The sequence below is a fragment of the Micromonospora sp. NPDC023814 genome, from assembly GCF_040639595.1.
Taxonomy (GTDB): domain Bacteria; phylum Actinomycetota; class Actinomycetes; order Mycobacteriales; family Micromonosporaceae; genus Micromonospora.
Genome location: NZ_JBFAAF010000006.1, coordinates 1 through 55992, shown reverse-complemented (window position 1 = coordinate 55992; position 55992 = coordinate 1). Strand labels below are relative to the sequence as shown.

55 protein-coding genes (1 of these 55 only partly in view) are annotated in these 55992 nt (G+C 73.4%); 32 read left to right on the top strand and 23 right to left on the bottom strand.

Translation table 11 applies throughout. The features are described 5' to 3' along the window. Positions 1-326 carry the final stretch of a ribonuclease Y gene (gene rny / locus AB0G14_RS04785; RefSeq protein ID WP_357693754.1) on the top strand. It extends 1441 nt beyond the left edge of the window, so 326 of the gene's 1767 nt are visible here — the last part of the coding sequence; its start codon lies off the left edge, out of view; its stop codon occupies positions 324-326. Positions 327-497: 171 nt separating this feature from the next. Here rny and AB0G14_RS04780 read toward each other — a convergent pair whose 3' ends face one another. From AB0G14_RS04780 to AB0G14_RS04765, 4 genes are read right to left on the bottom strand one after another with little or no spacing between them, the layout of a single operon-like run. Beyond that, positions 498-1466 (bottom strand): amino acid ABC transporter permease, encoded by a 969-nt coding sequence (locus tag AB0G14_RS04780; RefSeq protein ID WP_357693752.1) that lies wholly within the window; start codon positions 1464-1466, stop codon positions 498-500. Next, complete coding sequence (locus AB0G14_RS04775) at positions 1463-2170, bottom strand: amino acid ABC transporter permease (protein WP_357454096.1); 708 nt, start codon at positions 2168-2170, stop codon at positions 1463-1465. Before AB0G14_RS04775 ends, AB0G14_RS04780 begins: the two co-directional genes overlap by 4 nt. A gap of 42 nt (positions 2171-2212) precedes the next feature. Next, positions 2213-3091, bottom strand: coding sequence for a glutamate ABC transporter substrate-binding protein (locus AB0G14_RS04770; RefSeq protein WP_350705102.1), 879 nt, complete (start codon positions 3089-3091; stop codon positions 2213-2215). A gap of 57 nt (positions 3092-3148) precedes the next feature. Further along, positions 3149-3904: an amino acid ABC transporter ATP-binding protein gene (locus AB0G14_RS04765; RefSeq protein ID WP_357693749.1), complete on the bottom strand. Its 756-nt coding sequence runs from the start codon at positions 3902-3904 to the stop codon at positions 3149-3151. 193 nt (positions 3905-4097) lie between these two features. Between AB0G14_RS04765 and selD the strand changes: the two genes are divergently transcribed. Continuing rightward, complete coding sequence (gene selD / locus AB0G14_RS04760; RefSeq protein WP_357693747.1) at positions 4098-5087, top strand: selenide, water dikinase SelD; 990 nt, start codon at positions 4098-4100, stop codon at positions 5085-5087. A 227-nt stretch (positions 5088-5314) separates the two neighbouring features. Beyond that, on the top strand, positions 5315-5794 hold the full coding sequence (locus tag AB0G14_RS04755) for a hypothetical protein (protein ID WP_357693745.1): 480 nt from the start codon (positions 5315-5317) through the stop codon (positions 5792-5794). A gap of 57 nt (positions 5795-5851) precedes the next feature. Here AB0G14_RS04755 and AB0G14_RS04750 read toward each other — a convergent pair whose 3' ends face one another. Continuing rightward, positions 5852-6082 (bottom strand): DUF2277 family protein, encoded by a 231-nt coding sequence (locus AB0G14_RS04750; RefSeq protein WP_357693743.1) that lies wholly within the window; start codon positions 6080-6082, stop codon positions 5852-5854. Positions 6083-6133: 51 nt separating this feature from the next. Here AB0G14_RS04750 and miaB point away from each other — a divergent pair, with 51 nt between their 5' ends. Continuing rightward, the gene (gene miaB, locus AB0G14_RS04745) at positions 6134-7633 is read left to right on the top strand and encodes a tRNA (N6-isopentenyl adenosine(37)-C2)-methylthiotransferase MiaB (protein WP_357693741.1); all 1500 of its coding nucleotides are present in this window, start codon (positions 6134-6136) and stop codon (positions 7631-7633) included. 85 nt (positions 7634-7718) lie between these two features. Here miaB and AB0G14_RS04740 read toward each other — a convergent pair whose 3' ends face one another. Continuing rightward, positions 7719-8927 (bottom strand): DUF349 domain-containing protein, encoded by a 1209-nt coding sequence (locus AB0G14_RS04740; protein WP_357693739.1) that lies wholly within the window; start codon positions 8925-8927, stop codon positions 7719-7721. Positions 8928-9077: 150 nt separating this feature from the next. On the opposite strand from AB0G14_RS04740, the gene AB0G14_RS04735 reads away from it, so the two are divergent. Genes AB0G14_RS04735 through dapF form a run of 3 tightly spaced genes read left to right on the top strand, consistent with a single transcriptional unit; the run spans position 9078 to position 11651 of the window. Further along, positions 9078-9848, top strand: a complete 771-nt coding sequence (locus AB0G14_RS04735; RefSeq protein ID WP_357693737.1) for a class III extradiol dioxygenase subunit B-like domain-containing protein — start codon at positions 9078-9080, stop codon at positions 9846-9848. Beyond that, on the top strand, positions 9845-10792 hold the full coding sequence (miaA, locus tag AB0G14_RS04730) for a tRNA (adenosine(37)-N6)-dimethylallyltransferase MiaA (protein ID WP_357693735.1): 948 nt from the start codon (positions 9845-9847) through the stop codon (positions 10790-10792). The genes AB0G14_RS04735 and miaA overlap by 4 nt, the downstream gene beginning before the upstream one ends. A gap of 7 nt (positions 10793-10799) precedes the next feature. Continuing rightward, positions 10800-11651: a diaminopimelate epimerase gene (gene dapF / locus AB0G14_RS04725; RefSeq protein ID WP_357693733.1), complete on the top strand. Its 852-nt coding sequence runs from the start codon at positions 10800-10802 to the stop codon at positions 11649-11651. A 64-nt stretch (positions 11652-11715) separates the two neighbouring features. Here the strand turns inward: dapF and AB0G14_RS04720 are convergent, their stop codons facing one another. Continuing rightward, positions 11716-13182 carry an NAD-dependent malic enzyme gene (locus AB0G14_RS04720; protein ID WP_357693731.1) on the bottom strand — a complete coding sequence of 489 codons (1467 nt, stop codon included), beginning with the start codon at positions 13180-13182 and terminating at the stop codon, positions 11716-11718. A gap of 174 nt (positions 13183-13356) precedes the next feature. Here AB0G14_RS04720 and hflX point away from each other — a divergent pair, with 174 nt between their 5' ends. Both hflX and AB0G14_RS04710 read left to right on the top strand, forming a co-directional pair. Next, complete coding sequence (gene hflX, locus AB0G14_RS04715) at positions 13357-14811, top strand: GTPase HflX (protein WP_357693729.1); 1455 nt, start codon at positions 13357-13359, stop codon at positions 14809-14811. A gap of 51 nt (positions 14812-14862) precedes the next feature. Continuing rightward, positions 14863-16581, top strand: a complete 1719-nt coding sequence (locus AB0G14_RS04710) for a hypothetical protein (RefSeq protein WP_357693727.1) — start codon at positions 14863-14865, stop codon at positions 16579-16581. 55 nt (positions 16582-16636) lie between these two features. Here AB0G14_RS04710 and lexA read toward each other — a convergent pair whose 3' ends face one another. Then, a complete protein-coding gene (gene lexA / locus AB0G14_RS04705; protein WP_357693725.1) occupies positions 16637-17419 on the bottom strand; it encodes a transcriptional repressor LexA in 783 nt (260 codons plus the stop codon). A 569-nt stretch (positions 17420-17988) separates the two neighbouring features. Here lexA and nrdR point away from each other — a divergent pair. From nrdR to AB0G14_RS04690, 3 genes are all read left to right on the top strand, one after another. Beyond that, positions 17989-18489 carry a transcriptional regulator NrdR gene (gene nrdR / locus AB0G14_RS04700; RefSeq protein ID WP_350685385.1) on the top strand — a complete coding sequence of 167 codons (501 nt, stop codon included), beginning with the start codon at positions 17989-17991 and terminating at the stop codon, positions 18487-18489. Between the two features lie 68 nt (positions 18490-18557). Beyond that, positions 18558-21431, top strand: a complete 2874-nt coding sequence (locus tag AB0G14_RS04695) for a vitamin B12-dependent ribonucleotide reductase (RefSeq protein WP_357693722.1) — start codon at positions 18558-18560, stop codon at positions 21429-21431. A gap of 249 nt (positions 21432-21680) precedes the next feature. Continuing rightward, positions 21681-23339, top strand: a complete 1659-nt coding sequence (locus AB0G14_RS04690) for a hypothetical protein (protein WP_357693720.1) — start codon at positions 21681-21683, stop codon at positions 23337-23339. Positions 23340-23847: 508 nt separating this feature from the next. On the opposite strand, the gene AB0G14_RS04685 is transcribed toward AB0G14_RS04690, so the two are convergent. Together AB0G14_RS04685 and AB0G14_RS04680 are read right to left on the bottom strand one after the other, a co-directional pair. After that, positions 23848-24039, bottom strand: coding sequence for a DUF397 domain-containing protein (locus AB0G14_RS04685; protein WP_357693718.1), 192 nt, complete (start codon positions 24037-24039; stop codon positions 23848-23850). Between the two features lie 25 nt (positions 24040-24064). Continuing rightward, positions 24065-24241 carry a DUF397 domain-containing protein gene (locus tag AB0G14_RS04680; protein ID WP_357693716.1) on the bottom strand — a complete coding sequence of 59 codons (177 nt, stop codon included), beginning with the start codon at positions 24239-24241 and terminating at the stop codon, positions 24065-24067. Between the two features lie 109 nt (positions 24242-24350). Between AB0G14_RS04680 and AB0G14_RS04675 the strand changes: the two genes are divergently transcribed. The 5 genes from AB0G14_RS04675 (at position 24351) to AB0G14_RS04655 (ending at position 27612) form a co-directional block, all read left to right on the top strand. Then, on the top strand, positions 24351-24530 hold the full coding sequence (locus AB0G14_RS04675; protein ID WP_357693714.1) for a hypothetical protein: 180 nt from the start codon (positions 24351-24353) through the stop codon (positions 24528-24530). Further along, complete coding sequence (locus AB0G14_RS04670) at positions 24527-24745, top strand: hypothetical protein (RefSeq protein WP_357693712.1); 219 nt, start codon at positions 24527-24529, stop codon at positions 24743-24745. Before AB0G14_RS04675 ends, AB0G14_RS04670 begins: the two co-directional genes overlap by 4 nt. Next, the gene (locus tag AB0G14_RS04665) at positions 24742-24924 is read left to right on the top strand and encodes a hypothetical protein (RefSeq protein ID WP_357693710.1); all 183 of its coding nucleotides are present in this window, start codon (positions 24742-24744) and stop codon (positions 24922-24924) included. Before AB0G14_RS04670 ends, AB0G14_RS04665 begins: the two co-directional genes overlap by 4 nt. A 189-nt stretch (positions 24925-25113) precedes the next feature. Next, the gene (locus AB0G14_RS04660) at positions 25114-26697 is read left to right on the top strand and encodes a serine/threonine-protein kinase (protein ID WP_357693708.1); all 1584 of its coding nucleotides are present in this window, start codon (positions 25114-25116) and stop codon (positions 26695-26697) included. Positions 26698-26715: 18 nt separating this feature from the next. Then, positions 26716-27612 (top strand): DUF2332 domain-containing protein, encoded by an 897-nt coding sequence (locus tag AB0G14_RS04655; protein WP_357693706.1) that lies wholly within the window; start codon positions 26716-26718, stop codon positions 27610-27612. A 104-nt stretch (positions 27613-27716) separates the two neighbouring features. Here the strand turns inward: AB0G14_RS04655 and AB0G14_RS04650 are convergent, their stop codons facing one another. After that, a complete protein-coding gene (locus tag AB0G14_RS04650; RefSeq protein WP_350710945.1) occupies positions 27717-28031 on the bottom strand; it encodes a TraR/DksA C4-type zinc finger protein in 315 nt (104 codons plus the stop codon). 512 nt (positions 28032-28543) lie between these two features. On the opposite strand from AB0G14_RS04650, the gene AB0G14_RS04645 reads away from it, so the two are divergent. The 3 genes from AB0G14_RS04645 (at position 28544) to AB0G14_RS04635 (ending at position 30439) form a co-directional block, all read left to right on the top strand. Then, positions 28544-29533, top strand: a complete 990-nt coding sequence (locus AB0G14_RS04645) for an asparaginase (protein WP_357693704.1) — start codon at positions 28544-28546, stop codon at positions 29531-29533. Between the two features lie 20 nt (positions 29534-29553). Beyond that, positions 29554-29796: a DUF5522 domain-containing protein gene (locus AB0G14_RS04640; RefSeq protein WP_357693702.1), complete on the top strand. Its 243-nt coding sequence runs from the start codon at positions 29554-29556 to the stop codon at positions 29794-29796. 91 nt (positions 29797-29887) lie between these two features. Then, positions 29888-30439, top strand: a complete 552-nt coding sequence (locus tag AB0G14_RS04635) for a hypothetical protein (RefSeq protein WP_357693700.1) — start codon at positions 29888-29890, stop codon at positions 30437-30439. Between the two features lie 144 nt (positions 30440-30583). Here the strand turns inward: AB0G14_RS04635 and AB0G14_RS04630 are convergent, their stop codons facing one another. Continuing rightward, on the bottom strand, positions 30584-31279 hold the full coding sequence (locus tag AB0G14_RS04630; protein WP_357693698.1) for a metal-dependent transcriptional regulator: 696 nt from the start codon (positions 31277-31279) through the stop codon (positions 30584-30586). Positions 31280-31434: 155 nt separating this feature from the next. Here AB0G14_RS04630 and AB0G14_RS04625 point away from each other — a divergent pair, with 155 nt between their 5' ends. The 3 genes from AB0G14_RS04625 to AB0G14_RS04615 all read left to right on the top strand — a co-directional run bounded on the left by AB0G14_RS04625 (position 31435) and on the right by AB0G14_RS04615 (position 36186). Continuing rightward, entirely contained in the window at positions 31435-32283 is an 849-nt protein-coding gene (locus tag AB0G14_RS04625) for a sulfurtransferase (protein WP_357693696.1), read from the top strand. A 142-nt stretch (positions 32284-32425) separates the two neighbouring features. Further along, on the top strand, positions 32426-33607 hold the full coding sequence (locus tag AB0G14_RS04620; RefSeq protein WP_357693694.1) for an acetoin utilization protein AcuC: 1182 nt from the start codon (positions 32426-32428) through the stop codon (positions 33605-33607). Between the two features lie 23 nt (positions 33608-33630). Next, the gene (locus tag AB0G14_RS04615) at positions 33631-36186 is read left to right on the top strand and encodes a GNAT family N-acetyltransferase (protein WP_357693692.1); all 2556 of its coding nucleotides are present in this window, start codon (positions 33631-33633) and stop codon (positions 36184-36186) included. Between the two features lie 68 nt (positions 36187-36254). Here the strand turns inward: AB0G14_RS04615 and AB0G14_RS04610 are convergent, their stop codons facing one another. After that, positions 36255-36662 carry a VOC family protein gene (locus AB0G14_RS04610; RefSeq protein WP_357693690.1) on the bottom strand — a complete coding sequence of 136 codons (408 nt, stop codon included), beginning with the start codon at positions 36660-36662 and terminating at the stop codon, positions 36255-36257. 100 nt (positions 36663-36762) lie between these two features. Continuing rightward, the gene (gene sigB / locus AB0G14_RS04605; RefSeq protein WP_357693932.1) at positions 36763-37752 is read right to left on the bottom strand and encodes an RNA polymerase sigma factor SigB; all 990 of its coding nucleotides are present in this window, start codon (positions 37750-37752) and stop codon (positions 36763-36765) included. Between the two features lie 287 nt (positions 37753-38039). Here sigB and AB0G14_RS04600 point away from each other — a divergent pair, with 287 nt between their 5' ends. Continuing rightward, entirely contained in the window at positions 38040-38828 is a 789-nt protein-coding gene (locus tag AB0G14_RS04600) for a sporulation protein (RefSeq protein WP_357693688.1), read from the top strand. 108 nt (positions 38829-38936) lie between these two features. Here AB0G14_RS04600 and dtd read toward each other — a convergent pair whose 3' ends face one another. The 3 genes from dtd to AB0G14_RS04585 form a co-directional block, all read right to left on the bottom strand. Next, positions 38937-39359, bottom strand: coding sequence for a D-aminoacyl-tRNA deacylase (gene dtd / locus AB0G14_RS04595; protein ID WP_357693686.1), 423 nt, complete (start codon positions 39357-39359; stop codon positions 38937-38939). Then, on the bottom strand, positions 39359-40843 hold the full coding sequence (locus AB0G14_RS04590; RefSeq protein ID WP_357693684.1) for a methyltransferase: 1485 nt from the start codon (positions 40841-40843) through the stop codon (positions 39359-39361). Before AB0G14_RS04590 ends, dtd begins: the two co-directional genes overlap by 1 nt. Before the next feature lie 153 nt (positions 40844-40996). Further along, positions 40997-42076, bottom strand: a complete 1080-nt coding sequence (locus tag AB0G14_RS04585) for a type II CAAX endopeptidase family protein (RefSeq protein WP_357693682.1) — start codon at positions 42074-42076, stop codon at positions 40997-40999. A gap of 136 nt (positions 42077-42212) precedes the next feature. Here AB0G14_RS04585 and AB0G14_RS04580 point away from each other — a divergent pair, with 136 nt between their 5' ends. From AB0G14_RS04580 to AB0G14_RS04570, 3 genes are all read left to right on the top strand, one after another. Continuing rightward, the gene (locus tag AB0G14_RS04580; RefSeq protein WP_357693680.1) at positions 42213-44588 is read left to right on the top strand and encodes a histidine kinase; all 2376 of its coding nucleotides are present in this window, start codon (positions 42213-42215) and stop codon (positions 44586-44588) included. Next, entirely contained in the window at positions 44585-45256 is a 672-nt protein-coding gene (locus AB0G14_RS04575; RefSeq protein ID WP_357693678.1) for a response regulator transcription factor, read from the top strand. Before AB0G14_RS04580 ends, AB0G14_RS04575 begins: the two co-directional genes overlap by 4 nt. Positions 45257-45390: 134 nt before the next feature. Further along, on the top strand, positions 45391-45972 hold the full coding sequence (locus AB0G14_RS04570; RefSeq protein ID WP_357693676.1) for an HhH-GPD-type base excision DNA repair protein: 582 nt from the start codon (positions 45391-45393) through the stop codon (positions 45970-45972). 134 nt (positions 45973-46106) lie between these two features. Here AB0G14_RS04570 and AB0G14_RS04565 read toward each other — a convergent pair whose 3' ends face one another. Next, the gene (locus tag AB0G14_RS04565) at positions 46107-46418 is read right to left on the bottom strand and encodes a hypothetical protein (RefSeq protein ID WP_350681320.1); all 312 of its coding nucleotides are present in this window, start codon (positions 46416-46418) and stop codon (positions 46107-46109) included. Between the two features lie 13 nt (positions 46419-46431). Continuing rightward, on the bottom strand, positions 46432-46719 hold the full coding sequence (locus tag AB0G14_RS04560) for a hypothetical protein (RefSeq protein ID WP_357693674.1): 288 nt from the start codon (positions 46717-46719) through the stop codon (positions 46432-46434). A gap of 106 nt (positions 46720-46825) precedes the next feature. Here AB0G14_RS04560 and AB0G14_RS04555 point away from each other — a divergent pair, with 106 nt between their 5' ends. Further along, the gene (locus AB0G14_RS04555; protein ID WP_350711071.1) at positions 46826-47182 is read left to right on the top strand and encodes a DUF3099 domain-containing protein; all 357 of its coding nucleotides are present in this window, start codon (positions 46826-46828) and stop codon (positions 47180-47182) included. A 158-nt stretch (positions 47183-47340) separates the two neighbouring features. Here AB0G14_RS04555 and AB0G14_RS04550 read toward each other — a convergent pair whose 3' ends face one another. Then, positions 47341-48237 (bottom strand): carbohydrate kinase family protein, encoded by an 897-nt coding sequence (locus tag AB0G14_RS04550; protein WP_357693672.1) that lies wholly within the window; start codon positions 48235-48237, stop codon positions 47341-47343. Continuing rightward, positions 48234-49163: a pseudouridine-5'-phosphate glycosidase gene (locus tag AB0G14_RS04545; protein ID WP_350710977.1), complete on the bottom strand. Its 930-nt coding sequence runs from the start codon at positions 49161-49163 to the stop codon at positions 48234-48236. Before AB0G14_RS04545 ends, AB0G14_RS04550 begins: the two co-directional genes overlap by 4 nt. A gap of 87 nt (positions 49164-49250) precedes the next feature. On the opposite strand from AB0G14_RS04545, the gene AB0G14_RS04540 reads away from it, so the two are divergent. From AB0G14_RS04540 to AB0G14_RS04530, 3 genes are all read left to right on the top strand, one after another. Continuing rightward, entirely contained in the window at positions 49251-49469 is a 219-nt protein-coding gene (locus AB0G14_RS04540; protein WP_357107566.1) for a DUF3039 domain-containing protein, read from the top strand. A 40-nt stretch (positions 49470-49509) separates the two neighbouring features. After that, on the top strand, positions 49510-50160 hold the full coding sequence (locus AB0G14_RS04535) for a trimeric intracellular cation channel family protein (RefSeq protein WP_357693670.1): 651 nt from the start codon (positions 49510-49512) through the stop codon (positions 50158-50160). Between the two features lie 298 nt (positions 50161-50458). After that, entirely contained in the window at positions 50459-52189 is a 1731-nt protein-coding gene (locus tag AB0G14_RS04530; RefSeq protein ID WP_357693667.1) for a DEAD/DEAH box helicase, read from the top strand. A 438-nt stretch (positions 52190-52627) separates the two neighbouring features. Here AB0G14_RS04530 and AB0G14_RS04525 read toward each other — a convergent pair whose 3' ends face one another. Together AB0G14_RS04525 and AB0G14_RS04520 are read right to left on the bottom strand one after the other, a co-directional pair. Further along, positions 52628-52861 carry a hypothetical protein gene (locus AB0G14_RS04525; protein ID WP_036374862.1) on the bottom strand — a complete coding sequence of 78 codons (234 nt, stop codon included), beginning with the start codon at positions 52859-52861 and terminating at the stop codon, positions 52628-52630. Positions 52862-53105: 244 nt separating this feature from the next. Next, positions 53106-54722 carry an RNA polymerase sigma factor gene (locus tag AB0G14_RS04520; RefSeq protein ID WP_357693665.1) on the bottom strand — a complete coding sequence of 539 codons (1617 nt, stop codon included), beginning with the start codon at positions 54720-54722 and terminating at the stop codon, positions 53106-53108. A 286-nt stretch (positions 54723-55008) separates the two neighbouring features. Here AB0G14_RS04520 and AB0G14_RS04515 point away from each other — a divergent pair, with 286 nt between their 5' ends. Continuing rightward, positions 55009-55824 (top strand): inositol monophosphatase family protein, encoded by an 816-nt coding sequence (locus tag AB0G14_RS04515; RefSeq protein WP_357693663.1) that lies wholly within the window; start codon positions 55009-55011, stop codon positions 55822-55824. Positions 55825-55992 lie beyond the last annotated feature (168 nt).

The following is a 55992-nucleotide window of genomic DNA, read 5'->3' as shown; positions in this document are numbered from 1 at the left end:
AGACCATCGAGGCCGTCCTCACCCAGGCGTCCGACGCCTGCTCCGGCGGGCGGCCCGGGGCACGGCGGGAGAGCCTGGAGGCGTACGTCAAGCGGCTTGAGCGGATCGAGGAGATCGCGGCCGGCAAGCTCGGCGTGGAGAAGGTCTTCGCCATGCAGGCCGGCCGCGAGGTCCGGGTGATGGTCAAGCCGGACGACGTGGACGACATCGGCGCCGCCGTGCTGGCCCGGGACGTGGCGAAGCAGATCGAGGAGGAGCTGACCTACCCGGGTCAGATCCGGGTGACCGTGGTCCGCGAGTCCCGGGTCACCGAGATCGCCCGCTGACGTTGCGTCGGGCCGGCACCGAGGCTGCCCGCTCCGGCGCGACGTGAGGGGTGCCGGCGGCGAGGCACGGACACCCAGGGCGGACGGGCGTCGACGGGTCTGCTGGTCGTCCACGGCGCAACGCGAAGGGCCGGCCCGATCACCGGGCCGGCCCTTCGTCGTCGGGCGGGATCAGACGCCCTGGCCGCTGCTCTCCGCCTGCGCGGTGAGCGCCGCCGGGGGCGGGTTCTGGGCCGGGGTGCCGGCGGTCTTGCGGCCCCGGGAGAGCCGCCGCTGGACGTACTGGGCCAGCTTCGACAGCGAGTAGTTCACCAGGATGAACATCACCGCGATCACGACGTAGACCTGGATCGGGTTGTCCAGCACACCGATGAGCTGCTTGCCGATGTTCAGGGTCTCCTCGTAGCTGATGATGAAGCCCAGCGAGGTGTCCTTGAGCACCACGACGAGCTGGCTGATCAGCGCCGGCAGCATGATCCGGAAGGCCTGCGGCAGCAGGATCATCCGGGTGGTCTGCAGCGGGGAGAGGCCGATCGCGGCCGCCGCCTCGGCCTGCCCGCCGGGCAGGCCCTCCATGCCGGAGCGGAGGATCTCGGCGATGACCACCGAGTTGTAGATGGTCAGGCCGATGACCAGGTACCACAGCGTCTCGAACGAGACGCCGAACTCGGGGAAGCCGCGCGCCACGAAGAAGATCGTGATGACCACGGGCAGGCCCCGGAACACCTCGACGCAGACCCGGGTGACCGCCGACAGCAGCACGCTCAGCCCGCGCAGCAGGTAGGCCAGCGGCGTGGCGACCCCGGTGAACCGGCGGTGGGTCAGGCTCTTGAGCTGGATCCGCAGCACCGCGAGCAGGGTGCCGACCACCAGCGAGGCGACGATCGCCAGGGCGGCGGCGGTCAGCGTGTTCTTGAAGCCGAGGCCGATCCGCTCCCACACCTGCGAGAAGTTCTCGTTGGAGGGGTCGAGCAGGGGCCCCCAGAGCTCCATCGAGAACTGGCCCTTGGCGTCCAGCGGCTTGTAGATCAGGAAGTACGCGCCCGCGAGCAGCAGCACGGTCGCCACCAGGCTGCTGACGAGGGTGATCCGGCGCTGCCGGGGGCCGGGGACGTCGTAGAGGACGGTCTGCTGGCTCATCGGGCCACCGCCTGCCGCTTCTCGATCCGGTCGAGGAGCGCGCCGAGGGGGACGGTCATGATCAGGTATCCGATCGAGATGCCGATGGCGACGGGGACGAAGGCGTAGCCCTCGGCCGAGGTGAGCTGGTCGGCGGTCTGCGAGAGGTCACCGACCACGCCAAAGAAGCCGATCAGGGCCGAGTTCTTGATCATCGCGATGATCACCGAACCGAGGGGCACCACCGAGGCCTTCCAGGACTGCGGCAGCACCACGTACCGCAGGTTCTGGCCGAAGGTGAGGCCGAGCGACCGGGCGGCCTCCGCCTGGCCGGCGGGAACGGCGTTCACGCCGGACCGCAGCGCCTCGCAGACGAACGCGGCGGTGTAGAGCACCAGCGCGATCAGCGCGAAGCGGAAGTACGGCAGATCCGTGTCGAGCCGGCTGAACACCGCGTCCAGGCCGGGGATGCGCAGGAAGTCCGCGTTGGAGCCGAGCGCCGGCAGGCCGAACGCGGCGAAGAACATCACCACGGTCAGCGGCATGTTCCGGAAGATGTTGACGTACGCGGTGCCGACCGCCCGCAGCGGCGGCACCGGGGAGATCCGCAGTACCGCCACGACGGCGCCCAGGATCAGGGCACCGATCGCGGCGAGTACGCAGATCTGGAGGGTGAGCCAGAAACCACCCGCGAAGACGTCGAACTTGTCGATGAGCACACTCACGGGTCGGTCTTCCTCCCCACCCTCCAGATCGAAGGAATTAGATCAGTAGCGGTCGACGGTCGGGGCGGAGCCCAGCTGGGCGCCGAACTTGCCGGCGGTGCCGTCCCAGGCCTTCTGCCAGCTACCGTCGGCGAACGCCTTCTCCAGCGTGTCGTTGATGAAGTTGCGGAAGTCGGTGTCCTCCTTCTTCACCCCGATGCCGTACGGCTCCTTGGTGAAGTTGTCGCCGGCCAGCTTGAAGGACGCCTCGTCCTTGGCGATGTAGCCGAGCAGGATCACGTTGTCCGTGGTGACGGCGTCGACCTGGCCGCCCTTGAGGGCGTCGCGGCACTTGTCGTAGGTGTCGAACAGCACCAGCTGGGTGGCGACGTCCTTGACGTGCTTCTTGATCTCCTCGGCCGGGGTGGAGCCGGTGACCGAGCAGACCTTCTTGGCGCCGTCCTTGAAGGAGTCCGGCCCGGTGATCGTGGCGTCGTCCTTCTTCACCATGATGTTCTGGCCGGCCTCGTAGTACGGCCCGGCGAACGCGATGCGCTCCTTGCGCTTGGGATTGATCGTGTAGGTCGCGGCGACCAGGTCGACCGTGCCGTTCACGATGACGTCCTCGCGGACCTTCGAGGGGGCCTCGACCCACTCGATCTTGTCCTCGGGGATGCCGAGCTCCTTGACGATGATCTTCGCGACCTCGACGTCGAAGCCCTCCGGCTTGCCCGACAGGCCCTTCTGGCCGAAGCCGGGCTGGTCGAACTTCGTGCCGATCTTGATGGACTGGGCCTTGTTCAGGCGCTCCATGGTGCTGCCGGCGGCGAAGGACTTGCTGCCGGCGCCGGTGCCCTCCTCGGCGTCGTCGCCACCGCAGGCGGTCATGCCGAGCGCCAGGGTGGCGGCCGCGGCGAGCGCCGCTACGCGCGTGATACGCATACTCATCTCCTTCTTCGACGGAACCGCCGGGGGACGGCGCGCTCCAGGTACGGACGCCTAGTGCGTGAGGATCTTGGAGAGGAAGTCCTTGGCCCGCTCGCTGCGCGGGTTGGCGAAGAACTCGGCGGGCGGGGCGTCCTCGACCAGCTGCCCGTCGGCCATGAAGATGACGCGGTTCGCCGCGTGCCGGGCGAAGCCCATCTCGTGGGTGACCACGACCATCGTCATGCCCTCGCGGGCCAGCGACGTCATCACGTCCAGCACCTCGCCGACCATCTCCGGGTCGAGCGCGCTGGTCGGCTCGTCGAAGAGCATCGCCTTGGGCTGCATGGCCAGCGCCCGCGCGATCGCGACGCGCTGCTGCTGGCCGCCGGAGAGCTGGGCGGGGAACTTGTCAGCCTGGTTGGCGATGCCGACCCGGTCCAGCAGGGCCAGGCCGCGCTCGCGGGCCGCCGCCGGCTTCTCCTTGCGGACCTTGACCGGCCCGAGGGTGACGTTCTCGAGGATCGTCTTGTGCGCGAAGAGGTTGAACGACTGGAACACCATGCCGACCTCGCTGCGCAGCTTCGCCAGCGCCTTGCCCTCGGCCGGCAGCGGCTGCCCGTCGAAGGTGATCGTGCCGGAGGTGATCGGCTCGAGTCGGTTGATGGTGCGGCAGAGCGTCGACTTGCCGGAGCCGGACGGCCCGATGACCACGACCACCTCGCCGCGCCCGACCGACAGCGAGACGTCGTCCAGCACGTGCAGCGGCCCGAACCACTTGTTGACCGATTCCAGCACGATGAGCGGTTCGCCCGTCGCCACGTCGTCCACCGTCCCTGTCGTCGCGCACGCGGGGTCCGTTGACCCCCGGTTGGGCAACTGTAGGCGGGGGGATGTGGCGGAACGCAAGTCAGTTGGTCACGGAGCGGTAACACCATTTCCGCTCGGGCCCGGGAGTCGGATTTTGACTCCGAAACCGGTCCGCCCGGTGGCGGCGTCGGGAGATGCGGAAGATCATGTGGGGATGACGGAACGGGTGCGGTTGACCGAGTACGCCCGCGGCGGCGGCTGCGCCTGCAAGATCCCGCCGGGCGAGCTGGAGGCCATGGTCGCCGGCCTCGGCCCGGCCACCGGTGCCGCGGACCTGCTCGTCGGCCTGGACCACGGCGACGACGCCGCGGTGGTCCGGCTCGACGAACGGACCGGCCTGGTCACCACCGCCGACTTCTTCACCCCCGTCGTCGACGACGCGTACGACTGGGGGCGGATCGCCGCGACCAACGCGCTCTCCGACGTGTACGCGATGGGTGGCACCCCGCTCGTCGCGCTCAACCTGCTCTGCTGGCCGCGCGACGTGCTGCCGCTGGAGCTGGCCCGGGAGGTGCTGCGCGGCGGGCAGGACGTGGCCCGGGACGCGGGATGCCACCTCGCCGGCGGGCACAGCGTCGACGACGAGGGCCCCAAGTACGGGCTGGCCGTCACCGGGGTGGTCCGGCCCGAGGAGCTGATCACCCTGGACGCGGGCCGGTCGGGGCTGCCGCTGTCGCTGACCAAGCCGCTGGGCGTCGGGGTGCTCAACACCCGGCACAAGGCCACCGGCGAGAGCTTCCCCGAGGCGGTTGCCGCCATGACCACCCTCAACCGGGACGCCGCGCGGGCCGCCGTGGCGGCCGGTGTGCGCTGCGGCACCGACGTGACCGGCTTCGGTCTGCTCGGGCACGCGTCCAAGCTGGCCCGGGCGAGCCGGCTGACGGTGGCGATCGACGCGGCCCGGGTGCCCTACCTGGCCGGCGCCCGCGAGGCGGTGCGCGACGGGTTCGTCAGCGGCGGCAGCCGCCGCAACCTGGAGTGGGTCGCCGGGTGGACGGACTTCGGCGGGATCGCCGTGGACGAACGGCTGCTGCTGGCCGACGCGCAGACGTCGGGCGGCCTGCTGGTCGCCGGCGAGCTGCCGGGCGCCACCGTGGTCGGCGAGCTGCTGCCCCCCGGCGAGCACCGGGTCTTCGTGCGCTGACCGACCCGGTCGAAACGGGCCCAATACGGAGCGGGGAAGTTCCGGACGGGGCACCGTACCCGATAAACTGTCATCTTTCGGCCACTCGGAGCGATCGTGCCCGAGGAAATTTTGCCCGGAATGGTCACAGACCGGTAACTTGCCCCCGGCTGAGGTCATATGCCCCCCACCATCGTCAGTAAGGCCCGATCCGGAGGCCGGTGGGACGAGCACAGCGAGGAGGCGGCATGACCGAGCTGTGGAACTGGAGAATCGACCAGGTGCGGCCGGTGGAGGTCTACCCGGCACTGGCCGAGGCACTCGGCCGGGTGGTGATGCCCCTGGCGGCGGCCGACCCGGCCCGGCTGCCGACGTACGCGGTGATCTGCGACGTCTGGCAGGCGCCGGGGGAGTTCGCCACGATCGTGGACTGCTACGGCGTGCCCGACGGGCTTCCCGAGCACGCCAGCATCGCCGCGCTGGCGCGGCTGCTGGACCGTAACTGCCTGCTGCGCGACGACACCCTCGACGCCGGCCGGCACCTGCTCGTGGCCCCCGACGGCACGATCCGGCCGGTGCACTTCGACGTCCGCGAGACCGACGACGGCGAGGTGCTCGGCAACCAGCGGCTCTGCACCGAGGCCGATCCCCGCTGCCGCGGCTGGTCGCAGTGCCACCGCTCGCGCTGGGCCCCCGACTCGGTGTTGCCCGCGCTCGCCGCCGCCTGAGGCCAGCCGCGCCGGCACGCGGAGCAGCTCCCCGCGCCGGCCCGGCGGGCGGCGAGGTCAGCTCGCCGGGCCGGCGGAGCGGCCGCCGCGTACCTCCAACTCGCTCAGCAGGGTGGCGGTGGCCGCGGCGACCGCGGCGACCGCCGCGTCGAAGGCCGCGGCGTTGTGCGCGGCGGGCTTGCGGAAGCCCGAGATCTTCCGGACGTACTGCAGGGCGGCGGCCTCGACGTCGGCCGGGCTCACCTCGGCGACGTACGGCTCACGAAGGGTCTTGATGCTCCGGCACACGGCTCCTCCTCGTTCGGTTCGGGATTCTCGCCCGGATACGCTGTCCGGGTCATGACTACCGCAGCGGCGAGCAGCCCGCGCACCTACCAGGTGCGCACGTACGGCTGCCAGATGAACGTGCACGACTCCGAGCGCATCTCCGGGCTGCTGGAGCAGGCGGGCTACGTGCGCGCCGCGGAGGCCGACGACAACCCGGACGTGGTGGTGTTCAACACCTGCGCGGTCCGGGAGAACGCCGACAACCGGCTCTACGGCAACCTCGGTCACCTGCGCCCCGTCAAGGACAGGCACCCGGGGATGCAGATCGCCGTCGGCGGCTGCCTCGCCCAGAAGGACCGCGGCGAGATCGTCCGCAAGGCGCCCTGGGTGGACGTGGTCTTCGGCACGCACAACATCGGGTCGCTGCCGGTGCTGCTGGAGCGGGCCCGGCACAACGCCGCCGCCGAGGTGGAGATCCTCGAGTCCCTCGACGTCTTCCCCTCGACGCTGCCCACCCGGCGCGAGTCCACGTACGCCGGCTGGGTGTCGATCTCCGTCGGCTGCAACAACACCTGCACGTTCTGCATCGTGCCCTCCCTGCGCGGCAAGGAGAAGGACCGCCGCCCCGGAGACATCCTCTCCGAGGTGCGCGCCCTGGTCGACGAGGGCGTGCTGGAGGTGACCCTGCTCGGGCAGAACGTCAACTCCTACGGCGTGGAGTTCGGCGACCGGCTCGCCTTCGGCAAGTTGTTGCGCGCCTGCGGCGACGTCGACGGCCTGGAGCGGGTCCGGTTCACCAGCCCGCACCCGAAGGACTTCACCGACGACGTGATCGCCGCGATGGCCGAGACGCCGAACGTCTGCCACTCGCTGCACATGCCGCTCCAGTCCGGCTCGGACGACGTGCTGCGCGCCATGCGCCGCTCGTACCGGGCCGAGCGCTACCTCGGCATCATCGACAAGGTCCGGGCGGCGATGCCGGACGCGGCGATCACCACGGACATCATCGTCGGCTTCCCCGGCGAGACCGACGCCGACTTCGAGCGCACCCTCGACGTGGTCCGCGAGGCCCGGTTCTCCTCCGCGTTCACCTTCCAGTACTCGAAGCGCCCCGGCACGCCCGCCGCCACGATGGAGGGCCAGCTCCCCAAGCAGGTCGTCCAGGAGCGCTACGAGCGGCTGATCGCCTGCGTGGAGGAGATCACCTGGGCGGAGAACAAGCGGCTCGTGGGGGAGACCGTCGAGGTGCTGGTCGCCGTCGGCGAGGGGCGCAAGGACGAGCGCACCGGCCGGATGTCCGGCCGCGCCCGCGACGGCCGCCTCGTCCACTTCGACGCGGGTTCCCTCGCCGGGCAGATCCGCCCCGGCGACATCGTGCACACCACCGTCACGTACGCGGCCCCGCACCACCTCAACGCCGACGGCGAGCCGCTGTCGCACCGGCGCACCCGGGCCGGCGACGCGGCCGAGGCGGGGCGCTCCCCGCGTACGCCCGGGGTGCTGCTCGGGCTGCCCACGATCGGCGCGCCGGCCGCGACGCCCGCGCCGACGACGGGCTGCGCCGCCCACTGACCCACGACGGGCCGGCCGATCCCACCGGCCCGGACACGCGAAAGCCCCCGGTCCGCGCGGACCGGGGGCTTTCGCGTGGCTCAGCTCAGCCGGCCTGCTCGGCGAGCTGGAGGAACTGCCGCTTCGAGGCGAGCGCCTGCTCGGCCTCCTTGATCCGCCGGGCGTCCCCGGCCGCCTGGGCCCGGGCCAGCCGCTCCTCGGCCTCGGCGACCTGCGTCCGCATCTGGGCCAGCAGCGGGTTGTCCTCCTTGGTGGTGCGCCGCCACGCGGAGTCCATCACCTCGCGGACCTTGTCGTCGACCGCCCGCAGCCGGCGCTCCAGCCCGGCCGCCGCCTCGCGGGGCACCCGGCCGGCCTCGTGCCACTGCGCCTGGATCTCCCGCAGCTTGGCCTGCGCGCCCTTCGGGTCGCCGTCGACGTCCAGCGCCTCGGCCTCGGCGAGCAGCGCCTGCTTGCGCTCCAGGTTGGCCCGCTGCTCGCTGTCGCGGGCCGAGAAGACCTCGCTGCGCCGGGTGAAGAACTCGTCCTGCGCGGCCCGGAACCTCTCCCAGAGCTTCTGCTCCGCCTCCTTGGAGGCGCGCGGGGCGGCCTTCCACTGGTTCATCAGGTCCTTGAGCTGGTTGGCGGTCGCCGCCCAGTCCGTGGAGTCCTTCAGCTTCTCGGCCTCGGCGACCAGCTCCTCCTTGACCGACTGCGCCTGCTTGCGCTGCGAGTCCAGCGAGGCGAAGTGGGCGCCCCGGCGGCGGGTGAAGCCGTCCCGGGCCGCGGCGAACCGCTTCCACAGCTCACCGTCGGTCTTCTTGTCGACCCCGCGGATGGTCTTCCACTCCTCGAGGATCTCCTTGAGCCGGTCGCCGGCGGTCTTCCAGCCGGTCGACTCGGCGGCCAGCTTCTCCGCCTCCTCCACCAGCGCCTGCTTGCGGGCGAGTGCCTCGCCCCGGGCGGCTTCCCGGGCCGCCTTGGCCTCGCCGGCCTTCTCCTCGGCGACGATGGCGAGCCGGTCCAGTCGCGCGGCCAACGCGTCGATGTCGCCGACGACGTGCGCCTCGGCGAGCGAGGCGCGGATCCGGCGGATCGTGGTCAGCGAGTGGCCGGCGTCCGCCGCACCCGAGTTGAGCCGCGCCTCCGTCAGGTTGACCTCGGTCACCAGGTCGTCGAAGCGGCGGGCGAAGTGGGCAAGCCCCTCCTCGGGCGCTCCCGCCTGCCAGGATCCGACCACCCGCTCGCCGTCGGCGGTCTTGACGTACACGGTGCCGTCCGCGTCCACCCGTCCGAAGGCCGTCCAGTCGCTCATGTGCCCATCCTCGTTCTCCCGGCGTCGGGGACCGGTCCCACGATCGCCGCCACGGCGCAGCAAAGTTACTCCCGGCATTGTCACAGGTCCGCCCCCGTCCGCGTCGAGCGCCTATCGCCGACCGTGACCATACGGTGTCCTAGCCCCCGAATGACCGGATCGGCGCGGGGACGCACCGGGGGGTCCCGCTACGGTGAACGGGTGCCCCTGGTCGCCGCCGCCGTCTGCCCGCATCCGCCCCTGCTCGTGCCCGAGGTGGCCGGTGCCGCCGCCGCTGAGCTGGACGAACTCCGTACGGCCTGCGACGCGGCCGTCGGCCGGCTGCTCACCGCCTCGCCCGACCAGATCGTGCTGGTCGGCACCGGGCCGGAGACCGTCCGCTTCGGGGCCGCCGACTACGGCTCCCTGCGCGCCTACGGCGTCGACCGCCACGTCCGGCTGTGGAAGACCAACTGCGGCGGCGGGGAGCGGCTGCCGCTGAGCCTGACCGTCGGCGCGTGGCTGCTCGCCAGGGCGGGGACCGACCTGCCCCGGTTCGCCTCGTCGGTCGCCGCCGACGCCACCCCGGGCGAGTGCGCCGCGCTCGGGGCGGAGCTGGTGCGCCGCGCCGAGGGCCGGGTCGCGCTGCTGGTGACGGGGGACGGGTCCGCCTGCCGGGGCGAGAAGGCGCCCGGCTACGACGACCCGCGCGCGCAGGCGTACGACGAGGGGGTCGCCCGGGCCCTGGCCGACGCGGACGCCGACGCCCTGCACGGCCTGGACCCGGTGCTGTCGGCCGAGCTGAAGGTCGCCGGTCGGGCGGCCTGGCAGGTGCTCGCCGGTGCGGCGGGCGCGGCGGGCGGACGCTGGCACGGTGAGCTGACCTACGACGCGGCGCCCTACGGCGTGGCCTACTTCGTGGCCACCTGGGAGCAGGCGTGACCGGGCCGGCCGACGCGGGCGGCGGCCACCCGCCGGTCGGGACGGTGGTCGCGGTGGTCGGGCCGACGGCGGCCGGGAAGTCCGCACTGAGCATCGCGCTCGCGCACGCCCTCGACGGCGAGGTGGTCAACGCCGACTCGATGCAGCTCTACCGGGGCATGGACATCGGCACCGCGAAGCTCACCCCGGCCGAGCGCGAGGGGGTGCCGCACCACCTGCTGGACATCTGGGACGTCACCGAGCCGGCGAGCGTGGCGGAATACCAGCGGCTCGCCCGCGCGGCGGTCGACGACATCCTGGCCCGGGGCCGGGTGCCGCTGCTGGTCGGCGGCTCCGGCCTCTACGTGCGGGCGGTGCTGGAGCGGTTCGAGTTCCCCGGCACCGACCCGGCGGCCCGCGAGCGGCTCGAACGGGAGCTGGCCGAGACCGGCCCGGCCCCGCTGTACGCCCGGCTGCGGGAGGTCGACCCGGCCGCCGCGGCGGGGATCCTGCCCACCAACGGCCGGCGGATCGTCCGGGCGTTGGAGGTCATCGAGCTGACCGGGGCGCCGTTCACCGCGTCGCTGCCCGGCCCGACGCCGTACTACCCGTCCGTGCAGCTCGGGGTGGACCTGGACACGGCGCTGCTGGACGAGCGGATCGCGCTGCGGGTGGACCGGATGTGGGCCGACGGCCTGGTCGCCGAGACCCGCGGGCTGGTCGGCCGCGGCCTGCCGCAGGGGCGGACGGCCAGCCGGGCGCTCGGGTACCAGCAGGTGCTGCGCTTCCTGGCCGGGGAGATCACCGAGGGCGAGGCGCACGACGAGACGGTCCGGGCCACCCGGCGGTTCGTCCGCCGGCAGCGCTCCTGGTTCCGCCGTGACCAGCGGATCCACTGGCTGGACTCGGCCGCGCCGGACCTGATCCCGGCCGCCCTGCGCCTGCTGCCGGCCGCTGCGCGATGATGGGGGCGTGGAGTTCACAAAGGGCCACGGCACCGGCAACGACTTCGTCATCCTGCCCGACCCGGACGGGGCGCTCGACCTGACGCCCGGGCTGGTCGCCGCGATCTGCGACCGGCGGCGCGGCCTCGGCGGCGACGGCGTGCTGCGGGTGGTGCGGGCGGCGAAACACCCCGAGGGCGCCGCCCTGGCCGGCGAGGCCGAGTGGTTCATGGACTACTGGAACTCCGACGGCTCGTTCGCCGAGATGTGCGGCAACGGCGCTCGCGTCTTCGTCCGCTACCTGCTGGCGTCCGGGCTGGCCACGCCGGTCGGCGCGGCGCTGCCGGTGGCCACCCGGGCCGGCCTCGTGCGCGCGCGTGTCGAGGGGGACGTCGTCGCCGTCGAGATGCGCCGCCCCCGGGTGTACGACGCCTCGACCGCCACCCTGGGCGGCTTGACCCTGCCGGGTGCGGCGGTGGACGTCGGCAACCCGCATCTGGTCTGCGCGCTCCCGACCGGGCTGGACCTGACCGGCCTCGACCTCACCCGCGCGCCGGAGTTCGACCCGGCTGCCTTCCCGGCCGGAGTGAACGTCGAGTTCACCGCGCCGGGCGAGCCGGTCGACGGCGCCGACGGGCACGTGCTGATGCGGGTGTACGAGCGCGGCTCCGCCGAGACGCTCTCCTGCGGCACGGGCGCGTGCGCGGTGGCCGCCGTGGCCCTGCGCGACGCCGGCCGGGACACCGGGGTGATCGCCGTGGACGTCCCCGGCGGTCGCCTCACGGTCACGGTCACCGAGGACTCCTGCTGGCTGGCCGGCCCCGCCGTCCTGGTCGCGGTCGGCGAGGTCGACCCCGCCGCCCTGACCACCCCCGTCTGACCCCAGCCCTCCCGCCCCACGCCGGCGCAAGATCGCCGGGGTGGGGCGGGTGGGGTGTGGGGCGTCAGGGGGTGGCGCTGGCTTCGGCGGCGATCTCGGGGAGGTCGGCCGGGCCGGGGTCCGCGGCCGGGGCCGGGGCCGGGTTCTGGGCGGCGGCGCGTACCGCCGCGGCGACCGCCGGGGCCACCCGGGAGTCGAAGACGCTGGGCACGATCACCGTCGGGTTGATCTTGTCCTCGCCGACCACGTCCGCGATGGCCCGGGCGGCGGCGATCGCCATCTCCTCGGTGAACTCCTCGGCGTGCGCGTCCAGCATGCCGCGGAAGACACCCGGGAAGGCGAGCACGTTGTTGATCTGGTTCGGCTGGTCGGAACGGCCGGTGGCGACCACGGCGGCGTGCTTGCGCGCCTCGCGCGGGTCGACCTCCGGGTCCGGGTTCGCCAGCGCGAAGACGATGGCGTCCTTGGCCATCATGGCGATGTCGTCGCCGGTGAGCAGGTTCGGCGCGCTGACGCCGATGAAGACGTCCGCGTCGCGTACCGCCCCGGGCAGGTCACCGGCGTAGTTGTCCTTGTTGGTGTGGTCGGCCAGCCACTGCCAGGCCGGGTTGAGCCCGGTCAGGCCGCGGTGCAGGGCGCCCTGCCGGTCGTACGCGATGATGTCGCCCACACCCTGGCGCAGCAGCAGCTTCATGATCGCGGTGCCGGCCGCGCCGGCGCCGGAGACCACGACCCGGACGTCCGCGAGCTGCTTGCCCACGACGCGCAGCGCGTTGGTCAGCGCGGCCAGCACGCAGATCGCGGTGCCGTGCTGGTCGTCGTGGAAGACCGGGATGTCCAGCGCCTCGCGCAGCCGGGCCTCGATCTCGAAGCAGCGCGGCGCGGCGATGTCCTCCAGGTTGATCCCGCCGTACGCGGGCGCGATGGCCTTGACGATCTGCACGATCTCGTCGGTGTCCTGGGTGTCCAGGACCACCGGCCAGGCGTCCACCCCGCCGAAGCGCTTGAACAGCGCCGCCTTGCCCTCCATCACCGGCAGCGACGCCGCCGGCCCGAGGTTGCCCAGGCCCAGCACGGCCGAGCCGTCGCTGACCACGGCCACGGTGTTGCGCTTGATGGTGAGCCGCCGGGCGTCGGCCGGGTTCTCCGCGATCGCCTGGCAGACCCGCGCCACCCCCGGGGTGTACGCGCGGGACAGCTCGTCGCGGGTGCGCAGCGCCACCTTCGAGCTGACCTCGATCTTGCCGCCGAGGTGCAGCAGGAACGTCCGGTCGGAGACCTTGCGCACGTCCACGCCGTCGAGCGCGGTCAGCGCGTCGACCACCTGGTCGGCGTGGGCGGCGTCGGCGGTGTCGCAGGTCAGGTCGACGATCACGTGGGTCGGGTCGGAGTCGACCACGTCGAGCGCCGTGACGATCGCGCCGGCCTCGCCGACGGAGGTGGTCAGCCGGCCGATGGAGGACGCGTCCGCGGGCACGGCGATCCGGATGGTGATCGAGAATCCGGCACTCGGAAGTCGGGTGATTGACACAGGATCCCTCCGTCGACGCTGAGCGGCTCGCACCGCATTTCTACTCGCCCACCCGGGCCGGCCCACCGGCCGCCCCCGCTTTTGTGGCATTTCACGCGGGCATATAGCGGGTGCGTCCGGCGTTGACACATGTCAGGATTGCTCGGTACGTGACAGAACGGACAGGAGACCAGCTTGACCAACCAGGAGACCTACCTCCCCTACACCGACGACGAGCTCGACGCCACCACCGGCGAGTTCGAGCTGTCAGAGCGGCAGGCACTGCGGCGGGTCCCTGGCCTCTCCACCGAGCTCGCCGACATCACCGAGGTCGAATACCGCCAGCTGCGCCTGGAGCGCGTGGTCCTGGTGGGCGTCTGGACCGAGGGCACCCAGAGCGACGCCGAGAACAGCCTCACCGAGCTGGCCGCGCTGGCGGAGACCGCCGGCTCGCAGGTGCTCGAAGGGCTGATCCAGCGGCGCAACCGCCCCGACCCGGCCACCTACATCGGCCGGGGAAAGGTCGACGACCTCGGCTCGGTCGTGCTCTCCAGCGGCGCCGACACGGTGATCTGCGACGGCGAGCTGTCGCCGTCCCAGCTGCGCAACCTGGAGCAGCGCACCAAGGTCAAGGTGGTGGACCGCACCGCGCTGATCCTCGACATCTTCGCCCAGCACGCCAAGAGCAAGGAGGGCAAGGCGCAGGTCGAGCTGGCCCAGCTCGAATACCTGCTCCCCCGCCTGCGCGGTTGGGGTGAGACCCTCTCCCGGCAGACCGGTGGTAGCGGTCGCGGCGGGGGCGCCGGCGGCGGCGTGGGCCTGCGTGGCCCCGGTGAGACCAAGCTGGAGACCGACCGACGCCGGATCCGCCACCGCATCGCCCGGCTGCGCCGGGAGATCAAGGGCATGCGGTTGGTACGCCAGACCAAGCGTGCCCGGCGGTCCCGCAACGCCGTTCCCGCCGTCGCCATCGCCGGCTACACCAACGCCGGCAAGTCCAGCCTGCTCAACCGGTTGACCGGCGCGGGTGTGCTGGTCGAGAACGCGCTCTTCGCCACCCTCGACCCGACCACCCGCAAGGCCACCACCTCCGACGGGCGGCTCTACACCCTCTCCGACACCGTCGGCTTCGTCCGGCACCTGCCGCACCAGATCGTCGAGGCGTTCCGCTCGACGCTGGAGGAGGTGGCCGAGGCCGACCTGGTGGTGCACGTCGTCGACGGCACCCACCCGGATCCGGAGGAGCAGGTCCGCGCCGTCCGTGAGGTGCTCGCCGAGGTGGGCGCCGACCGGCTGCCCGAGCTGCTCGTGGTCAACAAGACCGACGCGGCCGACGAGGAGACGCTGCTGCGGCTCAAGCGGCTCTGGCCGGAGGCGGTCTTCGTCTCCGCGCACACCGGGCGCGGGCTCGACGGGCTGCGCGAGGCCGTCGAGGAGCGGCTGCCCCGCCCGGCGGTGGAGGTCCGCGCGGTGCTCCCGTACGACCGGGGCGACCTGGTGGCGCGGGTGCACCGGCAGGGTGAGGTGCTGAGCACCTCCCACCTGCCGGAGGGGACGCTGGTGCACGTCCGGGTGGGCGAGGCGCTCGCCGCCGAGCTGGCCCCGTTCCGAGCGGCGGCGGAGAGCCAGGCGGTCGCGTCCGCCCGGTGACGGCGTCCCGGCGTCACCCGGCGGAAACCTGCGGCATGCGACACTGATTCAATGCGCCGCGCTGTTGCTTCGGTCACGGTCGCCCTCGGCTTGCTGGGGGCGACCGTGGCGTGTGCGGGGGCCGCCCTGGCGGCGCCCGCCTCGGCCTCGTCCCCGCTCACGGCCGCCGCCGGCAAGAAGCGGTGTGCGGTGACCGACGAGCGGCTGCGCGAGCTGTCCGGCCTGGTGGCCACCAAGAGCGGCTACATCGTGATCAACGACGGCACCGAGGTGGAGAGCCGCAAGCGGGTCTTCTTCCTCGACGCCAAGTGTGAGATCTCGAAGGAGCCGGTCCGCTATTCGGGGCAGGGGCCGTTCGACACGGAGGACCTGGCGCTCTCGCCGAACGGCCAGACCCTGTGGATCGCCGACACCGGTGACAACGTCACCAGCCGCGAGCGCCGCGAGCGGGTGGCGCTGTGGAGCATGCCGGTCAACGGGTCCAAGCGGCCGGTGCTGCACCGGCTCTCCTACCCCGAGGGCAAGCCACACGACGCCGAGGCGTTGCTCATCGGCGACGACGGCAACCCGCTGATCATCACCAAGGTGATGTCGGGCAAGGCGCAGATCTTCACCCCCGCCGCGAAGATGAAGAGCGGGGACACCGAGGCGGTGCCGATGAAGAAGGTCGGCGAGATCGCCCTGCCGAGGACGGACACGGACAACCGGCTCGGCGCTCCGGGCCGCGTGGCGATCACCGGAGCCGCCCGTTCCCCCGACGGCTCGCGGGTGGTGGTGCGCACCTACGCCGACGCCTTCGAGTACGACGTGACCGGCGGCGACATCGTGGCGGCCCTGACCACCGTCAAGCCCCGGGTGACGGCGCTGACCGATCCGTTCGGTGAGGCGATCGCCTACACCCCGGACGGCAAGACGTTCCTCACCGTCTCCGACGGCGGCCAGCTCGACGAGGCCGAGCCGGTCGAGATTCTCAGCTACACCCCCTCCACCGAGGGCGCGAAGCCGGTCGCCGGCGAGGGCGACGGGCCGAAGAAGGCGGCCGGGCAGTCGTGGCTCGACGGCCTGAGCCTGAGCGACATCACGTACATCATCGCCGCGGTCGGCGTGATCGGCGCGCTGATGGTGGCCGCCGGCGTCTTCGGCATCCTGCGGGCCCGGCGCAGACCGGCCGCCCCGCGCCGGGACGCCGACGGGCCGGAGCGCGACGACCTCGCCGACGATCCGCGGGGCCCGGCGGACGACGACTTCCTGCCGCCGGGCGACCGGGCGCGGGGCGGCGTCTACGGTGGCGCGCCCTCCGGTGGCGTCTACGGCGGTGCGCCCGGTGGCGGGCGGGGCGGGGCGGTCCCGGCGGGCGGTGGTCGCGGCGGGGCCGCGCCGGCCGGCGGCGGGGTCTACGGCGGTGGCCGCCCGGCCGGCGGCGGCGTCTACGGTGGCGGTCGCCCGGCCGGCGGTGGTGGCGGTGGCGGTCGCCCAGCGGGTGGCGGTGGCGGTGCCTACGGTGGCGGCCGGCCGCCGGGCCCCGGTGGCCCCGCAGGCGGTGGCGGCGGTGGCCGTCCCGGTGGTGGCGTCTACGGCGGCGGGGGTCAACCGGGCCCCGGCGTCTACGGCGGCGGTGGCCGGGCGGAGCCGCCCCGTCGCGGCGGCGAGCAGGATCCTCGCGGTCAGCGGCCGGCCCGCCGGCGTGACGAGGGCTACGACGACGGCCGCGGCGGCCCCAACGGCCACGGGCGGGGTGGCAGCCGCGGCTACCGGGGCGACCGCTACTGACGTCCCCGGGCCTCCGGGGGTCGCCGTCGGCGACCGCTCCGGAGGCGCCACGGGATCAGATGCGGCGCAGCACCGCGACGACCCGGCCCATGATGGTCGCGTCGTCGCCGGGGATCGGGTCGAAGGCCGGGTTCTGCGGCATCAGCCAGACGTGCCCGTCGCGGCGGCGGTAGGTCTTGACCGTCGCCTCGCCGTCGAGCATCGCGGCGACGATGTCGCCCGCCTCGGCGTTCGGCTGCTGCCGGACCACGACCCAGTCGCCGTCGCAGATCGCCGCGTCGAGCATCGAGTCGCCCTTGACCTGGAGCATGAAGACCTCGCCCTCACCCACCAGCTCGCGGGGGAGGGGGAAGATGTCCTCCACGGCCTGCTCGGCCAGGATCGGGCCACCGGCCGCGATCCGGCCCAGCATCGGCACGTACGCCGGGGCGGGGCGCTGCGAGCGGGTCAGCTCGTCGTCGACATCGCTGGGGGCCCGGACGTCCACGGCGCGCGGCCGGTTGGGGTCGCGGCGCAGGAAGCCCTTCTTCTCCAGCTCCTTGAGCTGGTAGGCGACGCTGGACGGCGACACCAGGCCGACCGCCTCGCCGATCTCGCGCACGCTCGGCGGATAGCCGTGCCGGTCCACCCAGGTGCGGATGAACTCCAGGATCCGCCGCTGCCGGGCGGTGAGATCCACCGTCGCCGGGTCGGGGAAGGCGCTCACCACCGGGGTGACCGGGCGCACGGCGGGCTGCCCGGCCCGGCTGCGCGCGGCGCTCCGGCGTCGGGTGGCCGGCGGGCCCGCCTCGGTGATCTGCTGCGGGCTCTTCGGCCGGCTGGCCCGGTCCTCGGTCACGTCCGTCCTCCCTGGTCGGCGCTGGGTGCCTTGGCGGCTCGTGGTGCGTGCGGCGGTGCGTGGTGACCGGTGACGGAACGATCCGCGCCCGGTTGTTCATGACCGTATAGGTGAGATCGGTCATTTTCAAACGTCTGTACGACATCACCTCGGCGTGTCGGGGTGAAAAGTGGCCCTGCTCGTACTCACGTTCTGATAAATGGTACGTCGGGTCGAACGGGTGTTCGACGCCTGCCCGATCGGCGGCGGTTTCGCCGCGACCGGACGAATAACCCCGGGGGGCGCCGGACGGTTGGTTCTGCGGCGGGCGGCGCCGGCCGGGGTCGACTCCGGATGGCGGTGACGCGCCGGACACGCCGCTCAACTTGACCGCGGATCGTCGGCGGCATACGGTCGACCCCTAGATGTAGTAGTCACACGGGCGTAAGTCGCCTACAGGTTGGGTTCGACTACCGACCGCACTCCCGTACCGTCGACACGGCGAAGACCATCGACAGATGGCTCCGCCGCGCTGACGCGTGCCCGGGAAGCGGTCGGCGTGCCCGCAGTCGATGAAGGAGGTCGGGCCGATGCGGTGTCCGTACTGCCGGCACGCGGACTCCCGGGTGGTCGACTCGCGGGAGGCCGACGACGGCCAGTTGATCCGCCGGCGGCGGTCCTGCCCGGAGTGCGGGAAGCGGTTCACCACGGTGGAGGAGGCGGTCCTCGCGGTCGTCAAGCGCAGCGGGGTCACCGAGCCGTTCAGCCGCACGAAGATCATCGGCGGGGTGCGCAAGGCGTGCCAGGGCCGGCCGGTGGACGACGACTCGATCGCGCTGCTCGCGCAGAAGGTCGAGGAGACCGTCCGGGCCAAGGGGGCCGCCGAGATCCCCAGCCACGAGGTGGGGCTGGCCATCCTGGGTCCGCTGCAGGACCTGGACGAGGTCGCCTACATGCGGTTCGCCAGCGTCTACCGGTCGTTCGACTCGCTCGCCGACTTCGAGCGGGAGATCGAGACGCTGCGGGCCGCCGCACGCGCCCGGGAGGGCGCCGGGGCCGACGCGGTCGAGGCCGCCGGCCGTACCAGTTGAAGTTCTTCGCAGTTGATGACAGTCGGATCGCGCGGCGAGGTGGCCGCGCGGACGAGGGGGCGGATGAGATGTCGGGGGATGGTGTGACGACGAGCAGGGCACGGAGCAAGGCCGGCGCGGGGCTCAAGGTCGAGCGGGTCTGGACCACCGAGGGGGTGCACCCCTACGACGAGGTCGCCTGGGAGCGCCGCGACGTCGTGATGACGAACTGGCGCGACGGCTCGATCAACTTCGAGCAGCGCGGGGTCGAGTTCCCGGAGTCGTGGAGCGTCAACGCGGCGAACATCGTGACCACCAAGTACTTCCGGGGCGCGGTGGGCACCCCGGAGCGGGAGTGGTCGCTCAAGCAACTGATCGACCGGGTGGTCACCACCTACCGCACCGCCGGTGAGGAGTACGGCTACTTCGCCAGCCCGGCTGACGCCGAGGTCTTCGCCCACGAGCTGACCTGGATGCTGCTGCACCAGGTGTTCAGCTTCAACTCGCCGGTCTGGTTCAACGTCGGCACGCCCTCGCCGCAGCAGGTCAGCGCCTGCTTCATCCTGGCCGTCGACGACTCGATGGACTCCATCCTCGACTGGTACAAGGAGGAGGGGCTGATCTTCAAGGGCGGCTCCGGCTCCGGGGTCAACCTGTCCCGGATCCGCTCCTCCCGCGAGCTGCTCTCCTCCGGCGGCAACGCCTCCGGCCCGGTCAGCTTCATGCGCGGCGCGGACGCCTCCGCCGGCACCATCAAGTCGGGCGGCGCCACGCGGCGCGCGGCCAAGATGGTCATCCTCGACGTGGACCACCCGGACATCCAGGAGTTCGTGGTCACCAAGGCGCGCGAGGAGGACAAGATCCGCGCGCTGCGCGACGCCGGGTTCGACATGGACCTGGGCGGCGCCGACATCGTCAGCGTGCAGTACCAGAACGCCAACAACTCGGTCCGCGTCTCCGACGAGTTCATGACCGCCGTCGAGAACGGCGGCGGCTTCGACCTGCGCGGCCGGCTCGACGGCGCGGTGATCGAGACCATCGACGCCAAGAACCTGTTCCGCTCCATCTCCCAGGCCGCCTGGGAGTGCGCCGACCCCGGCCTCCAGTACGACGACACGATCAACGACTGGCACACCTGCCCGGAGACCGGGCGGATCACCGCGTCGAACCCGTGTTCGGAGTACCTGCACCTGGACAACTCCTCGTGCAACCTGGCCTCGCTGAACCTGATGAAGTTCCTCCGCGCCGACGGCGGCTTCGAGGTGGAGAAGTTCGTCAGGTCGGTCGAGTTCGTCATCACCGCGATGGACATCTCGATCTGCTTCGCCGACTTCCCTACCGAGAAGATCGGTGAGACGTCTCGCGCCTACCGGCAGCTGGGCATCGGCTACGCCAACCTCGGCGCCCTGCTGATGGCCTCCGGCCTGCCGTACGACTCGGAGCAGGGCCGCTCGGTCGCCGCGGCGATCACCTCGCTGATGACGGGCACCGCCTACCGCCGCTCGGCCGAGCTGGCCGGTGTCGTCGGCCCGTACGACGGCTACGCCCGCAACGCCGAGCCGCACAAGCGGGTCATGCGCAAGCACGCCGCCGCCAACGACGCGATCAAGCCGGCCGGCACCGTTGCCACCGCGATCCAGCGGGAGGCCACGAAGCAGTGGACCCAGGGCAACAAGATCGGTGACAAGAACGGCTGGCGCAACTCGCAGGCCAGCGTGCTCGCCCCGACGGGCACCATCGGCTTCATGATGGACTGCGACACGACCGGCGTGGAGCCGGACCTGGCGCTGGTCAAGTTCAAGAAGCTGGTCGGCGGCGGCTCGATGCAGATCGTCAACCAGACCGTGCCGCGCGCCCTGCGCAGCCTCGGCTACCCCGAGGAGCAGGTCGAGGCGATCGTCGAGCACATCGCCGACCACGGCCACGTGGTGGACGCCCCCGGCCTCAAGCCGGAGCACTACCCGGTCTTCGACTGCGCGATGGGCGAGCGCTCCATCGCCCCGATGGGTCACGTGCGGATGATGGCGGCCATCCAGCCGTTCGTCTCCGGCGCCATCTCCAAGACGGTCAACATGCCGGAGGCAGCCACCGTCGAGGACGTCGAGAAGATCTACTTCGAGGGCTGGAAGCTCGGCCTCAAGGCGCTGGCGATCTACCGGGACAACTGCAAGGTGGGTCAGCCGCTCTCGGTGGCGAAGTCCAACAAGGCCACCGAGGCCGCCCCCGCCGAGGTGGAGAAGGTCGTCGAGAAGGTCGTCGAGTACCGCCCGGTGCGCAAGCGGCTGCCGAAGAAGCGCCCGTCCCAGACGGTCAGCTTCTCCGTCGGCGGCGCCGAGGGCTACCTCACCGCGTCGTCCTACCCGGACGACGGCCTCGGCGAGGTCTTCCTCAAGATGTCGAAGCAGGGCTCGACCCTGGCCGGCGTGATGGACGCCTTCTCGGTGGCCATCTCCATCGGTCTCCAGTACGGCGTCCCGCTGGAGACGTACGTCAGCAAGTTCACCAACATGCGCTTCGAGCCGGCCGGCATGACCGACGACCCGGACGTGCGGATGGCCGCCTCGGTGATGGACTACATCTTCCGTCGCCTGGCGCTGGACTTCCTGCCGTACGAGCGCCGCGCGGAGCTGGGCATCTTCACCGCCAGTGAGCGGGCCGCCCAGCTCCGGGCCGAGGCGGAGGCGGAGGCGAACGGTGCGGACCTCACCGCGATGGCCGCCTCCGCCCCGGTCGAGGCGCCGACCGAGCCCAAGACCGGGCCGGTCGCCCAGCCGGCACAGGAGGTCGCGGACGTCGCCGCCGCCAAGCCGGCGCCGTCGGTGGGTTCCAGCACGGAGCTGCTGGAGGCCGTGATCGGCAAGGCCGCCGACGCGCCGCTCTGCTTCACCTGCGGTACGAAGATGCGCCCGGCCGGTAGCTGCTACGTCTGCGAGGGCTGCGGCTCCACCAGCGGCTGCAGCTGACATTGCGCCGAATTGCATCTGCTGCAACGCCGAATTGCTCGATGACGACGACGGCTGAAGGCCGGCGGTCCGCAACCGTGAGGATCGCTGCGCCGACCGACGGCTGAAGACAGCGACCGCCCGATCCTGTAGGGGTCGGGCGGTCGCTGTCACGTCACCTGGCCGTCGACACCTTCGTAGCCTTGCCGATCGTAGGCCGGCAGGGCATCATCGCTTCATGATCGAGAGAATCGAACCCGACGCCGCCTGGTGAGCGCCCTCGAGGTCCGACTGGACCAGGTATTGGGCACCGGCCCGTTCTGCGAGATCGGCCAGCCCCGTGCCATCGCCGCCCCGCCTGACGGTGATCTCGTCGTGATTGGTGGGGTACTGGAATGGCCGCAGTGGCACGGCCGCGATGTCTCCAGCCGGTCACGGCCGCACCCGGGCTGGTATCCGTTGGCGGTATACGAGTCCGACGACCTGACCTGCCTGCACTACGTCACTACCCGCTGGCCGACCAACGTGATCGCCTGCCATCCGACTCTGCCGCTGGCAGCCATCGGCACCGGCGCGTACGACGGCGGATGGGCCTACGAGGGCGAACTACTTCTGCTGGACCTGACCACCGGTACCACCGTGTCGTTGCTCGCTCATCCCCGCGAGGTGCGGCAGATCGCGTGGCGCGATCCGCAGACGCTCGACCTGGTGCTGGCCATTCCTTGCGACGAGGATGAGAAGCGGTTCGCTACCACATCCCTCGCGTGCTCGATTCGCCGTGATGACTGGGATCGCGCTACCGAGGGAATGCTACGGATGCCGTACGGGGAGGCGCCGGTTCCGGATGGACCGCGGACCGACCCGGCGGTCGCCGTCACCACCATCGAGACGCTCTGCCGGGAACGCGGACTGCGTTGGGCGGCCCGGCGCGGGGTGTGGGCGGTGGATTCGCTAACCGATGGTCGGATCGTCGCTGCTCTCGAAGGTGTCCGCCTCGAATGTTGGTCTTCGACGGTTGAGGAGTCGTTGTGGCGACTCCCGGTCGATGGTGCGGGACGCCAGGTGAAGGTGCTGCCGGAGGGGCGCACGGCCTTGGTGCTGACGCAGACACCGCGCAGGTTCGAGGGCGGGTGGTGGACAGTCGATCCGAGTGTCGTGGCGGAGGTCGACCTATTCGACGGTGCGGTCCGGGCGATCCACGAACCTGCCTTCTCCGCTGTCATGGTGTCCAGGACCGACGGCTGGTGGGCACTACGTGGCATCGAGCACCCCACTCGGGTAGCGACTGGGGAGGTCGTTCTTCATCCCCCGGACGGCGTGAACACAGCAACCGTCGAACTCGGCCGGTATGACCTGTTCAACCACTTCTTCGACATCCGCTACGCGCCGGACCTGCTGTTTCTCCAAGGCCAAGAAGGCGAGCCCTGGCAAGACGAGTGGGTGGTCTCCGTCGATGTGCCCGAGGGCTCGGTGCGACGCCTGTTCCCACTCGAGTGGGACGAGTCGCGAGGCGGCCATCTGTTCGGCGGCTGTGGAGCGTACCTCGACGACCGGTCCGGACCGGCGCTCGTGCACACCGGAGCGGTCCACGACGGTGCCGGCCTGCTGCCGGGGAACGCCTTCGTGGTCCGCCGTGTCTACCTGACCGGCGAGCTGCAATGGATTTTCACGGCCGATCATCAGGCCACAGCGCTCGACGCCGACGACGACTTCGTCTACGTCACGTTCAATTCGGGGGAACTGGTGCTCCTGCGCGCCGAGGACGGTGCGGTGCACGCACGGCAGGAGCTACGGGTCAACGGCCACCGCGTCGTTCCGCTCTCACTCGTCCGGCTGAGTCCAGACCGCCTCGCGATCGGCACCCTGGACGGTCGTGTACTCGTCTGCTCCCTCGCTGCCACACCGGACCTGGCCAGCGGCCAGGAATAGCCGACATTCCAGATACTGCACTGCATCAGTTCGTAGGACGGCGATGAGCCCCGGGCGTTCCGACGCCCGCGGCTCGGTCCATTCCGTCCCACGATGGGGGAATGCGGTGCGGCCCTTGCTGTCCCAGACCGATCCAGTGCCGCTGATGCGACGGAGACGCGGGCAGCACGTTCTCGTCAGCGGTCCTCGTCGCCGTCGATGGGGCGGGGTGGGCGATTGTGGCGAGCCCACTCGTCCACCTCGTCCGCGTCCCAGATGGTTGTCCCGATCAGGCGGGCGACAGGCTCAGGAAAGCCGGGCCTGCGGGTGATCTGTAGAACCCGCTGCCGTGACACGCCGAACAGGGCGTCCAACTCGCCAGGCCCGTACAAGCGTGGTCGCTTCACCGCGTGCAGGTATGCCGGTTCGTCTTGCGTCTGTCATCCACGGCCTTATCAGCAGTGCGACCGCTGCGGCACTGACCAAGCTCGCGTGGACGGATCAGCGATCCGAACAGCAGGAGAAAGTCCTATCGGTGAGTCCGGAACTCGCCGACGAACAGGGTCCACGCGTCACGTGAGAAGTCGAGTGCAGGACCGTTCGGATCCTTGCTGTCCCGGACGAAAATCCCAGCGCCGCTGGCGGCGACCTCGACGCATGCGCCGCCGTTGTTGTCGCTGTAGCTCGACTTGCGCCAGACCGGGCGATTCGAGGTCCCCATGATCACTCCTTCGAGGACGTTGTAATCAGCCTCGGCGCTTCAACGAGTTGACGAACACCGTCCACCGATCGCGGGAGAACGAGAGCACCGGACCTTGATGGCTCTTGCTGTCTCGGACCTGGGCCACACCATCGACGTACCGGGCCTCGACACAGGCGCCGTCGCCGCCGCTCCGGGTGCTCTTGCGCCACTGCGAGTCCACGTGCGCCTCCTACTCTTTGCGCCTCGCGCTGCGGATCTCCTCGATCATCGCGGTCGAGTCGCTGGGTGACAAGGCTGCGGCGCGCAGGCTGGCCGGGGGAGGAGCAGCAGTGACCGAGGATCAGGTCGGGCGGATCCTGTCGGTGCATCTGCCCGGCGTCGACGGCCTGTGCGTCGGCTGCCGTTGGTGGTGGGCGCGGCTGGCGCCGTACCCCTGCTATCAGGCGGAATGGGCGTCCCGCTGGCATGCTCGCGTCGCCACCCGGCGCTTCCTGGACGGCCTGCGGTGACCAGCCACGGCCCGGTCCTTCCGTTGTGGACCTGCGGCGGCTGCGACGCGCCCTGGCCGTGCCAGACCCGGTGCAGGGAACTGCACGCCGAGTTCGAGGGTGCGCCGGTGTCGTTGGCCCTCTACATGGGGTCCTACCTGGTCTGGGCGGCCGAGGACCTGACCTGGGCGCCCGCCGGGCTGCTGCACCGGCGCTTCCTGGGATGGGTGCGGTGAGCGTGATCCGGCGCGGCGACGAGCGTTTCCACTACAGCGACGGCTCCCACAAGTGGATCCCGCCCGACCCGGACTACGACCAGGAGGTCTGGGACGAGATGGTGCGGCAGCACCAGCGCCAGCACTTGGAGGAGATCTCGCGGCGCAGGGAGCCGCGTCACCAGAAGCGGACAACGTGAGGCGTCGATCGCGATCATCGGGACATGACGATCGCCGAGAGCTAACGACGTCCTGTAGTCGGCGGGCATGCGTACTGCCGCCGGGCATCTCCGACCGCACCGGGCAGCAGGTAGGTGTCGAGTTGGGGCTGCGGGAGCAGCAACCTTCGATGGCTTCCTCGCCGGCCGACGCTGGCTATCCTCTCGAACATGGCGGAGGAGCGGCGCACCCTGGCCGAGGGCCGGTATGTCTTGCAGGCCAAGCCGATCGGCAGCGGGGGCATGGGGGTGGTTTGGCGAGCTGTGGACACCCTGCTGGACCGCGACGTGGCAGTGAAGGAGCTACGACTACCCGAGGGCCTGAGCGAATCCGAACATGAGGCGCTCCGAGAGCGCGCGATAACCGAGGCGCGGGCGGCCGGGCGGTTGAATCACCCCGGCATCGTGACCATTCACGATGTTCTGATCGAGGATGGCCACCCGTGGATCGTGATGGGCGTGGTCGAGGGGTCATCTCTCTACTCGGTGGTGCGCGAGGACGGGCCGCTGAGTCTGCGGCGGACCGCGGAGATCGGCGAGGGACTGCTTGCGGCACTGCGGGTCGCTCACGCTGCCGGCATCCTGCATCGCGACGTCAAGCCGCAGAACGTCCTGTTGGGGCGGGACGGGCGTGCCGTACTCACGGACTTCGGGATCGCCGCGGTCATCGGCGCCACCCGGGGTCTCACCGGGACTGGCTCGGTCATGGGCACGCTGGGCTACGTGGCGCCCGAGCGGCTGACCGGGCAGGGTGCCGATCCGGCATCCGATCTGTGGTCGCTCGGTGCGACGCTGTACTTCGCCGTCGAAGGTCGGCCCGCGTACGATTCGGACGATCCGGCAGAACTGGTCGCTGCCGTGTTGAGCCGCGACCCCGGGCCGGCTGAACGTGCTGGTTTGCTGAGTCCGACGCTGCTCGGCCTGATGGCGCGTCGCCCGGACGAACGGCTGTCTGCCGATGTGGCCGCGGAGCGTCTGCGGGAGGTCGCCGTCGGCGTCACGGCCGGCGACCACCCGACGGTTCGCGTCACCATGCCAGCCAAGGAGCAGGCCGCAGGGGCGACCAAAAGGCTGACCGAGCCGCTGCTGTCCGAGGGGAGCGGCCCGCGTGCCCGACGTGTCGCGCCCACGCGCATTGCCGCGATCATCTTCGCTATGGCCCTGACGGCTGGCGCACTGGCGACCGGCTACGCGCTCGCGCCGGACGGGGCGCCGAATCGGGAGACGACCGGCCGGGGTGGGGACCAACCGTCCGCCAGCCCGTCGGCCACCACGCCCGCAGCCTCGTCCGCATCGCCGTCGGTCAGGCGGTTCACAACTCCACCGAGCGTGTGCCTGTACCTGGCCGACCACCCCGAGGTCATTGCGCCGTTGATTCCCAGGGCCAAGCTCTGGTCCGCACACCAGGCTACGAACAGCTGCAAATGGGAGCCTGGCCAAGATCCCGACGACGGGGAACTCACCCAGCTCGACGTGGAGGCCCCCCTACTCCCCGCCAACCTGGGTGGCTGTCCTACCGAGGGCGAGCGGCTTCCCGGCATTGGCGAGGAGGCGTACATCTCTGAAAAGGGGGACCTCGACGAGCACGGCTGGCACGACCGCGACGTGCGTGTCTACTTTCGCGTCAACAACCTCGCGGTGTGCCTGAAGTACCGCCAAGCGTCCCGGACGTCGATGCCGCCCTCCGCCAAGGCTGCGGTGATCGAATTCACGCGGGCCCTGGATCAGTGGGTCAAGCGGGAGCCGGTGACCTAGTTGGCGGATCATCGGGACATGACGACCGCCGAGAGCTACGCCGAGTTCGGCACTCGGGAGGCGCGGGGCGTGTCGCCGACCTACGAGCGCCTCGCCCTCGCGGCCTCCCGTGACGAGGAACTTCTCGCGCTGGTCGGAACGCTCCCGCCGGCCAAGCGGCAGCCGAACCTGCTGTTCGGTGTCGTACGGCTGCTCGGCGGGCCCGTCGACGACCCGGCCGCGTTCCACGACTTCGCGCTGGCGAACTGGCCGGCGATCGAGGCCGAACTGCGCGCCCGGGCCGTCCAGACGAACGAGCCCGGGCGGTGTGCCGTCCTGCTGCCGGTGCTCGCCGCGCTGCCGCAGCCGCTGGCGCTGCTGGAGGTCGGCGCGTCCGCCGGCCTCTGCCTCTACCCCGACCGGTACGCCTACCGCTACGGCGACCACCTGCTCGGCGCGGGCGAGCCGGTCCTCGACTGCGCGCTCACCGGCACCGCGCCGCCGGACCGGCTACCCGAGGTGGTGTGGCGGGCCGGCCTGGACCTGAACCCGCTGCGGGTGACCGACCCGGCGGACGTCGCCTGGCTCGACGCGCTCATCTGGCCGGAGCAGGCGCACCGCCGCGCCCGGCTGCGGGCCGCCGCGGCTATCGCCGCGACCGACCCGCCGCTGCTCGCGCGCGGCGACCTGGTGGACGACCTGCCCGCACTGGCCGCGCAGGCGCCGCCCGGCGCGACGCTGGTGGTGTTCCACACCTCCGTGCTCTACCAGGTGCCGGCTCCGGGCCGGGCGGCGTTCAACGAGACGCCGGACGTGCTGCCCCACGGCGCGCTGCCGGAGCCGCCGGGCGAGGCGCTGCACAACGTGCTGTCCCTCGACGGCGCGCCCCTCGCCTGGACCCGCACGCACGGCCAGGCAATGAGCTGGTGGGGCTGACCCCGTGTCCGACACCGGGCGCGGTCGCGGCGTGACGGCTAAATCGCGTCCGCTCGGGTCGCGGGCTGCCTCCGCCGTACGAGGCAGCCCTCGACCCGGTTCACTCAATACTGCTTCTGCTGGCAGGGCACGCAGAAGCGGGCGTGCGGCAGCACCTCCAGGCGTTCCCGGGGGATCGGCGCCTCGCACTTCTCGCAGATGCCGTAGCGACCGTCGGCGATGCGCCGCAGCGCCCCGGTGATCTGGTCCAGGCTCTGCCGGGTCGCGGCGATCATCGCGCTCTGGGTGTGCGCCTCGCCCGGGTCGCCGGTGTCGGCCGTCAGCTGCGTGAGCCGGACGGTCTGCGCCTCGAAGTCGGTCGTCAGTGTCGCCCGCAGCTCATCGAGCCACTGCTGGTCCGGCTGGGTGTGCGTGGTCATGGCGTAGCTCCCTCTAGAAAAAGAAAAGGGCCGAAGCTTGAGAAGCTTCGCCCTGGTGGCCGTTCGCACAGTTGCAAGCGGTTCACGGAGGGCTACGTCCGGCGGGGACGGGGCTCGGCAGTCCGGAGGCCACCGAGCCGGCAGGCGACGGCGCGACCGCGGATCGCACCACCCGGGTCTCGACGGTCACCGACAGGGCACGCCGACGGGCAGCAGCGGACGCCGCCGTCACCACGACGGCGGTGCTCCTCTGCTGACCGAACGAACACATGGAGCCACCATAGGCCGGGCGGAACGGAAAACCAACGTGCTTCCGTCCGCCCGGAAACCGGCCTCACCCGACCGGGCGGCTCGTCAGTGATGGACGCGCTGGTGGCGGAGCAGGACGACCCCGTCGCCGTCGGAACCCCAGCGCCGGCGGGGCCGCCCGCAGGCCGGCGCCACCGGTTATCCGACCCGGAGGGTACGGTCTTGCGGGCCGCCTTCCAGGGCGGCGGACGGGAGGCCCCGGCGTGTCCATCGCCCTGTTCACCCTCGGCGGCACGATCGCGATGGGCGGGGTGGACCCCGGCCGGGCCGGGGTGGTCACCCGGCTGACCGGCGCCGACCTCACCGCCGCCGTGCCGGGCCTCGACGAGCTGGGCCTGCCGCTGGACGTCCGCGACACCCATGCGGTGCCGAGCGCGCACCTGACGTACCGCCAACTGCTCGACGTGGTCGGCGCCGCCTCGCGGGCGGTGACCGACGGGGCGGCCGGTGTGGTGGTCACCCAGGGCACGGACACGCTGGAGGAGTCGGCGTTCCTGGCCGACCTGGTCTGGCCGCACGCCGCGCCGTTGGTCCTGACCGGCGCGATGCGCAACCCGACCCTGGCCGGCCCGGACGGCCCGGCGAACCTGCTGGCGGCGGCCCGCGTGGCGGCGGCCCCCGCCGCCCGCGACCTGGGCGCGCTGGTCGCGTTCGCCGACGAGATCCACGCCGCCCGCTGGGTACGCAAGACGCACAGCACCAGCACCGGCACCTTCGCCTCGCCGAACGCCGGCCCGGTCGGGCACGTGGTCGAGGGACGCGTACGCGTGCTGGCCCGCCCGTCCCGGCGGGAGCCGCTGCCGCCGGTCGACCCGGCGCGGCTCGACGCCACCCGGGTGGCGCTGCACACCGTGACGCTCGACGACGACGGCGGGCTGCTCGACCGGGTCGCCGACACCCACCACGGGCTCGTCGTCGCCGCCTTCGGGGTCGGGCACGTCCCGGCCGTCCTGGCCCCGGTGCTCGGCGCGCTGGCCGAACGGATCCCGGTGGTGCTCACCTCCCGCACCGGTGCCGGCTCGGTGCTGCGGCACACCTACGGGGCGGTCGGCTCCGAGACGGACCTGCGCCGCCGGGGCCTGCTGGACGGTGGGCTGCTCGACCCGTACAAGGCGAAGGTGCTGCTGCGGCTGCTGCTCGCGGCCGGCGCGGGCCGCGAGGAGATCGCCGCCGCCCTGGCCCGGCACGGCTGACCGCTCTCTAGACTGCGCCGGTGACCGGAGAGCGACGACCGCTGGCGGACCGGCCGCTGACCGAGCCACACCCGTCCCGGCTGTCGCCGGAACATCCGGACCGGGAGCGGATCCTGGCCGCACACGGCGCCGCCCTGGCTGCCGGTGAGGCCGGCTACCTCGACCCGGCCACCGGCCTGTTCGTGCTGAGCGCGGGGTTCCTGGCCCGGCGCGGCACCTGCTGTGGTCGCGGCTGCCGGCACTGCCCGTACGTCGACGACTGACGGCGAACGGCTGATCGAGGGCTACCGCGAGGGCGGGGCAGGCCGTACGGTGTCCGGCGGACACGTCGGGGTGGACAGTGGAGGAGTGATCGTGCGCGGGCGGATCGTGGGCGCCGGGGTGGCCGTACTGCTGGCGACGGGCTGCGGTGCGGAGGCTGCCGAACCGGTGGCGGTGCCGCCTCCCGCGCCGATCGCGGTCGACGTGGCGGCCGCCTCGTCGGGCGGGGCGTGCCGGCTGCTCGACTTCGGCGTGATCGAGCAGCACGCGGGGGTCCGCTTCGACATCGCCGCCGCCAGCGAGACGGGCGACAGCCACACCTGCGTGGTCCGCGCCGAGCAGGCCACCCTGCCGGAGTTGACGCTGATCGTCACCGAGACGTCGATCGACGCGGCCACCTTCACCACGGACATGGTGCCGGAGAAGGCGGCCAAGGTCACCGGGCTGGGCCAGAAGGCCTACCGGCGGACCCTGTCGGCCAAGGGCGCCTTCGGCCCGGTCGCGGAGGTGGGCTGGCTGGCCACCGAGGGCCGCCTCGCCACCCTCCGCTACACCACCCCGCCCGACACGGCCAAGGCCGACGCCGACAAGCTCACCGACGCCCTGATCGCCCTGGCCAAACAGCTCGACACCCGAGCCATCTGACTCGCGCCGCCACTCCCCTCACTCCGCGATCTTGCACTTTCGGCCCCCGATCTGCCCCTTGTGCCGGATATGCCCGGGCACAAAGTGCAAGATCGCCGAGCCGAGCCGGGGCAGGGAGCGCGGGGCGGGAGGGGGAGGGGTGGGTCAGTGGGCGGCTACGAAGACGCGGGAGGCGATCTCGCGGGGGAGGCGGACGCGGTCGCCCGAACGGTCGATCGACACCCCGTCGCGTTCCTGCGCCACCATCACCGTCGCGCCCGGGTCGACGCCGGCCGCGTGCAACTGCCGCAGCACGTCCGCGTCGGTCTGCACGCTCTCGCAGATCCGCCGGACCACGACCGGCCCGGAGAGGCCGGGGAACGCCAGGTTGCGCTCACCGTCGGCGGCGTCGGTGGTCTCCGGCCCCGGGGTGCCCAGCGCCTCCAGCCCCGGGATCGGGTTGCCGTAGGGCGAGCGGGTCGGCCGGTTGAGCAGGTCGTAGACCCGCTTCTCGACGGCGTCGCTCATCACGTGCTCCCACCGGCAGGCCTCCTCGTGGGCCTCCTCGTAGGGCATCCCGATCACATTCACCAGCAGCAGTTCGGCGAGCCGGTGCTTGCGCATCACCGACACGGCGGTGCTGCGGCCGTGCGTGGTGAGCGCCAGGTGCCGGTCGCCCTCCACGGTGAGCAGGCCGTCGCGCTCCATCCGGGCGACGGTCTGACTGACGGTGGGCCCACTCTGCCCCAGCCGCTCGGCGATCCGGGCGCGCAGGGGCGGCACGCCCTCCTCCTCCAGTTCGAGGATGGTCTTGAGGTACATCTCGGTCGTGTCGACCAGATCCGTTTTAGACACCTTCATCCCTCCCTGCCGCGGAGGTAACTTCAGGCTCGGTCGTGCCGACCAGATCATGCCTCACGTCAGCGGCCCTCCGGCCCACGATGCTACCCCGACGCAGGCCGAACGACCCTTGACGAACCGCGAGGCACGGGCCCGGATGGTGTTGGATTGACCTCATGTCCGGAACCGAGGAGCTGCTGGTCGAGGCCGACCGGCTCGCGACCGAGCTCGACCACGCCGACCCGCCCACCCTGCTCGACGTCCGCTGGCGCCTGACGGGTCCGCCCGGCCGGGACGACTACGCCGTCGGTCACCTGCCCGGCGCGGTCTTCGTCGACCTCGACACCGCGCTCTGCGGCCCGCCCGGCCCGGCCGGCCGCCACCCGCTGCCCGACCCGGCCGCGCTCCAGGCCGCGCTGCGGGCCGCCGGCGTCCGCGCCGGTCACCCCGTGGTGGTGTACGACGGCGGCGACGGCATGGCCGCCGCCCGCGCCTGGTGGACGCTGCGCTGGGCGGGCCACCGGCCGGTACGCCTGCTGCACGGCGGCTTCCCGGCGTGGCGGGCCGCCGGACTGCCCACCAGCACGGCGGAGCCCACCCCGGCGCCGGGCGACGTCGAGGTGCGTCCCGGCGCGCTGCCGGTGCTCGACGCGGGGGAGGCCGCCCGGCTGGCCGCCGCCGACGAAGGCGTCCTGCTGGACGTGCGCGCCGCGCCCCGCTACCGGGGCGAGACCGAGCCGATCGACCCGGTCGCCGGGCACGTCCCGGGCGCGGTGAACCTGCCCGCCGGCGAGTACGTCGCCGAGGGCCGGTTCCCGGCCGCCGACGCGCTGCGCGCGCGGTTCGCCGCCGCCGGGATGGCCGGGGGCGCCCCCGTCGGGGCGTACTGCGGGTCGGGGGTGACCGCCGCGCAGGCCGTGCTCGCCCTGCACCTGGCGGGTCGGCCCGACGCGGCGCTCTACGTCGGGTCGTGGAGCAACTGGGTCGCCGACCCGTCCCGACCGGTCGCCACCGGGAAGGGCTGAGGGGCCCGCCCGCCCCGGCGACGCCGGCCGGCCGAGCGGCACGTGCGCCGGGCGGCACGAGGGTGCGTGAGCAGGCCGACACCGGGGCAAGCCCCCAGCGCCTGCGCTCGGGGCGTGCGGTCGCGCGTGCGACGATGAGGCCATGTCCGAGGACACGGTGGTGGTGTGGGACGAGTCCCTGCTCGCCTACGACATGGGGGATCACCCCCTCGACCCGGTCCGGGTGGAGCTGACCATCGCGCTGGCCCGCGAGCTCGGCGTGCTGGAGCGTCCCGGGGTGCGGCTGGTCAAGCCCGAGCCGGCCGACGACGCGCTGCTGACCCGGGTGCACGACCCGCGCTACCTCGACGCGGTGCGGGTCGCCCCGCGCGACCCGCTCTTCGCCGGCTTCGGGTTGGGCACCTCGGACAATCCGGTCTTCGCGGGGATGCACGAGTCGAGCGCGCTGGTCGCCGGGGCGAGTGTGGCCGCGGCCGAGGCGGTCTGGCGGGGCGAGGCCCGGCGGGCGGTCAACGTGGCGGGCGGGCTGCACCACGCGATGCCCGCCCGGGCCGCCGGGTTCTGCGTCTACAACGACCCGGCGGTGGCCATCGCCCGCCTGCTCGACCTGGGCGCCGAGCGGGTCGCGTACGTGGACGTGGACGTGCACCACGGCGACGGGGTGCAGCAGATCTTCTGGAACGATCCCCGGGTGCTGACGGTGAGCGTGCACGAGACGCCGCTGGCGCTCTTCCCGGGCACCGGCTTCCCCGACGAGACCGGCGGGCCGGGCGCGGTGGGCAGCGCCGTCAACGTCCCGCTGCCGCCCGGCGTGGACGACGCCGGCTGGCAGCGCGCCTTCCACGCGGTCGTGCCGTCGGTGCTGCGCGCGTTCCGGCCGCAGGTGCTGGTGACCCAGTGCGGGGCCGACGGGCACCGGCTCGACCCGCTCGCCGACCTGCACCTCTCCGTCGACGGTCAGCGCGCCACCTACCTGGCCCTGCGGGCGCTCGCCGACGAGCTCTGCGAGGGCCGCTGGGTGGCCACCGGCGGCGGCGGGTACGCGCTGGTCGAGGTGGTGCCGCGGGCCTGGACGCACCTGCTCGCCGTGGCCACGGGCGAGCCGATCGCGCCGGCCACGCTGACCCCGCCGGCCTGGCGGGAGCTGGCCGCCGCGCGCCGGCCGGGCCGGGAGATCCCGCTGCGGATGACCGACGACGTCGACCCGTCGTACGAGCCGTGGCAGCCGACCGGCGAGCCGAACGCGGTGGACCGGGCGATCGCGGCGGCCCGCAAGACGGCCTTCCCGCTGTTCGGGCTCGACCCGCACGACCCGCGAGACTGAGCCGGCCGGGGAGGGCCGAACAGGTGACCACGGTGGACCAACCGGTGGACGTGCTGCTCAGCGACGGCACCACCGTCCAGTTGCGACCGATCCGCCCGTCGGACGGGCCGGGGATCGTGGCGATGCACTCGCGCTTCTCCGAGCGCACCCGCTACCTGCGGTACTTCTCGCCGTACCCGCGCATCCCCGAGCGGGACCTGCACCGCTTCGTCAACGTCGACCACCGCGACCGGGAGGCGTTCGTGGTGCTGGCCGGCGACCGGATCGTCGCCGTCGGCCGCTACGAGCGGCTCGGCCCCGACGCGCCCGAGGCCGAGGTGGCGTTCGTGGTCGAGGACGCCTACCAGGGTCGGGGCATCGGCTCGGTGCTGCTGGAGCACCTGGCCGACGCGGCCCGCCGGACCGGCATCGCGAACTTCGTGGCCGAGGTGCTTCCGGCCAACGGCGCGATGCTGCGGGTCTTCTCCGACTTCGGCTACCAGCTCCAGCGCCAGTTCGCCGACGGCGTGGTGCACCTGACCTTCCCGATCGCGCCCACCGACGCCACGCTCGAGGTGCAGCGCGGCCGCGAGCACCGCACCGAGGCCCGCTCCGTCGCCCGGCTGCTCGCCCCACGCGGCGTCGCCGTCTACGGTGCCAGCGCCACCGGGCAGGGCGTCGGCGCGGCGGTGCTCGGGCACCTGCGCGACGGCGGCTACACCGGCTCGGTGGTGCCGGTGCACCCGAGCGCGGCGGCGGTCGCCGGGCTGCCCGCGTACCCGTCGGCGGCCGACGCGGGCGTGCCGGTCGACCTGGCCGTGGTGGCGGTGCCGCCGGAGACGGCGCGGGAGGCGGTCGACGACGCCGCCGCCGCGGGCGCGCACGCCCTGGTGGTGATCTCCGCGGGCTTCGCCGAGGCCGGCCCGGACGGCGCGGCCGCGCAGCGCGCGCTGGTCCGCGCGGCGCACGCGGCCGGCATGCGCGTCGTCGGCCCGAACTGCCTGGGGGTGGCCAACACCGACCCGACCGTACGCCTCAACGCCACCCTCGCCCCGCGGCTGCCGGTGCCCGGCCGGGTGGGCATCTTCAGCCAGTCCGGCGCGTTCGGGGTGGCGCTGCTGGCCGAGGCGGACCGGCGCGGGCTGGGCCTGTCCAGCTTCGTCTCGGCCGGCAACCGGGCCGACGTCTCCGGCAACGACCTGCTCCAGTACTGGCAGGACGACCCCGGCACCGACGTGATCATGTTGTACCTGGAGACGTTCGGCAACCCGCGCAAGTTCGCCCGGCTGGCCCGCCGGATCGGCCGGGACAAGCCGGTCGTGGCGCTCGCCTCGCCGGCCCGCCCGCCGGGCGTGGGGGACTCCGCCGGGCCGGACGAGGTGGCCGTGGGGGCGCTGTTCGCGCACTCCGGGGTGATCCGGGTGGACACCGTCGCCGAGCTGCTCGACGTCGGGGTGCTGTTGGCCAACCAGCCGCTGCCCGCCGGGCCGCGGGTCGGGGTGGTCGGCAACTCCTCGGCGCTGACCGGGCTCGTGGCCACCGCCTGCGCCGCGCAGGGGCTCACCGTCGCCCGCGGCTACCCCCGCGACGTCGGGCCCGGTGCCGGCGCGGCCGAGTTCGCCGCCGCGCTCGCCGACACCGCCGCCGACGAGGGCGTGGACGCGCTGGTGGTGGTCTTCGCCCCGCCGCTGCCCGGCCAGCTCACCGACACCGAGGCGGACTTCACCGCCGCCCTGCCGGCCGCGCTCGCCGCCGGCAAGCCGACCGTGGCGACGTTCCTGGTCGGCCGGGCGCCGGCCGGGGTGCCCGCGTACCCGAGCGTGGAGGAGGCCGTCCGCGCCCTCGCCCGGGTCGCCACGTACGCCGACTGGCTGCGCCGCCCGGCCGGCCTGCTGCCGGAGCTGCCCCGGGTCGACCGGGCGGCGGCGCACGCGGCCCTGCGGCCCGAGGCCCTCGACCCGGTGGGGCTGCTCGCCGCGTACGGGATCGACGTGGTCGAGTCGGCGCCGGTGCGTTCCGCCGGGGAGGCCGTCGACGCGGCGACCCGGCTCGGGTTCCCGGTGGCCCTCAAGGCCGCCGCCCCGGGCCTGCGGCACCGGCTCGACCTCGGCGCGGTCCGGCTCGACCTGCCCGACGCCGCCACGGTCCACCGCGCGTACGCGGAGATGTCGGCGGTCTTCGGCGCGGACGTCCTGGTGCAGCCGATGGTGCCGCCCGGCGTGGCCTGCGTGGTCGAGCTGGTCGAGGACCCGGCGTTCGGCCCGGTGGTCGGCTTCGGGCTGGGCGGCGTCGCCACCGAGCTGCTCGGCGACCGGGCCTGGCGCGCGGTGCCGCTGACCGACCTGGACGCGGCCGAGCTGGTCGACGAGCCACGGGCGGCGCCGCTGCTGCGCGGGCACCGGGGCGCGGCGCCGGTGGACCGGGCGGCCCTGGCCGACCTGCTGCTGCGCGTCGGCCGGCTCGCCGACGAGCAGCCCCGGGTGCGCGCGCTCACCCTGAACCCGGTGCTCGCCCGCCCCGACGGCATCTCGGTGCTGCACGCCACCGTACGCATCGGCTCCGCCGTCGCCCGCCCCGACACCGGCCCCCGCCGCCTGTAAGGAAGGGCACCTTCCTAACGTCTGCGGTAGAGGAAGGGGCCCTTCCTAACCGGCGGGAGGCCGAGCACTCACGCCCGGGAGGAGATCTGCTGCACCGCCCAGGCGTTGCCGTCCGGGTCGGTGAAGAAGACGAAGCCGACGTTGTCCAGCGGGTCCGGCACGGGGCGTGGGTTCTCGCCCACCACCTGGATCTCGCTCACCGCCACGCCGCGCTCGACCAGCTGGGCCCGGGCCCTGGGCAGATCGGGCACGACCAGTTGGAGGCCCTTCAGCGAGCCCGGCGGCATGTCCGGCAGCACCCCGGTGCCGATGACGATCGAGCAGCCCGAGCCGGGCGGGGTGAGCTGCACGATCCGGGCGTCGGCGCTGACCACCGTGTCGTGGTCCACGACGAAGCCGAGCTGGTCGGCGTAGAACGCCTTGGCCCGGTCCACGTCGGAGACCGGTACGACCACCACTTCCAGGGTCCAGTTCACACATGTTGTTAGCCCGCCCGGCGGCCCGCGTCAAGGACCACGGCCCGGACGCACGCGAGGCCCCGGCGAACCGCCGGGGCCTCGCGTGGCTCAGGGAACGTCAGCAGGCGTACGCCTCCAGGCGCTGCGCCCGCTCCGGGTCGCGCAGCTTCAGCAGGGTCACCTTCTCGATCTGCCGGATCCGCTCCCGGGACAGGCCGAACTCCCGGCCGACCTCGTCGAGCGTGCGCTGCCGGCCGTCGTCGAGACCGAACCGCAGCCGGATCACCGCCTGCTCCCGCTGGGAGAGGGTGGCCAGCACGATGCTCACCTCGTTGCGCAGCTCGCCCTGCGCGGCGACGTCGCCCGGCTCGGCGCTCGGGTCCACCGCGGCCACGAAGTCACCGAGCGCGCTCTCGCCGTCCTCGCCGACCGCCTGGTCCAGGCTCACCGGCTCCCGGTCGTACGAGATCAGCTCGATCACCTGGAACTCCGGGATGTCCATGGCCCGGGCGACCTCGGCGACGGTGGGCTCGCGGCCCAGCGAGACGGACAGCTCGCGGCGGGCCCGGACCATGCGGTTGACCTGCTCGACCATGTGCACCGGGATGCGGATGGTGCGGGCCTGGTCGGCCATCGCGCGGGTGATCGCCTGCCGGATCCACCAGGTGGCATAGGTGGAGAACTTGTAGCCCTTGGCGTAGTCGAACTTCTCGACCGCGCGGATCAGGCCGAGGTTGCCCTCCTGGATCAGGTCGAGGAACGCCATGCCGCGACCGGTGTAGCGCTTGGCGATGCTGACCACCAGGCGGAGATTCGCCTCCAGCAGGTGGTCCTTCGCCGCCCGGCCCTGCGCGACGATCAGCTCCAGGTCGGCCCGCAGCTCGGCGGAGACCGGGGTGCAGGTCGCCAGCTTCTCCTCGGCGAACAGCCCGGCCTCGATCCGCTTGGCCAGGTCGACCTCCTGCGCGGCGGTCAGCAGCTTCGTCCGCCCGATCCCGTTCAGGTATGCCCGGACCAGGTCCGTGGAGACGCCGCGCTCGTCCGTGGCGTCGAGGTCGGTCAGGGTGTCGGTGGCGTGGTCGGCCTCGGTGGTGCCGGCCGGGCGCATCCGGTGCTCCATCATCTGCAGGGCCATCTCGTCTTCTCCCCGTGTCCACGTCTGTGCCGCTCGTTCCGGCCCAGTGGTGCCGGTGTGACACACAGCTTGGCGGGCGGGGCGTGAAACGGGAGTGAGGCGATCGGGGACCCGACACGAATCCGGTCCGGGTCCTGCACACGGTGCGCGTGTTGTCGCCCAGCGTTCCTTGTCAGGTGCGGTTACCGTGCCAGCGGTCGGCCAGTGGGGCCGGCGCCGCCGGCGACGTCGGCGCACCGGAACAGGTTTTGGAGGGTGTCGTGGTCTTCAAGCGGCTCATGCAGGCGATGGGCGTGGGTGGCCCGTCGGTGGAAACGGTCCTGGCGAACCCGAACTGCCGCCCCGGCGGCCAGTTGGAGGGCGTCGTCCACGTGGCCGGCGGCGAGCACCCCGTCGACATCTCCTACGTGTCCCTGGGCCTGGTCACCCGGGTCGAGGTGGAGAGCGGCGACAACGACTACGAGACCACGCAGGAGTTCCACCGGCAGGCGGCGACCGGCGCGTTCCGGCTGGAGCCCGGCCAGCGCCACGACATCCCGTTCCGCTTCGCCGTGCCGTGGGAGACGCCGCTCACCGAGCTGTACGGGCAGCACCTGCACGGGATGACGATGGGGCTGCGTACGGAGCTGGAGGTGGCTCGCGCGGTCGACAAGGGCGACCTGGACGCGGTGGCGGTGCACCCGCTGCCGTCCCAGCAGCGGATCCTGGAGGCGTTCCTGCGGCTGGGCTTCCGGTTCGCCCGGGCCGACGTGGAGCGCGGCCACATCTACGGCGTGCGGCAGAGCCTGCCCTTCTACCAGGAGATCGAGTTCCACCCCGCCCCGCAGTACGCCGGCGCGATCAACCAGCTCGAGGTCACCTTCGTCACCGACCCGCAGCAGATCCAGGTGGTGCTGGAGCTCGACAAGCGCGGCGGCCTGTTCACCGAGGGCCGGGACGCCTTCGGCCGCTTCACCATCGACCACGCCACCGCCGAGCGCACCGACTGGACGGCCCAGCTCGACGCCTGGATCCGCCAGTCGCTCCAGCGCCGCGGGCTCTTCTTCTGATCCGCCCACCCGTCCGGGCCGGCGCGACGACGGGTGGATCACGAGGTCGGCGGCGTCGGAGGAGACCGACGCCGCCGCCCACCTCATGGTCGGCGGACAGGGCAGGGGCTACAGGTCGAGCAGGACCGTACGCGGTCCGACGTTGACGCTCTCGACCAGCATGTGGGCGCGGAATCGGCCGGTCTCGACCTTCGCGCCCCGGGCACGCAGCGCCTCCACGACCGCCGTCACCAGCGGCTCCGCCACCTCTGCCGGGGCCGCCGCCGTCCAGCTCGGACGGCGCCCCTTGCGGGCGTCGCCGTAGAGGGTGAACTGGCTGACCACCAGGATCGGCGCGCCGGTGTCGGCGGCGGACCGCTCGTCGTCGAGGATGCGCAGCTCGTGCACCTTGCGGGCCATCGTGCGGGCGGTCTCGACGGTGTCGGAGTGGGTCACCCCGAGCAGCACCAGCAGCCCGTCGTCGATCGCGCCGACCACCTCGCCGTCGACCGTCACGCCCGCCCGGCCGACGGTCTGCACCACGGCCCGCATCAGCCGGACACCGGCTCGATGAAGCCACGCTCGACGAGGTGCGCCACGATCGGGCCGGCGGCCTCGGCCAGCTCCTCGGGGGCGACGTCGTGCGCGGCCGCGAGCAGGGCGAGCTGGTCGCGCAGCGGCAGCCGCCCGTCGGCCCCGCCTACCAGGGCGAGCACCAGGGGGTCGATCTCCTCCGTCCAGCGCAGCCCGTGCGGCATGGCCAGCACCTGCCGGTCCACCGCCCAGCCCTCGTCGCCCATCGTGGCCTCCTGCCGGAGCTGGAGGCCGTCAGCCGCCCGGTAGCGCGCGGCGAGCAGCCCGTCGGCGTCGTGGGCGCGCAGCCAGTCCTGGCGGTCGAACCAGGCGCCGATCCGGTCGCCCAGCGGCGCCTCCACCCGCTGCCGCAGGTCCTCCACCCGGATCACCGGGGCGTCGTGGCCGGAGCGGCGCAGCGAGACGATGCCGAAGCCGACCGCCTCCACCTTGTGCGCGTCGAACCAGTCCAGCCAGTCCGCCATCCGCTGCGGGTCGGCGGCCTCGCCGACATCGGTGAGCCACAGGTTGACGTACGCCATCGGGTCCGCCACCTCGCGCTGGACGACCCAGGCGTCCAGCCCGGTGCCGGCGAACCAGCCGGTCACCCGCTCGGCCCAGTCCTCGCCCGCGACGTGCACCCAGTTGGCCAGGTACTGCATGGTGCCGCCCTCGGTGAGCAGACCGGGCGCGGCGGCGGCCAGCTCCGCGCCGATCGCGTCGCCGACCCGGCCGGAGTCGCGGTAGACGTGCGTGGTGGTGCCCGGCCCGACCACGAACGGCGGGTTGCTCACCACCAGGTCGAAGCGGCGCCCGGTGACGGGGGCGACCAGGTCGCCGCGGAGCAGCTCCCAGTCCTGGCCGTTGAGCGCGGCGGTGGTGGCGGCGAAGCGCAGCGCCCGCTCCGAGACGTCGGTGGCGGTCACCCGCCGGGCGTGGGTGGCCAGGTGCAGCGCCTGCACGCCGGAGCCGGTGCCCAGGTCCAGCGCGGTCTCCACCGGCCGGCGGACGGTCGCGCCGATCAGCGTCTGGGTCGCCCCGCCGATGCCGAGGACGTGGTGGGCGTGCAACGGGCGGCCCGGGCGGGCGCTCGCGGGCACGTCGGCCAGCACCCACCAGTCGTCCCCGTACGGCTCCAGATCCAGGCCCATCCGCAGCCCGTCGCCGTGCCGCTCGACCAGGCCCCCGGCGAGCGCCTCGTCCAGCGACAACGGCGCGAGCGCGGCGGCCACCGCGGCCTCCGGCTCGGTCTGCTCGCAGACGAACACCCGGATCAGCGTGCCGAGCGGGTCGCGGTCCTCGGTGGCGCGCAGCGCGGCCCGGAAGTCGTTGCGGGCCACCCCGCCGGTGGCCTGCGGGCCGAGTCGGGTGGCGATGCCGTTCGAGGTGAAGCCGGCCCTGGTCAGCGCGGTCCGCAGCGCCTCGACGCCGGCGGGGGAGAGCAACATGTCGTGTCCGTCCACGCCGTCATCCTGCCTGGCGCCGTGCGCCGGCGTTCGACCACCCGGGAGATCGGCCGGTCGCCGTCCCCGGCGTCCGGTCACCTCGGCAGCCACGTCCCCACCCGTGGCATGACCGACCCCGGCGCCGGCTCGCCCGGCCGCCGGCCGTCGCCGTCAACCGACCCCCACCGGCCACGCGGACCGCCCGCCCGGACAGGCCGGTCCGCCGTCGGTCCCCAAGTCGCCGCCCGGTCGGCCGCTGGATCCACCGCCCCGTCGGCCGGGAGATCCGCCGTCCGGATAGTCAGGAGATCCGGTGCCCGGACGGTCGGGGGATCCGGCGCCCGGCGCCACCGTCGCCAGCGCGCGCCGGTCGGCGGCCCGTGCCACCAGCCAGGTGTACGCCAGCAGCACGAGCACGTCGACCAGCACCAGCTGCCACGGCGCGTCGGCCATCGTCTCGTCCACGGCCAGCCCGCCGAACGCCGCGGCCAGACCGAACGCGCTCACGTTGTTGACCACGTGCAACGCGACGGCCGCCTCCAGGCCGCCGGTGCGCACCGTGAGCCAACCGCAGAGCAGACCCATCACGACCAGGTCGGCGAAGCCCCAGACGGTGCCCCAGCCGTGCGCCGCGGCGAAGAGCACCGCCTGCACCACCATCCCCGGCCAGGGCGAGCGCAGCCACGTCCCGAAGGCCTGGAGCAGCCAGCCGCGGAACAGGTACTCCTCGGCGGCGGCCTGGAACGGGACCAGCGCGACGACCATCAGCAGGCCGGCGACGAAAGCGGGCCAGCCGACCCAGGCGTCGAGCGGGCCGAGGAGGACCATCTCGTCCCCGGTGGCCCGCAGGAGCAGGTGGGTGCCGACCAGCATGACCGTGATCGCCGGGGCGGCCGTCAGCAGGCAGCTGCCCAGCCAGCGCCACCGGACCCGGCCGAGCACGGAGGAGAGGCCGCCGGCCGGCCGGCGTTCCACCCAGCGGGCGACGGCCATCGTCAACGGCAGGGCCACCGCCACCGACAGCACCAGCAGGGCGGTGTCCACGACGGGGCCGAAGACGGGCAGCCCGTCGGCGTCCGTCGGCGTACCGGTGACCTCGGCCACGACGGCGGCGACGCCGAAGAGCGCGCAGCCGACGAGCAGCGCGCCGCCGAGCAGGGCGAGGACGCCGACGAGCGACCGCCACCATCGCTGCCGGCCGGTCCGGGCCAGCCGGTGGTACGGGGCACCCGGGGGAGTACTACTGATCATGGGTGCAAGCCTGCCGCCGCCGACGGGCCGGCGGGTCGACGTGCGGACCGAATTCGGCACCACCCTGGGGTATAGGCCACCTCGTGCCCGCGGGCGACGTGACCGGTCGGCGGGCCTCCGTAGGGTTGCCCTCATCATGACTCTCCTGCGGACCTGGTTGCTGCCGTCGGCGCTGGTCGGCGCCCAGCTCCTGCTCTGGCCCGGCCTGCCGCTGCTGCGGGGCGACGCACCGGACATCACGGTGACCTCGGCGGGTCTGGTCGCCGCCGTGGTCACCCTCCTGGCGCTGGGCTGGCGGCAGCGTCGGCCGCTCCCGGCGCTGGCCGTGGTCCTGGCCGCGCAGACCCTCGGCCGGCTGGGCGCCTCTCCCGACGACCTGCTGGTGCTCAGCCTCGCCGAGCTGGTCGCCATCTGGTCCGTGGCCGTCCGGGCGCCCGGCCGGGTGGTGCGCGTGGCGCTGGCCGTCAGCGCCCTGTGGGTGGCGTCGGTCAACCTCCCTCGCTTCGACACCGCCGCGTCCTACCTGGGGGAGGTCGTCGTCGCCGTGCTCGGCTACCTGCTGGCTGCGGGTCTCGGGCGCAGCCGCCGGCACTGGATGACCGGGCGGGCGGCGGTGGCCGGCCGGCTCGTCGCCGTCGAGGCGGAGGCCCGTCAGGCGGCGGAGACCGAACGCCATCGGCTCGCCCGGGAGCTGCACGACGTCAGCGCCCACCACCTCACCTCCATCGTGGTGACGGTGGGAGCGGCCGAGCGCCTCGCGGCCCGGCGTCCGGAGCTGGCCGCGGAGGCGGTGGAGTTCGCGGCGCGTACGGGGCGGGAGACCCTGGTCGCGCTGCGCCGCCTGGTCGCGGTGATCAGCGACGACACCGAGGCGCAGCGGCCGCTGCGGCGGCGGCTCGACGACCTGGTCGCGGGCTTCCACCGGCTCGGCCAGCCGGTGCGCCTGGACCGGGCCGGTCCGGAACCGCCGGCCGCCCTGGCCGGGGTCGTCCACGCCGTCGTCCGGGAGTCCCTGACCAACGTCGTGCGGCACGCCGCCGGAGCCGACGTCTCGGTCCGGGTCGCGGTCGACGCCGGGACCGTCACGGTCACGGTCGCCGACACCGGCGTACCGGGGCCGACGGCCGCCTTCACGCTGGGCGCCGGGCGGGGGATCAGCGGCCTGCGGGAGCGCGTCGCCGCCCTGGGCGGCACCCTGCGAGCCGGCCCGGACGGCGACGGCTGGCGGGTCGAGGCACGGCTGCCCGTCGGGGCGGATCCCGGCAACCTGCCGGCCGGGGCGGATCCCGGCGGCCTGCCGTCGCCGGTCCGGTCGGAGAACGGCCGGTCCCTGGTGACCGCCGCGCTGGTCGGCAACGCGCTGGTGCTTCCGGTGGCCGCGGCCCTCGTCTCGGTGGAGACCGACGCCGACCTGGCGGGGCTGCGCGACCCGACCGTCCTGCTCCAGCTCCTGCTGCTCTCCGTGGCGCACGCCGCGCCGCTGGCGTGGCGGTGCCGCCGACCGTGGGCCACGTTCGCGGGCGTCGCCGGGACCGCGCTGCTCTGGCCGGTCACCGCGCTGCTGGTCGGGCTGCCCCGGGGTGCGGAGTTCGTGCTGCTGACCGCCGGCTTCGCCGACCTGGCCGCCGTCTGGGCGGTGGCCGCGTACGCCCGACGGGCCGGCCCGACGTGGCTGGCCGCGCCGGTGGCGGCCACGGTGCTCGCCGTGGGCCTGGTCGGTACGGCGGCGGCGGACGGCTCGGTCGCCGGGGAGCCCGTGCACGTTCCCGTCACCGTCTTCATGACCGTGTTCGTCGCCGGGCTGCTGCTGGCGCCGATGCTGCTGACCTGGGGCGGCGGCGCGCTGGTCCGGGGCCGGTGGCGGCGGGTGCTCAGCCGGGAGGACGACGCCCTGGCCGCGGCGACCGCCCGGTCCTTGGCGGCGGCCCGGGCCGAGCGGGAACGGGTCGGTGCCGGACTCCGTTCGGCGGTGCTGGACCGGGCCGGTCGCCTGGTGGTCGTCGCCGACCAGGGCCGGCTCGCCGAGATCCTGGTCGAGGCACGGGCCACGTTGGCCGCGATGCGCGGCCTGCTGGACGACCTGCGCGCCGACGAGCGGCCGACGCCGCACGGTCCGCAACCGACCCTCGCCGACGTGGGCGGGCTCTGCGCGTCGCGGCAGGCGCACGGCCGCGACGTCCTGCTGGACGCGCCGGCGACCGTGCCGGCCCTGCCGACCGACGTGGACGTGTCGGCGTACCGGCTGGTGGAGGCCGCGTTGGACGCGGGCGTCGGGCCGGCCCGGGTGGTGCTGCGGCTGGCCGGCGGTGAGCTGCGGGTGTCGGTCACGGGCCTGCCCACCGCGTCGGACCCGCTGGTCGTCGCCGGGCTGCGGGCCCGGGTCGACGCGCTCGGCGGCCGGCTCGCGCTGCGCCGTGGCGAGCTGCGGGCGCGGCTGCCGCTGCCGCTGGTCCCCGTGGCCGCCGCCCGGCCCGGGCAGCGGGGGGATCGAGTGCCGGAGGAGGCGCGATGATCAAGGTGCTGGTGGTGGACGACCAGCCGGTGGTCCGGGCCGGGTTCGCGGCGATCGTCGACGCCGAACCGGACCTGACGGTGGTCGGGGAGGCCGCCGACGGCGCCGACGCGCTCGACCAGGCCGCCCGGAGCCGACCGGACGTGGTGTTGATGGACATCCGGATGCCGGGGATGGACGGCCTCACCGCCACCGCCCGGCTGACCGCCGACCCGGCCGGCCCCCGGGTGCTGGTGCTGACCACCTTCGACCTGGACGCCCACGTGTTCGAGGCGCTGCGGGTGGGTGCCTCGGGCTTCCTGCTCAAGGACGCCCAACCGGTCGACCTGCTGCACGCGATCCGGGTGGTGGCCGCCGGCGACGGGCTGCTCGCACCCACCGTCACCCGCCGGCTGATCGACGCCTTCGCCACCGGGGCACTCACCCCGCCGGCGGAGCCCGCCGAGCTGGCCGCGCTCACCGCACGGGAGCGTGAGGTCTTCGTCCGGCTGGCGGCCGGGCTGACCAACGCGGAGATCGGCGCGCAGTTGGGCGTCGCGACCGGCACGGTGAAGGCGCACGTCAACGCCCTGCTGGGCAAGCTGGGTGCGCGGGACCGGGTGCAGGCGACGATCCGTGCCTACGACCTCGGGCTCGTCCGGCCCGGCACCCGGCGGTCACCCGCGTAGGGGCGCCGGAAGAGCACACCCCCCGGGGCCGGGCGGCGACGCCCTGCCCGGTGCCGGTGGCTGCCGGCGGGGAAGGCGCGGGCGGATCGGCGCGGCCCCTCCGCCCGGCCTCCGCCATTGGGCAGGATGGTCCCATGACGCTCGCGCTGCCCATCGACCCCGAGGCCAACCGGCTGCTGGAGCGCAGCCCGCTGGCCCTGCTGCTGGGGATGGTCCTCGACCAACAGGTGACGATGGAGAAGGCCTTCTCCTCGCCGTACGTGCTGACCCAGCGCCTCGGACGGGACCTGGACGCCCGGGAGATCGCCGACCACGACCCCGAGGCCCTGGTGGCCCTGTTCGCCCAGCCGCCGGCGCTGCACCGGTTCCCGAAGGCGATGGCGGCCCGGGTGCAGGAGGTGTGCCGGGTCCTCGTCGACCGGTACGACGGCGACGCCGCCCGGCTCTGGTCCGACGTCGCCGACGGCCGGGAACTGTTCCGCCGTATCGCCGAGCTGCCCGGCTTCGGCAGGCAGAAGGCGCAGATCTTCCTCGCCCTGCTCGGCAAGCGGTTCGGGGTCACGCCCGAGGGCTGGCGGGAGGCGGCCGGCGGGTACGGCGACCCGGACGCCCACCGGTCGGTGGCGGATGTCGTCGACACGGAATCGCTGCGCCAGGTGCGTGACTACAAGCAGCAGATGAAGGCGGCGGCGAAGGCGAAGGCCGCCCAGGGCTGACGCCGCTGCGCGGCGAGGCCGGTGGACGGGAGTCCAGGGCGGCCCCGTGCGGGCCGGGGCCAGGCGGCGGTCGTGGGTGTGCCTCGGTGCGGTGCCGTCAGGCGGTCGTGGGTGTGCCTCGGTGCGCCGCGACGTCAGGCGGCGGTCGGGCGGGACAGGGCGGCCAGCGCCCGCCGGACGTCGGCGAGGGAGACCGTCGCCGAGTCGTCCAGGTCGGCCAGGCCGGCCTCGATCCACTGCCGCATCAGGGTGGTGACCCCGATGCCGCGGGCGTCGGCGGCCGCGCGGACCCGCTCGTACGTCTCTAGGGGCAGGCGCACCGAGCGGCTGACCATGGGGGTGTCGGTGTCGGGGGTGGGCAGCTCCACCGGCTGGCTCTCGTCGATCAGCTCCGCGAGCCGGTCACCGCCGCTGTGGAACTGCTTGGTCGCGTCGTTACGGTTCATCGTCACCGCCTCCTCATCGGCGAGATCTCCGCACGGCCTCGTCGTAGCGCTTCGCCTCGGCGTCGCTGAGCTCGCGGGCGGAGAGGATGTCCCAGTCGTTGTCGGTGCCGTCGGCCTCGGCGAGCAGCACGGCCAGCCGGCGCCCCCGGCGGGCGGTGGCGTAGACGACCATCACGTCGTCGCCCAGGTGACGGATCACCCGGCGGGTGCTGTGCAGCGCCTCCCAGACTTCCCCGGGCGTGACGTCGTAGACCCTCAGGTTGGCCAACGCCTCGTCGGTGAAGCTGAACCTGCTGCCCACGGCGCGAGCGTACCACGGATGTAACACGAACCCGGCTCTGCCGATTTTCGCTGATCACGCGTTCGAGGTGACAGGATGAGGCGTAACCCCCTCGAGGAGGTCCGTGGTGAAGCGTCAGGCGTACCAGCCGATCCTGATCACCGACGCCTCGCGCAGCCAGGACGACCAGCTCACCAGCCGTCAGCGGCGCTACGTGCTGATGATGGGGATCCGGGTGGCATGCGTGATCGTCGGTGCCGTCCTGGTCGGCGTGCAGGCCCCGCTGCTCTGGCTCTGGCTGCCGCTGGTGGCCCTCGGCATGGTGCTCATCCCCTGGCTGGCGGTGCTGCTGGCGAACGACCGGCCGCCGAAGGAGCAGCACCGGCTGGCGTCCCGGTTCCAGCCGCGGCACCGCGACGAGACCCCGCCGATGAGCCTGACCGCCGAGGAGCGGCCGCACAAGGTGATCGACGCCGAGCCCTGACCGACCCGCTCCCCGCCCCGCCCGCCCACTCCCTCCACGATCTTGCAGTTCCTGCCCAGACAAAAGCCGCTAGAAGGGGCAAATGCGGGGCAGCAACTGCAAGATCGCCGCGTCTGAGGGGCGAGTGGGGCGAGTGGGGGCGGGGTTCGGGGTTCGGGTCAGGGGGTGGGGCGGGCGCCGACCTGCGAGACCGCCAGGGCGCCGAGGTCGCCCGCGCGGCGCAGCGCCACCTTCGGGCCCGCGCCGGCGAGCCAGGCGGCCAGCAGCCCGGCCGCGAAGGCGTCCCCGGCCCCGGTGACGTCCACCACCGCCACCCGGCGGGCCGGCGCCATGGCGACCGTGGCGTCCCGGTCCACCCAGACCGCCCCCGCCGCGCCCTGCTTGACGACGATCCGCCGGGCGGAGGCCGACAGCACCCGCCCCTGCGCCGCCGGGTCGAGCCCGCCGGCCAGCACCGTCGCCTCGTCGGCGTTGACCAGGAGCAGGTCGACCCCGCGTACCCAGGACAGGAAGGCCGCCGCGCCGACCCGCCGCAGCGGCGCCGCGGAGGCCGCGTCGACGCTGGTGGTGAGCCCGCGCTCGCGGGCGGCGGCCAGCGCGCGGAGCCCGGCCGGGCGGGACCCGGCGTCCAGCAGGGTGTACGCGGACAGGTGCAGGTGCCGCGCGTCCGGCGCGGCGGCCAGCGCCGCGTCGACGTCCGCCGGGGCCAGCCGCAGGTTCGCGCCCCGTTCGGTGATCATCGTCCGTTCCCCGGCGGTGGCCAGCACGATCACCGTGCCGGTGGCGTGCTCCGGGTGCCGCGTCACCGCGCAGTCGACCCCGGCCCGCTCCAGCTCGGCCACCCGCTCCCGCCCCTGGCCGTCGTCGCCGACCGCGCCCACCAGCGTCACCGGCACGCCCTGGGCGGCGAGCCAGGCCGCGGTGTTGGCGGCCTGTCCGCCGCCGCTGAACCGGATGGCCGCCGGCGTGTCGGACCCGGTGGCCGGCGGCCCGTCCAGCACCGCCACCACGTCGGTGATCAGGTCGCCGACGACGAGGACGCGGCCTGCGGTCATGCGTCGGCGCGACGGGCGGCCGCGGCGACCGCGATCCGGGCGGCGAGGTCGGCGTTGCGCAGGATGATCCGGACGTTCACCGCCAGGCTCGCCCCCTCGGTCGCCGAGTGGAAGTGGGCGAGCAGGTAGGGCGTCACCGCCTTGCCGGTCACCCCGTCGCGCTCCAGCAGCGCCAGCCCGTCGGCGAGCGTCCGGTCGTGCAGCTCCGGGTCGAGCTGCTCGTCGGCCGGCAGCGGGTTGGCCACGATCAGGCCGCCGTGGTGCACGCCGTGCTGCTCCCGGGCGGCCAGCGCGTCGGCGACCTGCTCCGCGGAGTCCAGCGACCAGTCCAGGTCGAAGCCGCCGTCGGTGATGAAGAAGCCGGGGAACCGCCGGGTCCGGTAGCCGACCACGCCGACGCCGAGGGTCTCCAGCCGCTCCAGGGTGGCGCCCACGTCGAGGATCGACTTGACGCCGGCGCAGACCACCGCGATCGGGGTCCGGGCCAGGGTGACCAGGTCGGCGGACTCGTCGAAGGTCTGCGCGGCCTCCCGGTGCACCCCGCCGAGGCCGCCGGTGGCGAACACCCCGATGCCGGCGGCGGCGGCCACCGCGCTGGTCGCGGCCACGGTCGTGGCGCCGTCCGCGCCGGTGGCCGCCGCCACGGCGAGATCGCGTACGGAGAGCTTGGCGACCCCGTCGGCGGTGGCGAGCCGGGTCAGCTCCGCGTCGTCCAGGCCCGCCACGAGCCGGCCGCCGACCATGCCGATGGTCGCCGGGACCGCGCCCGCGTCCCGGACCGCCTGCTCGATCTCCCGGGCCACCCGGAGGTTGTCCGGCCGGGGCAGGCCGTGCGAGACGATGGTGCTCTCCAGGGCGACGACGGGGCGTCCGGCGCGCAGCGCCTCGGCCACCTCGGCGCCGTAGTGGATGTGAAAGTCGGTCACGTCACCACCGTACGGCCTCCGCCGGGGGTGGCCTGAAGTGGACCGGGCCACGGTGACCTGCCAGACTTGACGGTTGGAGGTGTAGAAGTGAGCACACAGGTTCTCGAGCGTCCGGAGCTGAAGGACGCCGACACCGGTCCCGAGATGTTCCACTACGTGCGCAAGGAGAAGATCGCCGAGAGTGCCGTCATGGGCACCTTCGTCGTCGCGCTCTGCGGGGAGACCTTCCCGGTGACCAAGGCCGCCAAGCCCGGCTCGCCGGTCTGCCCGAAGTGCAAGGAGATCTACGACTCGTACGGCGAGTGAACCAGGGCGGCCGTCCCGGCCGCCCACGTAACCTGCGGCGGTGACCACCTCCACCGCCCTGCTCCTCGCCGACCTCACGGGGGTGGCGGTCTTCGCCGCCTCCGGGGCCTCCGCGGCGGTGGCCAAACGGCTCGACCTCTTCGGCGTCGTCTTCGTCGGCTTCGTCGCCGCGCTCGGCGGCGGGATCTTCCGGGATCTGGCGATCGACGAGGTGCCGCCGCTGGCCTTCGCCGACTGGCGGTACGCCGCCACGGCCGCCGTCACCGCCGCCGCCGTCTTCTGGCTGCACCCCCAGTTCGCCAGGCTGCGCACCACCGTGCTCGTGCTGGACGCGGCCGGGCTGGGGCTGTTCACCGTCACCGGCACGGTCAAGGCCCTCGACGCCCAGGTGCCGGCGGTGGGGGCGTGCGTGATCGGCATGCTCACCGCGATCGGCGGCGGCCTCGGGCGGGACCTGCTCACCGCCGAGATCCCGGTGGTGCTGCGGCGCGAGATCTACGCGGTCGCCGCGCTCGCCGGCTCGATCGCCGTGGCGCTGCTGGACGCGCTCGGGCACGCCAACGCCGCCTGGCTGACCGCGGCGGCGGCGTTCGTCTTCCTGTTCCGCCTGGTCGCCCTGCGCCGGCGCTGGTCGGCCCCGATCGCCCCCCTCCGCCCCCCACGTACCCAAACCCCCGGCCCCCACCCCTAACCCCCGCCCCCGCGCCTCCGCCCGCGATCTTGCACTTTCTGCCCGGTCAAATGCCGCTCAAGGTGCGAAGCGGGGGCCGAAGGTGCCAAGATCGCGGGGTCGTCACCGAGGCGATGCCGGCGGGTCGCGGGTGGGGCGGGTGTGAGTCGCGTGGTGTCGGCTGGGTCGGGCGGGCCCCGCTGGTTATGCTGAGTCGGCCTTCGCGGCACCATCGGCGCGGAGGCGTTTTCATGGGCGGCGGCACCCGTGGCCCTCGGCCGGGGTCCGCCCGTTTCAGGCGGTCGGAGAGGAGCTTCGCGTGGCGGCCCGGTTGCCGGCGATCGAGACGTTTCCGGCACTGCGCGCGTGGCAGCGCAAGGCACTGGTGGAGTACCTGCGCCGGCGCGACCCCGACTTCACCGCCGTCGCCACCCCGGGCGCCGGCAAGACCACCTTCGCCCTGCGGATCGCGGCCGAGCTGCTCGCCGACGGCACCGTCGAGGCGGTCACCGTGGTGGCCCCGACCGAGCACCTGAAGACCCAGTGGGCGCAGTCGGCGGCCCGGGTCGGCATCCAGCTCGACGCCGCCTTCCGCAACGCCGACCTGCACTCCGCCGCCGACTTCCACGGCGCCGTCGTGACGTACGCGCAGGTGGGGATGGCACCCCAGGTGCACAAGCGGCGCACCCTGACCCGGCGCACGCTGGTCATCCTCGACGAGATCCACCACGCGGGGGACAGCCGCTCCTGGGGCGACGGGGTGAAGGCGGCCTTCGAGGGCGCCGAGCGCCGGCTGATGCTCACCGGCACCCCGTTCCGCTCCGACGACAACCCGATCCCGTTCGTCACGTACGAGCGGGGCGGGGACGGCCTGCTCCGCTCCCGCGCCGACTCGGTGTACGGCTACTCCGACGCGCTGCGCGACGGCGTGGTCCGCCCGGTGCTCTTCCTGGCGTACTCGGGGGAGACCCGGTGGCGCACCAACGCCGGGGAGGAGCTGGCGGCGCGGCTCGGCGAGCCGATGACCCAGGACCTCGTCGCGCAGGCGTGGCGTACCGCCCTGGATCCGGCGGGCGACTGGATGCCGCAGGTGCTGCGGGCCGCCGACGCCCGGCTGACCGTGCTGCGCAACGCGGGGATGCCCGACGCCGGCGGGCTGGTGATCGCCAGCGACCAGCAGACCGCCCGCTCGTACGCCAAGCTCATCGAGCAGCTGACCGGCGAACGGGCGGCGGTGGTGCTCTCCGACGACGTGGGGGCCTCCGCGCGGATCGCGACGTTCGCGGCGTCCGACCAGCGGTGGCTGGTGGCGGTCCGGATGGTCTCCGAGGGCGTCGACATCCCCCGCCTGGCGGTCGGGGTGTACGCGACCAGCGCCAGCACCCCGCTCTACTTCGCGCAGGCGATCGGCCGGTTCGTCCGCGCCCGCCGCGAGGGGGAGACCGCCTCGGTCTTCCTGCCCAGCGTGCCGCACCTGCTCGGGCTGGCCAGCGAGATGGAGGCCGAGCGGGACCACGTGCTCGGCAAGCCGAAGGACCGCGAGGGTTTCGACGACGACCTGCTGGAACGCGCCCAGCGTGACGACCAGGCCAGCGGCGAGCTGGAGAAGCGCTTCGCCGCCCTCTCCGCGACCGCCGAGCTGGACCAGGTGATCTTCGACGGCGCCTCGTTCGGCACCGCCGCCCAGGCCGGCACCCCCGAGGAGGAGGAGTACCTGGGCCTGCCCGGGCTGCTGACCGCCGACCAGGTCGCCATGCTGCTGACCAAGCGGCAGCAGGAGCAGCTCGCCGCCCAGCGCCGAAGGGCCGCGCGGCCCGCTGAGCCGGCCGCTGAGCCGGCCGCGGCGCCGCCGGCACCGATGAGTGCCGCCCAGCGCCGGGTCGCCCTGCGTCGGCAGCTCAACGCTCTGGTGGCCGCCCGGCACCACCGGACGGGGCAGCCGCACGGCAAGATCCACGCCGAGCTGCGCCGCCTCTGCGGCGGCCCGCCGAGCGCCCAGGCCACGATCGAGCAGCTCGAGGAGCGGATCGCCACCGTCCAGACCCTCTGACGGCGGACGGCCCCGCACGGCCCGGGCGGTGGCCCGTGGACCCGCCGCCCGGTCCGCGCCCCCGGCGCCCGTCAGGCCGCCCGTGGGCCGGCGGTGTGCGGTCGGGTCCGCCCGTGCCCGCTGTGCCCCGTCAGACCGCCCGTGGGCCGGCGGTGTGCCGTCGGCTCCGCCCGTGCCCGCTGTGCCCCGTAAGGCCGCCCGTGGGCCGGCTGTGGGCTCCGCCCGCCCGTGCCCCCTGGGCCCCGTCGGGGCGCTCGTGGGTTCCGGCCGCGCGCTCCGCGCCCCGCCGCACCCGTCGGGTAGCCCGTGGCCCGGCCGCGCGCTCCGTTCCGCCGCGGCCCGCTGCGGCCGTGGGTCAGACAGTGCGGGGGTACGCAAAAGCCGGCCGGAGGCTCCCCGTTGGGGGCCTCCGGCCGGCTATGTCGTGGGTTTGCGGACTCAGTTCGCCATCAGATCGGCGCCACGCCAGCTGAACTCCGGGTCCGTCGCGTACCGCACGGTGATCTTCACGAGATCCTCCGCGTACTTGTTCGCGTGGTGCCCACAGAACACCAACTCGCTCCCACCCGCCAGAGTGATCCGGAGCTTGCCGGCAGCATTGCAGCGGTCGCACCGTTCATCGGCGGCTGGGGGAGCCACCGTCTCGGGCGGCGGCGTGAGGGTCGGGGTCATCGCCTTCCTCCTCTGGTCGTCACCGATGAACAATCTCTTCGGTCGTTGCTCACCTATCGTGCAACACCCTGTCCCGGCGCTGCCTTCCCTGTGTGCCCGCGGGGGACCGAGGTCACACATGGCAGGGACAGTGTGCCGTGCACCAAGGGTGCCACGTCAACGATCACAATCGTGCAACCGAACGATCACCTTCCGACGTTGCACGTCAGGTGGTCAAAACGACACGTTCGGTTGACGATGGCGATCAGTCCAGGTAATCCCGCAGCACCTGCGAACGCGACGGGTGGCGCAGCTTGGACATGGTCTTGGACTCGATCTGCCGGATGCGCTCCCGGGTCACGCCGTAGACCTGGCCGATCTCGTCGAGCGTGCGCGGCTGGCCGTCGGTCAGGCCGAAGCGCAGGCGTACCACACCCGCCTCACGCTCGGACAACGTCTGCAGCACCTGCTGGAGCTGATCCTGCAGCAGCGAGAACGACACCGCGTCGACCGCGACCACGGCCTCGGAGTCCTCGATGAAGTCGCCGAGCTGGCTGTCGCCCTCGTCGCCGATCGTCTGGTCCAGCGAGATGGGCTCCCGGGCGTACTGCTGGATCTCCAGCACCTTCTCCGGTGTGATGTCCATCTCCTTGGCCAGCTCCTCCGGGGTGGGCTCGCGGCCCAGGTCCTGGAGCAGCTCGCGCTGGATGCGGCCGAGCTTGTTGATCACCTCGACCATGTGCACCGGGATGCGGATGGTGCGGGCCTGGTCGGCCATCGCGCGGGTGATCGCCTGCCGGATCCACCAGGTGGCGTAGGTGGAGAACTTGTAGCCCTTGGTGTAGTCGAACTTCTCGACCGCGCGGATGAGGCCGAGGTTGCCCTCCTGGATGAGGTCGAGGAAGGCCATGCCGCGGCCGGTGTAGCGCTTGGCCAGCGAGACGACCAGCCGGAGGTTGGCCTCCAGCAGGTGGTTCTTGGCGCGCTCGCCGTCGCGGGAGATCCAGAGCAGGTCCCGCTGCATGTCGCGGGTGAGCTTCTCCTCGCCCTCCTCGGCCGCGCGCAGCCGCTCGGCGGCGTAGAGCCCGGCCTCGATCCGCTTGGCCAGCTCCACCTCCTGCTCGGCGTTGAGCAGCGGGACCTTGCCGATCTGCTTCAGGTAGGCCCGGACCGAGTCGGCCGAGGCGGTCAGCTCGGCGTCGCGGCGCGCCTGCTTGAGCGCCTCGGACTCCTCGTCGTCCCACTCGAAGTCGTTGTCGCTGGCCGAGTTGGCGGCGTCGGTCTCGGCGGCCTGGGTCAGCTCGGCCGGCTCCTCGACCACCACGTCCTCGATCTCGGCGGCCAGTTCCTCCGGGTCGATGTCGCCCTCGGCGCCCTCGCCCTTGGCCTTGCCGGCGGCCTTGGCCGGCTTGGCGCCGGCCGCCGCGGCGACCGTGGCCTTGGTGGCCCGGGTGGACCTGGTGGCCTTCGCGGGCGCCGCGGCCTTGGCGGCCACCTCGGCGGTGGTGCCGGTGGCCTTGCGGGCGGCGGCGACCTTGCGCGGGGCGGGCGCGGGGGCCTCGTCGGCGGCGGGCGCCTGCTTCGGGGCGGGCGCGGCGGCCTTCTTGGTCGTCTTGGCGGTGGTGGCCCGGGACGCCGGGGTGGCCGAGCGGGCGGCGGCGACGCGGCGGCGGGTGCTCGCCGAGCCGTCCACCACCACGGTCACTCCCGCCTCGGAGAGCGCCCGCAGGATCTTCTTGGCCTGGGCCGGAGTCACCTCGGCGGACTCGACGGTGCGCGCGAGCTGGGCCGACGTGAGCTGGCCGCCGGCGCTCTGCGCGTGGGCGATCAGGGTGTCGGTGAGCGAGCGAACGTCGGCGCCGGTCTGGCGGGGTTCTGTCACGAATGACCTTCCGGAGGCGAAGCGAGCACGGCCGGGTCGTCCGACGCAGAGCGGTGCACCTTGCCGGGCGATGTGGTTGAAGGACCCCCGTGTCCCGGGCCGGCCGGTCGTTGGCGGTCCGTCGCAGCGTGGGCAGGGGTGAATTGTAACGCCGTCTGCGGCGATCACCCGTCGCCGCACGGTGGACCGGCGGCGGGGACCGCCGATTCGACGTAGATGTGGACTTTGTAAGGATGGTACCGCGCGTGACCCGGAACACCCCGGCCGTGCGGGAAGGGGACGAACGATGGACTGCTCGGCGCCTGCGGAGCTGCTGGAGATCGCGATCGAGGTGGCCCGCGAGGCGGCGGCGACCGCGTACCGGATGCGGGTCGAGGGCGTCTCGGTGGCCGCGACCAAGAGCACGGTCACCGACGTGGTGACCGCCGCCGACCGGGCGGTCGAGCGGCAGGTGGTCGACGCGCTGCGCCGGCTGCGCCCGGGTGACGCCGTGCTCGGCGAGGAGTACGGGGCGGGGGAGACCGGCCCGACCGGCCCCGGCGGGGTGCGCTGGATCATCGACCCCATCGACGGCACGGTCAACTACCTGTACGGGATCCCGCACTGCGCGGTCTCGCTCGCCGCCGAGGTCGACGGCGAGGTGGTGGCCGGGGTGGTGCGCAACGTCAACACCGGCGAGGAGTGGACCGCCACCGTCGGCGGGGGCGCCTGGCGCGACGGCGAGCGGCTGTGCTGCTCCACCGAGACCGACCTCGGCCAGGCGCTGGTCGCCACGGGGTTCGGCTACGACCCGGCGCGCCGGGCGCACCAGGCCCGGGTGGTCGCCGAGCTGATCCCGCACGTCCGCGACATCCGCCGGCTCGGCGCCGCCGCGCTGGACCTCTGCCTGGCGGCGGAGGGGCGGGTGGACGCCTACTACGAGAAGGGGTTGGCCGCCTGGGACCAGGCCGCCGGGGCCCTCGTGGCCACCGAGGCAGGGCTGCTGGTGGCCGGGCTGGGCGGCCTGCCGGCCGGCCCGGACCTGGTGATCGCCGCCCCGTCGGCCCTGTTCAAGCCGCTGCACGACCGCCTCGCCGACCTGGACGCCTCCGGCGGCCCGTGACGGACGCCTCTCCGGCGTTCACGTGGCCGGTATGGCTCCCGCGTCGCGCGGGCGGAGTGCCGCGCCCCGGCCGCGGGCGCGGGGCGGCCCGGCCCGGGGCGCGGCGCCCACCCCCCCGCGCCCCGCGGCCCCCCGGCGCGGGGCGCCGCCGCGCCACGGGGGCGGGGC

Excerpts from the sequence above, each read along its gene's own strand:
- AB0G14_RS04780 (WP_357693752.1), bottom strand. The coding sequence starts at position 1,466 with ATGAGCCAGCAGACCGTCCTCTACGACGTCCCCGGCCCCCGGCAGCGC.
- AB0G14_RS04770 (WP_350705102.1), bottom strand. The coding sequence starts at position 3,091 with ATGCGTATCACGCGCGTAGCGGCGCTCGCCGCGGCCGCCACCCTGGCG.
- selD (WP_357693747.1), top strand. The coding sequence starts at position 4,098 with ATGACGGAACGGGTGCGGTTGACCGAGTACGCCCGCGGCGGCGGCTGC.
- AB0G14_RS04755 (WP_357693745.1), top strand. The coding sequence starts at position 5,315 with ATGACCGAGCTGTGGAACTGGAGAATCGACCAGGTGCGGCCGGTGGAG.
- miaB (WP_357693741.1), top strand. The coding sequence starts at position 6,134 with ATGACTACCGCAGCGGCGAGCAGCCCGCGCACCTACCAGGTGCGCACG.
- AB0G14_RS04740 (WP_357693739.1), bottom strand. The coding sequence starts at position 8,927 with ATGAGCGACTGGACGGCCTTCGGACGGGTGGACGCGGACGGCACCGTG.
- AB0G14_RS04735 (WP_357693737.1), top strand. The coding sequence starts at position 9,078 with ATGACCGGATCGGCGCGGGGACGCACCGGGGGGTCCCGCTACGGTGAA.
- AB0G14_RS04710 (WP_357693727.1), top strand. The coding sequence starts at position 14,863 with ATGCGCCGCGCTGTTGCTTCGGTCACGGTCGCCCTCGGCTTGCTGGGG.
- nrdR (WP_350685385.1), top strand. The coding sequence starts at position 17,989 with ATGCGGTGTCCGTACTGCCGGCACGCGGACTCCCGGGTGGTCGACTCG.
- AB0G14_RS04695 (WP_357693722.1), top strand. The coding sequence starts at position 18,558 with ATGTCGGGGGATGGTGTGACGACGAGCAGGGCACGGAGCAAGGCCGGC.
- AB0G14_RS04685 (WP_357693718.1), bottom strand. The coding sequence starts at position 24,039 with ATGGGGACCTCGAATCGCCCGGTCTGGCGCAAGTCGAGCTACAGCGAC.
- AB0G14_RS04660 (WP_357693708.1), top strand. The coding sequence starts at position 25,114 with ATGGCGGAGGAGCGGCGCACCCTGGCCGAGGGCCGGTATGTCTTGCAG.
- AB0G14_RS04655 (WP_357693706.1), top strand. The coding sequence starts at position 26,716 with ATGACGACCGCCGAGAGCTACGCCGAGTTCGGCACTCGGGAGGCGCGG.
- AB0G14_RS04650 (WP_350710945.1), bottom strand. The coding sequence starts at position 28,031 with ATGACCACGCACACCCAGCCGGACCAGCAGTGGCTCGATGAGCTGCGG.
- AB0G14_RS04630 (WP_357693698.1), bottom strand. The coding sequence starts at position 31,279 with ATGAAGGTGTCTAAAACGGATCTGGTCGACACGACCGAGATGTACCTC.
- AB0G14_RS04625 (WP_357693696.1), top strand. The coding sequence starts at position 31,435 with ATGTCCGGAACCGAGGAGCTGCTGGTCGAGGCCGACCGGCTCGCGACC.
- AB0G14_RS04620 (WP_357693694.1), top strand. The coding sequence starts at position 32,426 with ATGTCCGAGGACACGGTGGTGGTGTGGGACGAGTCCCTGCTCGCCTAC.
- sigB (WP_357693932.1), bottom strand. The coding sequence starts at position 37,752 with ATGCGCCCGGCCGGCACCACCGAGGCCGACCACGCCACCGACACCCTG.
- dtd (WP_357693686.1), bottom strand. The coding sequence starts at position 39,359 with ATGCGGGCCGTGGTGCAGACCGTCGGCCGGGCGGGCGTGACGGTCGAC.
- AB0G14_RS04585 (WP_357693682.1), bottom strand. The coding sequence starts at position 42,076 with ATGATCAGTAGTACTCCCCCGGGTGCCCCGTACCACCGGCTGGCCCGG.
- AB0G14_RS04580 (WP_357693680.1), top strand. The coding sequence starts at position 42,213 with ATGACTCTCCTGCGGACCTGGTTGCTGCCGTCGGCGCTGGTCGGCGCC.
- AB0G14_RS04575 (WP_357693678.1), top strand. The coding sequence starts at position 44,585 with ATGATCAAGGTGCTGGTGGTGGACGACCAGCCGGTGGTCCGGGCCGGG.
- AB0G14_RS04570 (WP_357693676.1), top strand. The coding sequence starts at position 45,391 with ATGACGCTCGCGCTGCCCATCGACCCCGAGGCCAACCGGCTGCTGGAG.
- AB0G14_RS04565 (WP_350681320.1), bottom strand. The coding sequence starts at position 46,418 with ATGAACCGTAACGACGCGACCAAGCAGTTCCACAGCGGCGGTGACCGG.
- AB0G14_RS04550 (WP_357693672.1), bottom strand. The coding sequence starts at position 48,237 with ATGACCGCAGGCCGCGTCCTCGTCGTCGGCGACCTGATCACCGACGTG.
- AB0G14_RS04525 (WP_036374862.1), bottom strand. The coding sequence starts at position 52,861 with ATGACCCCGACCCTCACGCCGCCGCCCGAGACGGTGGCTCCCCCAGCC.
- AB0G14_RS04515 (WP_357693663.1), top strand. The coding sequence starts at position 55,009 with ATGGACTGCTCGGCGCCTGCGGAGCTGCTGGAGATCGCGATCGAGGTG.